Origin of the sequence: Pseudarthrobacter sp. CC4 (assembly GCF_048957775.1) — a bacterium.
GTDB lineage: Bacteria > Actinomycetota > Actinomycetes > Actinomycetales > Micrococcaceae > Arthrobacter.
The window spans coordinates 1-57,381 of sequence record NZ_JARCCZ010000022.1; the positions used below are offsets into that span (position 1 = coordinate 1).

General features: G+C 65.9%; 52 protein-coding genes (1 of these 52 only partly in view). 15 read left to right on the top strand and 37 right to left on the bottom strand.

All coding sequences use genetic code 11. The features are described from left to right. The first annotated feature begins 184 nt into the window (after positions 1 to 184). Positions 185 to 937 (top strand): DUF4191 domain-containing protein, encoded by a 753-nt coding sequence (locus PV768_RS15410; RefSeq protein WP_157238492.1) that lies wholly within the window; start codon positions 185 to 187, stop codon positions 935 to 937. 83 nt (positions 938 to 1,020) lie between these two features. Further along, entirely contained in the window at positions 1,021 to 1,377 is a 357-nt protein-coding gene (locus PV768_RS15415) for a DUF3817 domain-containing protein (RefSeq protein WP_157238493.1), read from the top strand. Positions 1,378 to 1,416: 39 nt separating this feature from the next. On the opposite strand, the gene PV768_RS15420 is transcribed toward PV768_RS15415, so the two are convergent. After that, the gene (locus PV768_RS15420) at positions 1,417 to 1,854 is read right to left on the bottom strand and encodes an RDD family protein (RefSeq protein WP_321215938.1); all 438 of its coding nucleotides are present in this window, start codon (positions 1,852 to 1,854) and stop codon (positions 1,417 to 1,419) included. A 319-nt stretch (positions 1,855 to 2,173) separates the two neighbouring features. Between PV768_RS15420 and glnA (PV768_RS15425) the strand changes: the two genes are divergently transcribed. After that, positions 2,174 to 3,598, top strand: coding sequence for a type I glutamate--ammonia ligase (gene glnA / locus PV768_RS15425; protein ID WP_139028876.1), 1,425 nt, complete (start codon positions 2,174 to 2,176; stop codon positions 3,596 to 3,598). A gap of 277 nt (positions 3,599 to 3,875) precedes the next feature. On the opposite strand, the gene PV768_RS15430 is transcribed toward glnA (PV768_RS15425), so the two are convergent. The 4 genes from PV768_RS15430 to glnA (PV768_RS15445) form a co-directional block, all read right to left on the bottom strand. Next, on the bottom strand, positions 3,876 to 4,400 hold the full coding sequence (locus PV768_RS15430) for a GNAT family N-acetyltransferase (RefSeq protein ID WP_157238494.1): 525 nt from the start codon (positions 4,398 to 4,400) through the stop codon (positions 3,876 to 3,878). Positions 4,401 to 4,405: 5 nt separating this feature from the next. Next, the gene (locus PV768_RS15435) at positions 4,406 to 4,849 is read right to left on the bottom strand and encodes a VOC family protein (RefSeq protein ID WP_421093454.1); all 444 of its coding nucleotides are present in this window, start codon (positions 4,847 to 4,849) and stop codon (positions 4,406 to 4,408) included. Between the two features lie 80 nt (positions 4,850 to 4,929). Continuing rightward, entirely contained in the window at positions 4,930 to 7,941 is a 3,012-nt protein-coding gene (locus PV768_RS15440; RefSeq protein ID WP_421093455.1) for a bifunctional [glutamine synthetase] adenylyltransferase/[glutamine synthetase]-adenylyl-L-tyrosine phosphorylase, read from the bottom strand. 9 nt (positions 7,942 to 7,950) lie between these two features. Beyond that, positions 7,951 to 9,291, bottom strand: coding sequence for a type I glutamate--ammonia ligase (glnA, locus tag PV768_RS15445; protein ID WP_157238496.1), 1,341 nt, complete (start codon positions 9,289 to 9,291; stop codon positions 7,951 to 7,953). 276 nt (positions 9,292 to 9,567) lie between these two features. Here glnA (PV768_RS15445) and panB point away from each other — a divergent pair, with 276 nt between their 5' ends. Further along, positions 9,568 to 10,464, top strand: coding sequence for a 3-methyl-2-oxobutanoate hydroxymethyltransferase (panB, locus tag PV768_RS15450; RefSeq protein WP_157238497.1), 897 nt, complete (start codon positions 9,568 to 9,570; stop codon positions 10,462 to 10,464). Positions 10,465 to 10,542: 78 nt separating this feature from the next. Here panB and PV768_RS15455 read toward each other — a convergent pair whose 3' ends face one another. Then, complete coding sequence (locus PV768_RS15455; protein WP_120691318.1) at positions 10,543 to 10,707, bottom strand: SPOR domain-containing protein; 165 nt, start codon at positions 10,705 to 10,707, stop codon at positions 10,543 to 10,545. A 121-nt stretch (positions 10,708 to 10,828) separates the two neighbouring features. Here PV768_RS15455 and map point away from each other — a divergent pair, with 121 nt between their 5' ends. Both map and ppgK read left to right on the top strand, forming a co-directional pair. Beyond that, positions 10,829 to 11,707 (top strand): type I methionyl aminopeptidase, encoded by an 879-nt coding sequence (gene map / locus PV768_RS15460; protein WP_157238498.1) that lies wholly within the window; start codon positions 10,829 to 10,831, stop codon positions 11,705 to 11,707. Positions 11,708 to 11,837: 130 nt separating this feature from the next. Beyond that, complete coding sequence (gene ppgK / locus PV768_RS15465; protein WP_157238499.1) at positions 11,838 to 12,641, top strand: polyphosphate--glucose phosphotransferase; 804 nt, start codon at positions 11,838 to 11,840, stop codon at positions 12,639 to 12,641. A gap of 99 nt (positions 12,642 to 12,740) precedes the next feature. Here ppgK and nrdR read toward each other — a convergent pair whose 3' ends face one another. The 3 genes from nrdR to PV768_RS15480 form a co-directional block, all read right to left on the bottom strand. Beyond that, positions 12,741 to 13,244, bottom strand: coding sequence for a transcriptional regulator NrdR (gene nrdR / locus PV768_RS15470; RefSeq protein WP_421093456.1), 504 nt, complete (start codon positions 13,242 to 13,244; stop codon positions 12,741 to 12,743). A 138-nt stretch (positions 13,245 to 13,382) separates the two neighbouring features. After that, positions 13,383 to 14,750, bottom strand: coding sequence for a histidinol dehydrogenase (hisD, locus tag PV768_RS15475; RefSeq protein ID WP_321215935.1), 1,368 nt, complete (start codon positions 14,748 to 14,750; stop codon positions 13,383 to 13,385). Between the two features lie 4 nt (positions 14,751 to 14,754). Next, entirely contained in the window at positions 14,755 to 15,291 is a 537-nt protein-coding gene (locus tag PV768_RS15480) for a hypothetical protein (RefSeq protein ID WP_157238501.1), read from the bottom strand. Positions 15,292 to 15,468: 177 nt separating this feature from the next. On the opposite strand from PV768_RS15480, the gene PV768_RS15485 reads away from it, so the two are divergent. Beyond that, on the top strand, positions 15,469 to 15,927 hold the full coding sequence (locus PV768_RS15485) for a flavin reductase family protein (RefSeq protein WP_104999690.1): 459 nt from the start codon (positions 15,469 to 15,471) through the stop codon (positions 15,925 to 15,927). Positions 15,928 to 15,985: 58 nt separating this feature from the next. On the opposite strand, the gene dnaE is transcribed toward PV768_RS15485, so the two are convergent. The 23 genes from dnaE to dinB all read right to left on the bottom strand — a co-directional run bounded on the left by dnaE (position 15,986) and on the right by dinB (position 43,042). Beyond that, a complete protein-coding gene (gene dnaE, locus PV768_RS15490; protein WP_323057384.1) occupies positions 15,986 to 19,543 on the bottom strand; it encodes a DNA polymerase III subunit alpha in 3,558 nt (1,185 codons plus the stop codon). Positions 19,544 to 19,579: 36 nt separating this feature from the next. After that, on the bottom strand, positions 19,580 to 20,506 hold the full coding sequence (locus PV768_RS15495) for an RluA family pseudouridine synthase (protein ID WP_157242536.1): 927 nt from the start codon (positions 20,504 to 20,506) through the stop codon (positions 19,580 to 19,582). 4 nt (positions 20,507 to 20,510) lie between these two features. After that, positions 20,511 to 21,083 (bottom strand): signal peptidase II, encoded by a 573-nt coding sequence (lspA, locus tag PV768_RS15500; RefSeq protein WP_157238502.1) that lies wholly within the window; start codon positions 21,081 to 21,083, stop codon positions 20,511 to 20,513. Positions 21,084 to 21,174: 91 nt separating this feature from the next. Next, positions 21,175 to 21,861 (bottom strand): DivIVA domain-containing protein, encoded by a 687-nt coding sequence (locus PV768_RS15505; RefSeq protein WP_157238503.1) that lies wholly within the window; start codon positions 21,859 to 21,861, stop codon positions 21,175 to 21,177. Between the two features lie 177 nt (positions 21,862 to 22,038). Then, entirely contained in the window at positions 22,039 to 22,326 is a 288-nt protein-coding gene (locus tag PV768_RS15510; protein ID WP_139028864.1) for a YggT family protein, read from the bottom strand. A 120-nt stretch (positions 22,327 to 22,446) separates the two neighbouring features. Then, a complete protein-coding gene (locus PV768_RS15515) occupies positions 22,447 to 22,977 on the bottom strand; it encodes a cell division protein SepF (protein WP_104997513.1) in 531 nt (176 codons plus the stop codon). A 90-nt stretch (positions 22,978 to 23,067) separates the two neighbouring features. Beyond that, positions 23,068 to 23,799, bottom strand: coding sequence for a YggS family pyridoxal phosphate-dependent enzyme (locus PV768_RS15520; protein WP_421093457.1), 732 nt, complete (start codon positions 23,797 to 23,799; stop codon positions 23,068 to 23,070). Beyond that, entirely contained in the window at positions 23,792 to 24,481 is a 690-nt protein-coding gene (locus PV768_RS15525) for a polyphenol oxidase family protein (protein WP_421093458.1), read from the bottom strand. The genes PV768_RS15520 and PV768_RS15525 overlap by 8 nt, the downstream gene beginning before the upstream one ends. Positions 24,482 to 24,489: 8 nt before the next feature. Then, positions 24,490 to 25,725 (bottom strand): cell division protein FtsZ, encoded by a 1,236-nt coding sequence (gene ftsZ / locus PV768_RS15530; protein WP_321215930.1) that lies wholly within the window; start codon positions 25,723 to 25,725, stop codon positions 24,490 to 24,492. A 183-nt stretch (positions 25,726 to 25,908) separates the two neighbouring features. After that, on the bottom strand, positions 25,909 to 26,865 hold the full coding sequence (locus PV768_RS15535; protein ID WP_421093459.1) for a cell division protein FtsQ/DivIB: 957 nt from the start codon (positions 26,863 to 26,865) through the stop codon (positions 25,909 to 25,911). Then, complete coding sequence (murC, locus tag PV768_RS15540; RefSeq protein WP_421093460.1) at positions 26,858 to 28,234, bottom strand: UDP-N-acetylmuramate--L-alanine ligase; 1,377 nt, start codon at positions 28,232 to 28,234, stop codon at positions 26,858 to 26,860. Before murC ends, PV768_RS15535 begins: the two co-directional genes overlap by 8 nt. Then, positions 28,231 to 29,331, bottom strand: coding sequence for an undecaprenyldiphospho-muramoylpentapeptide beta-N-acetylglucosaminyltransferase (gene murG, locus PV768_RS15545; RefSeq protein ID WP_421093461.1), 1,101 nt, complete (start codon positions 29,329 to 29,331; stop codon positions 28,231 to 28,233). The genes murC and murG overlap by 4 nt, the downstream gene beginning before the upstream one ends. A 6-nt stretch (positions 29,332 to 29,337) precedes the next feature. Then, entirely contained in the window at positions 29,338 to 30,678 is a 1,341-nt protein-coding gene (gene ftsW, locus PV768_RS15550; protein ID WP_157238509.1) for a putative lipid II flippase FtsW, read from the bottom strand. A 2-nt stretch (positions 30,679 to 30,680) separates the two neighbouring features. Next, positions 30,681 to 32,255: a UDP-N-acetylmuramoyl-L-alanine--D-glutamate ligase gene (gene murD / locus PV768_RS15555; protein ID WP_421093462.1), complete on the bottom strand. Its 1,575-nt coding sequence runs from the start codon at positions 32,253 to 32,255 to the stop codon at positions 30,681 to 30,683. After that, on the bottom strand, positions 32,237 to 33,346 hold the full coding sequence (gene mraY / locus PV768_RS15560) for a phospho-N-acetylmuramoyl-pentapeptide-transferase (protein ID WP_321215926.1): 1,110 nt from the start codon (positions 33,344 to 33,346) through the stop codon (positions 32,237 to 32,239). Before mraY ends, murD begins: the two co-directional genes overlap by 19 nt. Then, entirely contained in the window at positions 33,343 to 34,809 is a 1,467-nt protein-coding gene (locus PV768_RS15565; RefSeq protein WP_321215925.1) for a UDP-N-acetylmuramoyl-tripeptide--D-alanyl-D-alanine ligase, read from the bottom strand. The genes mraY and PV768_RS15565 overlap by 4 nt, the downstream gene beginning before the upstream one ends. A 6-nt stretch (positions 34,810 to 34,815) precedes the next feature. Then, the gene (locus PV768_RS15570; RefSeq protein WP_421093483.1) at positions 34,816 to 36,426 is read right to left on the bottom strand and encodes a UDP-N-acetylmuramoyl-L-alanyl-D-glutamate--2,6-diaminopimelate ligase; all 1,611 of its coding nucleotides are present in this window, start codon (positions 36,424 to 36,426) and stop codon (positions 34,816 to 34,818) included. Positions 36,427 to 36,604: 178 nt separating this feature from the next. Beyond that, a complete protein-coding gene (locus tag PV768_RS15575; protein ID WP_421093463.1) occupies positions 36,605 to 38,401 on the bottom strand; it encodes a peptidoglycan D,D-transpeptidase FtsI family protein in 1,797 nt (598 codons plus the stop codon). A 48-nt stretch (positions 38,402 to 38,449) separates the two neighbouring features. Next, positions 38,450 to 39,172 carry a hypothetical protein gene (locus PV768_RS15580; RefSeq protein ID WP_421093464.1) on the bottom strand — a complete coding sequence of 241 codons (723 nt, stop codon included), beginning with the start codon at positions 39,170 to 39,172 and terminating at the stop codon, positions 38,450 to 38,452. Continuing rightward, positions 39,169 to 40,161, bottom strand: a complete 993-nt coding sequence (gene rsmH / locus PV768_RS15585) for a 16S rRNA (cytosine(1402)-N(4))-methyltransferase RsmH (RefSeq protein WP_323057393.1) — start codon at positions 40,159 to 40,161, stop codon at positions 39,169 to 39,171. The genes PV768_RS15580 and rsmH overlap by 4 nt, the downstream gene beginning before the upstream one ends. A gap of 166 nt (positions 40,162 to 40,327) precedes the next feature. Then, positions 40,328 to 40,756 (bottom strand): division/cell wall cluster transcriptional repressor MraZ, encoded by a 429-nt coding sequence (gene mraZ / locus PV768_RS15590; protein WP_009358613.1) that lies wholly within the window; start codon positions 40,754 to 40,756, stop codon positions 40,328 to 40,330. Between the two features lie 407 nt (positions 40,757 to 41,163). Beyond that, positions 41,164 to 41,541, bottom strand: coding sequence for a DUF3040 domain-containing protein (locus PV768_RS15595; protein WP_157238514.1), 378 nt, complete (start codon positions 41,539 to 41,541; stop codon positions 41,164 to 41,166). Positions 41,542 to 41,815: 274 nt separating this feature from the next. Further along, on the bottom strand, positions 41,816 to 43,042 hold the full coding sequence (dinB, locus tag PV768_RS15600; protein WP_321215921.1) for a DNA polymerase IV: 1,227 nt from the start codon (positions 43,040 to 43,042) through the stop codon (positions 41,816 to 41,818). 75 nt (positions 43,043 to 43,117) lie between these two features. On the opposite strand from dinB, the gene PV768_RS15605 reads away from it, so the two are divergent. Next, positions 43,118 to 43,645: a hypothetical protein gene (locus PV768_RS15605; protein ID WP_323057394.1), complete on the top strand. Its 528-nt coding sequence runs from the start codon at positions 43,118 to 43,120 to the stop codon at positions 43,643 to 43,645. Next, positions 43,642 to 44,736, top strand: coding sequence for a polyprenyl synthetase family protein (locus PV768_RS15610; RefSeq protein WP_321215919.1), 1,095 nt, complete (start codon positions 43,642 to 43,644; stop codon positions 44,734 to 44,736). Before PV768_RS15605 ends, PV768_RS15610 begins: the two co-directional genes overlap by 4 nt. A gap of 66 nt (positions 44,737 to 44,802) precedes the next feature. Here the strand turns inward: PV768_RS15610 and PV768_RS15615 are convergent, their stop codons facing one another. Continuing rightward, complete coding sequence (locus PV768_RS15615; protein ID WP_321215918.1) at positions 44,803 to 45,156, bottom strand: Rv2175c family DNA-binding protein; 354 nt, start codon at positions 45,154 to 45,156, stop codon at positions 44,803 to 44,805. 242 nt (positions 45,157 to 45,398) lie between these two features. On the opposite strand from PV768_RS15615, the gene PV768_RS15620 reads away from it, so the two are divergent. After that, entirely contained in the window at positions 45,399 to 46,802 is a 1,404-nt protein-coding gene (locus PV768_RS15620; RefSeq protein WP_421093465.1) for a LysM peptidoglycan-binding domain-containing protein, read from the top strand. A 106-nt stretch (positions 46,803 to 46,908) separates the two neighbouring features. Next, on the top strand, positions 46,909 to 49,038 hold the full coding sequence (locus PV768_RS15625) for a protein kinase domain-containing protein (RefSeq protein ID WP_421093466.1): 2,130 nt from the start codon (positions 46,909 to 46,911) through the stop codon (positions 49,036 to 49,038). A 47-nt stretch (positions 49,039 to 49,085) separates the two neighbouring features. Here the strand turns inward: PV768_RS15625 and PV768_RS15630 are convergent, their stop codons facing one another. Together PV768_RS15630 and PV768_RS15635 are read right to left on the bottom strand one after the other, a co-directional pair. Next, positions 49,086 to 50,480: a class II 3-deoxy-7-phosphoheptulonate synthase gene (locus PV768_RS15630; protein ID WP_104997491.1), complete on the bottom strand. Its 1,395-nt coding sequence runs from the start codon at positions 50,478 to 50,480 to the stop codon at positions 49,086 to 49,088. Positions 50,481 to 50,553: 73 nt separating this feature from the next. After that, positions 50,554 to 51,387 carry a lysophospholipid acyltransferase family protein gene (locus PV768_RS15635; protein ID WP_421093467.1) on the bottom strand — a complete coding sequence of 278 codons (834 nt, stop codon included), beginning with the start codon at positions 51,385 to 51,387 and terminating at the stop codon, positions 50,554 to 50,556. Between the two features lie 111 nt (positions 51,388 to 51,498). Here PV768_RS15635 and PV768_RS15640 point away from each other — a divergent pair, with 111 nt between their 5' ends. From PV768_RS15640 to PV768_RS15650, 3 genes are read left to right on the top strand one after another with little or no spacing between them, the layout of a single operon-like run. Next, entirely contained in the window at positions 51,499 to 52,287 is a 789-nt protein-coding gene (locus tag PV768_RS15640; RefSeq protein ID WP_421093468.1) for an alpha/beta hydrolase, read from the top strand. Next, positions 52,284 to 53,105 carry an alpha/beta hydrolase gene (locus tag PV768_RS15645; RefSeq protein WP_421093469.1) on the top strand — a complete coding sequence of 274 codons (822 nt, stop codon included), beginning with the start codon at positions 52,284 to 52,286 and terminating at the stop codon, positions 53,103 to 53,105. The genes PV768_RS15640 and PV768_RS15645 overlap by 4 nt, the downstream gene beginning before the upstream one ends. Further along, positions 53,092 to 53,676, top strand: coding sequence for a hypothetical protein (locus PV768_RS15650; protein WP_421093470.1), 585 nt, complete (start codon positions 53,092 to 53,094; stop codon positions 53,674 to 53,676). The genes PV768_RS15645 and PV768_RS15650 overlap by 14 nt, the downstream gene beginning before the upstream one ends. Here the strand turns inward: PV768_RS15650 and PV768_RS15655 are convergent. After that, entirely contained in the window at positions 53,673 to 54,767 is a 1,095-nt protein-coding gene (locus PV768_RS15655) for an ROK family glucokinase (protein WP_421093471.1), read from the bottom strand. The two genes, PV768_RS15650 and PV768_RS15655, sit on opposite strands and share 4 nt — an antisense overlap. A gap of 188 nt (positions 54,768 to 54,955) precedes the next feature. On the opposite strand from PV768_RS15655, the gene PV768_RS15660 reads away from it, so the two are divergent. After that, positions 54,956 to 56,764 (top strand): AMP-dependent synthetase/ligase, encoded by a 1,809-nt coding sequence (locus tag PV768_RS15660; protein WP_421093472.1) that lies wholly within the window; start codon positions 54,956 to 54,958, stop codon positions 56,762 to 56,764. A 201-nt stretch (positions 56,765 to 56,965) separates the two neighbouring features. On the opposite strand, the gene PV768_RS15665 is transcribed toward PV768_RS15660, so the two are convergent. Next, positions 56,966 to 57,381: the final stretch of a pyruvate carboxylase gene (locus tag PV768_RS15665; protein ID WP_157238523.1), read on the bottom strand. 2,983 nt of this gene lie beyond the right edge of the window; the window shows 416 of its 3,399 coding nt (coding positions 2,984-3,399); the start codon falls outside the window, past its right edge; it ends in the stop codon at positions 56,966 to 56,968.

Below are 57,381 nucleotides of genomic sequence, written 5' to 3' on the forward strand. Positions count from 1 at the left end.
CCGAACTCGCCCACATCGCCGACGGCATCCAGGACTCCGGCACCACCCGCCAGGAAGCCAGCTCACTGCTCGCCGCCCGTTCCTGAGCTGCGCACCGCCACAAAATCACAGCGCCACCCAAGGGCCGGCACCGGAAGACTCCGGTGCCGGCCCTTGGGCTTTGGTCACGTAGAATTGAGGAACTATGGCGAAATCCCCTGATTCCAGCAACTCCACTCCGTCTGGCTCCAGCGCAGTCAAGCGTGGCCTCTTCTCGCGGAAGCCCAAAGAGGCCAAGGTCAAGAAGCCCAGCCGGCTCAAGCAGATCGGCGAAGTCTTCACCATGACGCGCCGTCATGACCCCATGGTTCCGTGGCTTATGCTGCTGGTCTTCCTTGGCGTTGTGGCTGTCAGCTTCCTGGTCGGCTTCTGGCTGGACAACTGGATCACCGGCCTGATCATCGGCATCCCGCTGGGCCTGCTCGGTGCCACGTTCATCTTGTCGCGCCGGGCCGAGCGTGCCGCCTTCGCGCAGATCGAGGATCAGCCCGGCGCCTCCGGCGCTGCCCTGGGCACCCTGCGGCGCGGCTGGATCACCGAGGAACAGCCCGTTGCCGTCAACCCCCGCACGCAGGACGCCGTCTTCCGCGCAATTGGCCGTCCCGGCGTCGTGCTCGTCAGCGAAGGCCCCACGCACCGCGTAAAGCCGCTGCTGGAGGCCGAGCGCAAGCGCCTCGCGCGCATCCTGCCCAACGTCACCGTGCACGTCATTGAAAGCGGCCGCGGCGAGGGCCAGGTTCCCCTCAGCGAAGTGGCCAAGAAGATGGGCAAGCTCAAGAAGGAACTGACCAAGCTTGAGGTGAATGCGGTGTCGAAGCGGATTGCATCCCTGGGCAACCGCCTCCCGATTCCCAAGGGCATTGACCCCTACAAGGCGCGTCCCAACCGCGGACGCTAGGTTTTGAACCCGCCCCGGTTCCGGCTTAGGCCGGCAGCCGGGGCGTTTTCTTTGCAGCCCCCAAGGCAGGACAGGACAACACCATGACCCTCACCAAAGCAGTGATCCGCGCGTTCCGGATCCTGGCCGTCGCGGAAGCCTTCAGCTGGGCGGCCCTCCTCATCGGCATGTACTTCAAGTGGATCGCCGGCACCACGGAAATTGGCGTCCAGGTGGCGGGCCCCATTCACGGAGCCCTGTTCGTGGGGTATGGCGTCTGCGCCCTGGGACTCTGGCGGCTGCAGCGTTGGCCCTTTGTGGTGGCCCTGTTCGCGGGTCTGTCCGCCGTGTTCCCGTTCGCCACCATCCTGTTCGAACGGTGGGCAGGACAGCGCCGGTACCTCAGCGTTGCCGGGGCACCTTCCGGCGCAGCCACTGTCCGGGAACCAAGTTCGGTCTAGCCTGCCGGGTGCGCGCCGCGCCGCCGGGACTTCGAGCCCCTAGCGGCGGAGCAGCAGCGTATTCATTGCCTTGTCGTGGAGGCCACGGTGGTCAGGATCGAAAATCACCGCGGGAATCACCAGGCAAAGCAGCAGGGACCTCACCAGTGCGGCCAGCGGACCCGGCGCACCACCCCCGGCCCTCACCACGTGGATGCCCACCGCACGGTGTCCAATGCTGTAGCCGAGGGTCCCTACCAGCAGGGCCTGTTCTACGGCGAAGATTGCCAGGGTGGCCCAGGCGTCGCCCGCGAAGGCGAAGTTGCTGATCAGCAGCGCAACGGTCCAGTCGATCGTGATCGCGGCGATCCTGCGGCCCGCCCGCGCAATGGAGCCCGGCCCTGACTCCGGCAGTCCCAGCCGCTCCCCCGGATACTTGGATATGCCCGAGGTGTCGGGGCCGGAGAGCCAGGAGCCGATGTCTTTGCGATCTACCACCGTCCAAGTTTAGCGACTTCCTGCCGACCACACTGTGGATGGGGTTAGACCACAGTGTGGACAGAGGATAGCGTTGCCATATCAGGGCATTCTGTAACCTGCCCGAAACAATGCGGACATGGACGGGAAATGCCGCGTCCATAGGCTGTTACCAGTTTCAAGCAATCCGCCGGAAGGCAAGACACAGCAGGTAGTACACGGCAGGCTATTGCGGCAGGGTACTGAAGGCAGGGGAACACCGCGTTGTTTCCCTGCCTTCGGATTGCGCTGGATCAGCTGGCTTGCACGCCAGATATTTACATATGCGTAAGGAGCATAGATGTTCAAGACTGCGGACGAAGTCCTCAAGTTCATCAAGGACGAAGATATTAAGTTCGTCGACATCCGTTTCACCGATCTTCCGGGCGTCCAGCAGCACTTCAACGTCCCCGCGAAGAGTGTTGACGCCGACTTCTTCATCAACGGCCAGCTCTTCGACGGATCCTCCATCCGCGGCTTCCAGGGCATCGCTGAGTCTGACATGCAGCTCATCCCCGACGTCACCACGGCGTTCCTGGACACCTTCCGCATGGAGAAGACCCTCGCGCTGAACTTCTCCATCGTCAACCCGCGCACCGGCGATCCGTACCACCGCGACCCCCGCGGCGTTGCCGAGAAGGCTGAGGCGTACCTGGCATCCACCGGCATCGCGGACACCGCGTTCTTCGCTCCCGAAGCCGAGTTCTTCGTGTTCGACAACGTCCAGTACCAGTCCTCCCCGCAGGGCAGCTTCTACAAGATCGATTCCGAGGAAGCCCACTGGAACACCGGCCGCGAGGAAGAGGGCGGAAACCTCGGCTACAAGACCCCCGTCAAGGGCGGTTACTTCCCGGTCTCCCCCACCGACAAGCAGGCTGACCTCCGCGACGCCATGTGTGTTGCACTGGACGAAGCCGGCCTCGAGGTCGAGCGCAGCCACCACGAAGTTGGCTCCGCCGGCCAGGCTGAGATCAACTACAAGTTCACCACGCTGACCCACGCTGCCGATGACCTGCAGAAGTTCAAGTACGTCATCAAGAACACCGCAGACGCCTGGGGCAAGTCCGTAACCTTCATGCCCAAGCCGGTCTTCGGCGACAACGGATCCGGCATGCACTGCCACCAGTCGCTCTGGAACGGTGGCGAGCCGCTGTTCTACGACGAGAAGGGCTACGCCGGCCTGTCCGACACCGCCCGCTGGTACATCGGCGGCCTGCTCAAGCACGCCTCCGCCGTCCTGGCCTTCACCAACCCGACGGTGAACTCCTACCGCCGCCTGGTCAAGGGCTTCGAAGCTCCGGTCAACATGGTCTACTCGCAGGGCAACCGCTCCGCCGGTATCCGTATCCCCATCACGGGCACCAACCCGAAGGCCAAGCGCATCGAGTTCCGCGCGCCGGACCCCTCCTCCAACCCGTATCTGGCGTTCGCTGCCCAGCTGATGGCCGGCATTGACGGTATCCGCAACCGCATCGAGCCCCCGGCCCCGATCGACAAGGACCTCTACGAGCTCCCCGCCGAAGAGGCCAAGGACATCCCCAAGGCTCCGGGCACGCTTGAAGAAGCACTGGAGGCCCTGCGCGAGGACAACGAGTTCCTGCAGGCCGGCGGTGTCTTCACTCAGGACCTGATCGATACCTGGATCGAGTACAAGTACGAGAACGAGATCCGCCCGCTGTCCCTGCGCCCGAACCCCTACGAGTTCGAGCTCTACTACGGCGTCTAGTCCCGGACCTGTTCTCCAGGACTCCTAAGGCAGCGAAGGCGGCCACCGGATATCCGGTGGCCGCCTTTTGCGTGCCCGGGAAAGTCGCACCCGGGACGGAAATGGAGGTGGGGGCCCGGTTCCAGACGTGCTGAGACCGGGAACCGGACCCCCTGACGAATGCCCCCCGGGATGAAGACCGTTCCAGCCTTCCCCCCAACAAGGTTGGAGAACACCGCCAATCCACATGATCGGGCAATCGCTTTCTCAGTGCAAACGGCGCCCCCGCGCCGAGACGCTATTGTGGCCGAAAACTTCGGAACATGATGCGTTGGGGTCCTGCCGCCCCTCCGGTGTACTGGCCCCGGTCCTCGAACCCGGCCCGGCGGTAGGCGGACACGCCCGCAGGATTGGCTTCGTTGACTGAAAGGACGACGCCGGCCTCCCGGGTTTGGTGCCGGGCGGTGAGTTTTTCAGCGGCCGCCACAGCGGCGGCTGCGGCGAGGCCGCCGAGCCCGCGGCCTTGTTCCCGCCGGTCGATCAGGAAACCCCTCAGCAGCCACGCAGACGCCTCGTCCGGCCATCCTGCCAGGCGTGCTGCCCCGGCCTGCAGGGTCAGCACGCCGACGGCCCTGCCGGCGCACTCAATGACGTAGGGCCGCCGCGATTCCTCAGCCAGTCCTGCCAGGGCCATCCGGAGCGGGTCACCGACGAACCGCTCCTGCCCGGGGCCCGGCTCCAGGGTTGCCACGGCTCCCAGCTGGACAGCCCGGGCGTCGGCGTCAAGGTCCTGGAGCGGGATGAGCCATACGCTCCGGCCCATGCCGCTCAGGCCTGCGGCCCGGCGGAATTGCCGCCAGCTGCGGACTCGGCCGGCGGACCGGCCGGATCCATCCACATCACTTCCCAGAGGTGGCCGTCCGGATCCTGGAAGCTGTGGTTATACATGAATCCGTAGTCCTGGGGTTTCTCGGACGGGGACCCGCCGGAGGACAGGGCGGTCCTGACGGCCTCGTCCACGGCCTCCCGGCTATCCACGGAGTAGGCGATGATCGCCTCCGCGGAGCCCTTGCTGTCCGCAACGCCCTTGGAGGTGAAGGTCTTGAAGAAGGACTCCACCAGCAGCATGACGTAGGCGTTCTCGTTGACGACCATGCAGGTGGCATTCTCGTCGGTATAGTCCGGGTTGAAGGAGAAGCCAAGGGCCGCAAAAAAGTCCACCGAGCGTTTCAGGTCTTTGACGGGCAGGTTGAAATAGATTTGGGTTGCCATGGGCTCAAAGTAGCACCGGCCAGGGCGGGTGTCAGCCACTCGCAGCCATCGCCAGGGAGGCGTCCGGCTGCCTGGGGCGGCTACTGTCCGTAAAAAACCCGCTCGAAGACTGCCCGGGCCCGCCTGCTGACCCGCAGGTAGTCCTCTTCAAGGACGGCTGCCTGGCCGGGCTCGTACCCGCACCACCGCGCCACGGCTTCCAGGTCGCGGCGGGAAGAGGGCAGCAGGTCCGAGGCCTTGCCGCTCCAGATCACGTTGGCGGACCGGATGCGGCTGGCCAGGCGCCACGCACGGGCCAGGAGGTCGGCATCCGCCCGGGCCAGCAAGCCCAGCTGGGCGGCGGCTTCCAGCGCCGCAAGCGTCGAGGTTGTCCGCAGTTCGGGGTGCCGGCCGGCGTGCCGAAGCTGGAGTAGCTGCACCAGCCATTCGACGTCGCTCAGCCCGCCGCGGCCCAGTTTCAGGTGCCGTGCGGGATCTGCCCCGCGGGGAAGCCGTTCTGCCTCCACGCGCGCCTTGATCCGCCTGATCTCCCGCACGTCGGTATCCGCAATGCTTTCCGGGTACCTGATGGGGTCAATGAGCTCGATGAAATCCTTGGCAAGATCGTCGTTACCGGCCATGGGGCGTGCCCTCAGGAGCGCTTGGGCTTCCCAGATCAGGGACCATCTCCGGTAGTACTCGGCAAAGGAGTCCAAGGAGCGGACCATGGCCCCGTTCTTTCCCTCCGGCCGCAGGTCCGCGTCCATTTGCAGGACGCGCTCGGCCATGATGGCCGGCTTAAGGGGCTGCGTCAGCAGGGTGGAGACCTTCGCGACGATCCGTGCGGCCTGCTCCTGCGCTTCCTCCTGGCTGAAACCGGGCAGGGCCCTGTGCACATACATAACGTCCGCATCCGAACCGTAGCCGATCTCGCGGCCGCCCTGCCTGCCCATGGCCACCACCAGGACGGCCGTCTTAAGCGGCCCGCCGGCGGAGACGATGCCTTCGGCCACCCGCAGGGCACCCAGGACGGCAGCACGGTCGGTGTCCGCCAGCGCCGTCCCCACCCGGTCCTGGGCCAGTAGCCCGGCTGAATCTGCCACGGCGATCCGGAGGATTTCCCGCCGCCGAATCAGCCGGATCAGCCGCATGGCACTCTCCGGATCCGCATGCCGGGACATCTTGGAGGTGATCTCCTGCCACTGCGCTTCGAAGCTCAAGGGGACCAGGTCCTTGTCGTGGCCCAGCCAGGCCACGGACTCTGGCGAGACCTCCAGGAGATCGGCTATCAGCCTGGAATTCGAGAGCACGTGGCACAGGCGTTCTGCTGCGGCGCTGGAGTCCCGGAGCATTCCCAGGTACCAGTGCGTGGTTCCCAGGGCTTCACTGACGCGCCGGAACGCAAGCAGCCCGGCATCCGGGTCCACGCCCTCGGCCAGCCAGTCCAGCAGGATTGGCAGCAGCTGCCGCTGCAGGGCGGCGCGCCTGCTGACCCCCGCCGTGAGTGCCTCGATGTGGCGCATGGCGCCCTGCGGATCCCGATATCCGAGGGCTGCCAGCCTGCCCTGGGCGGCTTCCGGGGTCAGCTTCGCGTCCTCGCTGCTGAGCTTGGCCGCCGTGTTGAGCAGCGGCCGGTAGAAGATACGCTCGTGCAGTTCCCGTACCGAACGCTTGGTTTTCTGCCACGTGGCCAGCAGTGCGTCAGGATGGGGCCGCTCGTTTGAGAAGGGCCCCAGCACGGCCTTGGCCAGCGACCGGAGGGCCGGTTCAGCCACCGGCATGAGATGGGTCCTGCGCAGCTGGAAAAGCTGGATGCGGTGCTCCAGCAGCCGCAGGTACCTGTAGGCGTTGTCGAACGCAGCAGCGTCGGCGCGCCCGATGTACCCTCCGGCGGACAGCGCGGCGATGGCAGAGGTGGTGTCACGCCGTCGCAGCGTTTCATCTGCCTTTCCATGCACAAGCTGAAGGAGTTGGACGGTGAACTCAACGTCGCGGAGCCCGCCGCGGCCCAGTTTGATCTGCCGCTGCTCCTCCGCGGCCGGAATGTGCTCGGTGACCCGGCGCCGCATCGCCTGGACGGATTCCACGAAACCGTCACGGCTTGCCGAACTCCAGATCAGCGGCGCGACGGCTTCCTCGTAGCGGCGGCCCAGGGCGGCGTCACCGGCAATGGTCCTCGCTTTCAGCAGTGCCTGGAACTCCCAGCTTTCGGCCCAGCGGGCATAGTACGTCTCGTGCGAGGCCAAGGTGCGCACCAGGGGCCCCGACTTACCTTCCGGCCGCAGGTTGGCGTCCACCTCCCACAGGCCCGGTTCGCGCGCCACGGAGGAAATGGCACGGGATATGCCGCTGGCAAGGGCAGAGCCGATGGTGCTCGCCTGCGCGTCCTCAAGGGCGCCGGGGTCCACGACGTAAATGACGTCGACATCGGAAATGTAGTTCAGCTCCCGGGCGCCGCATTTGCCCATGCCGATGACGGCCAGTCCGACGCCGGCGACGGCGTCCGCGCCGTACTGGCCGGCGGCTTCGGCACGCGAGACCGCGAGGGCCGCCTCGATGGCTGCCCCGGCGAGGTCTGCGAGTTCGCCGCCCACGGCCGGCAGGAAGTCCAACGGATCGGCGGCGCACAGGTCCTTGACGGCGAGGTCCACCACCCCCCTGCGGTAGGCCGTGCGCAGGGCGGCATAGGCGTCGGCTCCGGTGCTGGTTGCCATCGGGCGCTCGGCACGCGGGTCGGCGCCCACGGACTGCAGGAGGACTTCGCGCAGGGTGGCAGGATCGGACTGCAGCGGCTCGGGGCTCGCCCGGACCCGGAAGGCCTCCAGGTGTTCCGGGTGGCGGATCAGGAACTCCCCCAGCGCCTCGGACGCACCGAGCACCCTGTACATCGGTTCGCTGGTGTCGGGGTCGGCGGCGGCCAGGTCCCGGAGGTCCGGGTGCTTTTCGATCAGGCGGACCAGGGACTGGAGGGCAGTGTCCGGGCTGGCTGCCATGTGCAGGCCCGCGAACAGCCTGTCCTGGTCCAGTCCTTCCAGCTCCGGGGCAGCCAGGAACCGCTCACCCTTTTCAAGGTCGCTGAAACCGGCCGCAATGAGGCGGCGTGCCAGGCTCACGCCCGCCGCCTAGAGGATGCCGAGGTTGCGCTGCAGCTCGTAGGGCGTCACCTGCAGGCGGTAGTCCTGCCACTCGGCGCGCTTGTTGCGCAGGAAGTGCTCAAAAACCTGCTCTCCCAGGATCTGCGGCATCAGTTCGGACTCTTCCATGGTCCGGATGGCGTCATGGAGGCTTGCGGGAAGCGGATCGTGGCCCATGGCGCGGCGTTCCGCCGAGCTGAGCGACCAGACGTCGTCCTCGGCGGCGGCGGGAAGGTCGTAGCCTTCCTCGATGCCCTTCAGGCCGGCGCCCAGCAGGACGGCGTAGGCCAGGTAGGGATTGGCCGCGGAATCGATGCCGCGGTACTCGATCCGGGCGGACTGGCCCTTGCCCGGCTTGTACAGCGGAACCCGGACCAGCGCCGAGCGGTTGTTGTGCCCCCAGCTCAGGTAGCTGGGAGCTTCCCCGCCGCCCCAGAGCCGCTTGTAGGAGTTGACGAACTGGTTGGTCACCGCAGTGAATTCGGGGGCGTGCTTGAGGATGCCTGCGATGAACTGGCGGGCGGTCTTGGACAGCTGGAACTCCGCGCCGGCCTCATAGAAGGCGTTGGTGTCCCCCTCGAACAGGGAGAAGTGTGTGTGCATGCCGGATCCGGGATGGGCGGTGAACGGCTTGGGCATGAAGGTGGCGTAGGTGCCCTGCTGGAGTGCCACTTCCTTGATCACGGTGCGGAACGTCATGATGTTGTCCGCCGTCTGCAGTGCATCCGCATAGCGGAGGTCGATTTCGTTCTGGCCGGGGCCTGCCTCATGGTGGCTGAACTCCACCGAGATGCCCACGGATTCGAGCATTGTCACTGCCGTGCGGCGGAAGTCCTGTGCCACGCCGCCGGGAACGTGGTCGAAATAGCCGCCCTCGTCCACCGGCACGGGTGCACCGTCCGGCCCGGGTTCCTGCGACTTGAGGAGGTAGAACTCGATTTCCGGGTGGGTGTAGCAGGTGAAGCCCATGTCCGCCGCCTTCGCGAGGGTCCGCTTCAGCACGTTGCGCGGATCCGCCGCGGACGGCTCGCCGTCGGGCGTGAGGATGTCGCAGAACATCCTGGAGGTCTGCTCCGTTTCGCCGCGCCACGGCAGGATCTGGAACGTGGAGGGATCAGGCTGGGCCAGCATGTCGGATTCGAACACCCGGGCCAGGCCTTCGATCGCGGAACCGTCGAACCCCAGGCCTTCCTCGAAGGCGCCCTCAACTTCAGCGGGGGCAAGTGCCACGGACTTGAGCGAGCCCACGACGTCGGTGAACCACAGGCGTACGAACCGTACGTCGCGCTCTTCGATTGTGCGCAGGACAAACTCTTGCTGGCGGTCCATGATGGCCTCTTCTCCGGTCAACGTCCATGCTCCGGGTCCGCAGAGGGGAAAAGCCGGCAGCAGTTCACCAACACTGTACTAAGCATTCGGCCCCGATGCTGGAGCCTGCCCCGCGCGTAACACAGCGTTAACACCTCCCCGCCCGATTTTGCCTCCGGAGTGCACCCCTCGCCCGCTTCCGGGGACCTGCTCCAGCGCCTTTCTATGACGCTTATCACCACCGGGGGCGATGACCGCCGGTAGCTAGGACGGCCGGTACCGCACTACGCTCGTGCCATGGCCTCAAGCAACAGCTCCGATTCCAGCATGTCCGCCGACGTCCCCGCCCCCTACGGCAGCGGGCCCGGGCAGGCGGCTGCGTCCGCTTCGGAACGGAAGCCCGCCAAGGTCCGCATCCACCACCTCCAGCAGGCCAAGAGGGACGGGACCAGGTTCGCGATGCTGACCGCCTATGAGCAGTACACGGCGGAGATCTTCGACGCTGCCGGCATAGAGGTGCTCCTCGTGGGCGACTCGGCGTCGAACAACGTCTTCGGCAACGAAACAAGCCTTCCGGTGACCGTGGACGAGCTGCTCCCGCTGTGCCGGGCGGTGGCGCGGTCCGCCAAGCGCGCGCTGATCGTGGCCGACCTGCCGTTTGGAAGCTACGAGGTTTCCCCTGAGCAGGCCGTGGCCGCGGGTGTCCGGTTCCTCAAGGAAGGCCTGGCGCACGCCGTGAAGATCGAGGGCGGCAAATACTATGCCCCCACCGTAAAAGCCATGGTGCAGGCCGGCATTCCGGTGATGGCGCACATCGGCTTCACCCCCCAGAGCGAGCACGCACTGGGCGGGTATCGCGTCCAGGGCCGCGGCGGCGACGCACAGCGGTTGATTGACGACGCCGTCGCGCTGGCTGATGCGGGGGCCTTCAGCGTGCTGATGGAAATGGTTCCGGCCGAAACGGCGGCCGCAGTGGATGCGGCGGTCTCCGTTCCCACCGTAGGGATAGGCGCCGGCAAGGAAACAACCGGGCAGGTGCTCGTCTGGCAGGACATGGCGGGGCTTCGGGGCGGCCGGATGGCCAAGTTCGTCAAGCAGTACGCGGACCTGCGGAGCACGCTGATGGATGCGGCCACTGCCTACGCCGAGGACGTCAGGTCCGGCCGGTTCCCCGGTCCTGAGCACTCCTTCTAGCGCCGGACAGGTTCCACCGCCGGGCGGCCGGCCGCCGGCAACGCACGCCCGCACCAGGCGGGCCTGCCATCCCCGCGGTCAGTCGTCGTCGTCCTTTTCCCACGCCTCGTTGCGGGCACGGACCTTTTCAAGGGCGTGTTCGGCTTCTTCCCGCGTCTTGTAGGGCCCGATCAGCTGGCTCCAGTCGGACAGCCGGTCCTCTTCGATCTCATGCGTCCTGACGTTGTACCAGTACTCAGTCATCGTTGCTCCTCGTTCCGGCGGCGGGGAAGCAGCGGCGTGATCCGCGTAACGTAGATTCTTTCGCAGGTCCCGCGCGGCTTCCGGTTGTTTGGCGTTCTGCAGTGCCTTATATGATCAATCTATGCCTTCCCTTGCCTCGACTGCACCCATCGGCACCCTCACCCCGGGGACCATAGGTCCGCAGCGTCCCGTCCCGGCGTCCATCCCCCGGCCGGAGTACGTGGGCAAGCCTGCCCCGGCAAAGTTCACCGGCTCCGAGGTCAAATCCCCCGAAACGATCGAAAAGATCCGGGTAGCTTCGAAGATCGCCGCCCAGGCCATCGTGGAAGTGGGCAAACACATCCAGCCGGGCGTCACCACGGACCAGCTGGACAAGGTGGGCCACGAGTTCCTCCTTGACCACCACGCCTACCCTTCCACCCTGGGCTACCGGGGCTTCCCCAAGTCGCTGTGCGCGTCCCTGAACGAGGTCATTTGCCACGGCATCCCGGACAGCACCGTGGTCCACGACGGCGACATCCTCAACATCGACATCACCGCCTTCATCAACGGTGTCCACGGAGACACCAACTACACCTTCCTGGTGGGCGATGTGGACGAGGAATCCCGGCTGCTGGTGGAACGGACACAGGAGTCGCTGAACCGGGCCATCAAGGCAGTGGCACCGGGCCGGGAAATCAACGTGATCGGCCGCGCCATCCAGTCCTACGCCAAGCGCTTCGGCTACGGTGTTGTGCGGGATTTCACCGGCCACGGCGTGGGTGAAGCCTTCCACACAGGGCTCATCATTCCGCACTACGACGCCGCCCCGGCCTACAACACGGTGATCGAGGCCGGCATGGTCTTCACCATCGAGCCGATGCTGACGCTCGGCACCGTGGAGTGGGACATGTGGGCGGATGACTGGACAGTGGTCACGAAGGACCGGAAGCGCACTGCCCAATTCGAGCACACCCTGCTGGTGACGGACTCCGGCGCGGAGATCCTGACCCTGCCGTAGCCTGTTCACCTGGCCTCCAGCCTGATGTACTGATCGCTGCACGCCCTCCCCGGTTCCTGACCGGACACCAATCCCAGGCGGCTTTCCGGCCGCTCCTACCCTGCCCGCCTCTGCCACGAACGGATACCCATTGGCCAAGAATGACGAAAAGTCGAACAAGAACGCCCCCCTGATCGGCATCGACATCGGTGGCACCGGAATCAAGGGCGGCATCGTCGACTTGAAGAAGGGCAAACTGCTGGGTGAACGGTTCCGGGTCCCCACCCCCCAGCCGGCTACCCCGGAATCCGTTGCCGAGGCCGTGGCGCTGGTGGTTTCCGAGCTTTCTGCCCGGCCCGAGGCCCCGGCCGCCGGCTCGCCCGTGGGCGTGACCTTCCCCGGCATCATCCAGCACGGCGTGGTGCACTCCGCGGCCAACGTGGACAAGAGCTGGCTCAACACGGACATCGACGCGCTCCTGACCGCCCGGCTGGGCCGGCCGGTAGAGGTCATCAACGACGCCGACGCTGCCGGGCTGGCGGAAGCCCGCTACGGCGCCGGGGCCGGCGTCAAGGGCACCGTCCTGGTGATCACCCTGGGCACGGGAATCGGTTCGGCCTTTATCTTCGATGGCAAGCTGGTCCCCAATGCTGAACTGGGACACCTGGAAATCGACGGCCACGACGCCGAATCCAAAGCCTCGGCGGTGGCACGGGAACGCGACGGGCTGTCCTGGGACGAATACAGCGTCCTGCTGCAGCGCTACTTCTCCCACGTCGAATTCCTGTTCTCGCCCGAACTGTTCATTGTGGGCGGCGGCATCTCCAAGCGTGCCGACGAGTACCTGCCCAACCTTCGGCTCCGGACCCCCATCGTGCCGGCGGTCCTTCGCAACGAGGCCGGCATCGTAGGTGCCGCCATCGAAATCGCCCTGAAGCACAAGCTCGCAAAATAGCAAAAGCCGTGCCGCCGCCAACTGCCCGGCAGTCGACGGCGGCACGGCTCAGTCTTTCGGTGGCGGCTGCGGCTTCCCCTCCGCTGACGCCACCGGAGACTACAGGGGGCTCTTCTCGGAGCTCTTCGGGCCCTTCGCGGCAATTCCCGGGGCGCCATCCTCTTCCTGCCGGAGCAGGGCGATGGCGGTTTCGAAGTCCTCAAGGGATTCGAAAGCCTGATAGACGCTGGCAAACCGCAGGTAGGCGACCTTGTCAAGCTTCTGCAGCGGACCGAGGATGACCAGGCCCACCTCGTGGGCGTCGATCTCGGCAGCGCCAGAGGAACGGATCTGCTCTTCGACCTCCTGCGCCAGCAGCGCGAGGTCGTCTTCGCTGACGGGCCGCCCTTGGCAGGCCTTCCGTACTCCGTTGATCACCTTGCTGCGGCTGAAGGGCTCCCCCACGCCGGACCGCTTGATCACGGAAAGGCTGGTGGTTTCCACCGTGGTGAATCTCCGGCCGCATTCCGGGCACTGCCGGCGCCGGCGGATGGCTGAACCGTCATCCGCCATGCGGCTGTCCACTACCCGGGAGTCCGGGTTGCGGCAGAACGGACAGTACATAGTGCCACCCTCCTTCCCAGGCGCCAGTGCAGGCGCAACTTCAGCGCCTCCATTTTATGTCCTGGGAACCGCTAATAACAAGCGTGTAATACTACATGTTGTGGTTGGGGCTACTAGATATCGGTTCCTGGGGGTTTTTCAGGCGAACCTGGCCGTCACTGCCTCCCCGTGCGCGGGAAGGTCCTCCGCGCCGGACAGGCTGACGATGTGCCCGCTGACCTCGGCCAGCGCTTCCCGGCTGTAGTTGACCACCTGGATGGCCCGCAGGAACGTGGTGACGTTCAGGCCGGATGAGAAAGCGGCGGTGCCGCTGGTGGGCAGGACGTGGTTGGACCCCGCGCAGTAGTCCCCCAGGCTGACGGGGCTGTAGTCGCCCACAAAGATGGCGCCGGCGTTCCGGATCCTGGCGGCGACGCCGGCGGCGTCCCGGGTCATGATCTCCAGGTGCTCGGCCGCATAGGCGTCGCAGGCGGCGATGCCCTGCTCCAGGTTGTCCACCAGCACCACCCCGGACTGCGGGCCGGACAGCGCTTCGAGGACGCGCGCCGAGTGCTTGGTTGCCGCCGCCTGGCGGCCGAGTTCGGCGCGGACCGCCGTGGCGAGGTCCTCGGAATCGGTGATCAGCACCGAGGCCGCCTTGGGGTCGTGCTCAGCCTGGCTGATGAGGTCGGCGGCCACGAGGGCCGGCCGGGCCGTGGAGTCTGCCAGGATGGCGATCTCCGTAGTGCCGGCCTCCGAATCGATCCCCACGACGCCCTTGACCAGGCGCTTGGCGGTGGCAACGAAAATATTGCCCGGCCCGGTCACCACATCCACCGGCTCCAGCGCCGGGCCGGCATCCGTTGCCTCAACACCGTAGGCGAACGCGGCGATGGCCTGGGCGCCGCCGATGGCATACACCTCGGTGATCCCCAGCAGTGCGGCGGCGGCAAGGATGGTGGGGTGCGGCAGTCCCGCGAACTCCTTCTGCGGAGGCGAGGCCAGGGCAATCGAGCGCACCCCTGCAGCGAGGGCCGGAACAACGTTCATGATCACGGAGGACGGGTAGACGGCGAGGCCGCCGGGGACGTAGAGTCCCACCCTCGCAACCGGCACCCAGTTCTGCGCCACCACGGCCCCGTCGCCGAGCCGGACCTCGATGTTCCGGGGACGCTGGCCGTCGGCGAAGCGCCGTGCGCGGCTGATGGACTCCTCCAGTGCGCTGCGGACGGACGGCTCGAGTTCCTCGAGCGCGGCGGCCAGGGCCTCCTGCGGAACCAGCGGGTGGCGCTGCTGCACGCCGTCGAAGCGAAGGGCCAGTTCTCCCAGTGCCTCGAAGCCGCCCCGCCGGACGGCCGCAATGATGTCCAGGACCTTTTCTTCAGCGTCCGCCACGGTCTGGCCCTGGGCCCGCGGGACAGCGGCGCGCAAGCCGGCGAGGGTCAGGCTTTGGCCGCGCAGGTCAACGGTGCGGAAGTTTACGACGGCGGCGGCTGGGCTGGCGGGATTCTCCGAAGAAATGGTCACTGGTCTATTTTACGGGCCCCGCCGCAGCGTGCCGCGACTGGTGGGTGCCGTCGTCGGACTTCCCGCCCAGGAGGTTAAGAAGCTCCAGCGCGAAAACGGACACGGCCGCGGCGGCGGGCCACAGGAGCAGCACCGGCCAGGCGCGCAGCGAAAAAGCGATGCTGGCATTCGCCGAGGCATCGACGGCGGGCGCCCATAACTGCGCGCTGAGGAGCCCCGCCTGCCAGGCGACCACTGCGCCGCACAGGGCACCAGCCAGGCCCATCAGGAGGTCCGCCTGCGGATCCGCGCGCTTCCGGTCCGCCAGGAAAACGGCCAGGAGGCACCCGGCAAGGACCAGCAGGCCGGCCAGCGTCAGGTCCCGCGGGAGCCAGACCACCGGATTGGTGCCGCTGGAGAGGGCCGGATCCCGGGTGACCAGGTTGAGGCCGCCAGGAGCCAGGAGCCACCACAGGATGCCCACCGGGACACCCGCCGCTGCAGGGACCGCGAACAACGCCCAGGACAGCCGCGGGCGCGTGCGGCGGGTGGCTTTCGTCATGCAACAAACCTTAACAAATGTTCCGGCAGGATAGCCGCCGTGCGCGGGCTCCAGGGGATTCTCCACCGGCGCGCCGGACCCATACCCTTGAAGGAGAACATAAATACCAAACCATCCAGCCCACCAGGAGTTTCCGTGACAACAGCTGACGTTCCGTTCGAACGGACGTTCAAGGAGATGTTCCGGCGCCATGCCGCCGGCGTCGCCATCATCACGGTGAACTACCAGGACCAGCCCTACGGTTTCACCGCCACCTCGGTTGCCTCGCTTTCCGCGCAGCCGCCGCGCTTCACCTTCAACATGGCCCGCAGCTCACGGTCGTGGCCGGCCGTGGCAAACACCACCTACCTGGGGGTCCATATGCTGGGCCTGGAGAACCAGCAGCTCGCTGACAGGTTTGCCGGTGCCGGCAACCGCTTTGAGGGGGACCACTGGGAGGTGGGTCCGCACGGCGTGCCGGTGCTTAAGGGCGTAGCCGGTTGGCTGATCGGCGAAGTGCAGATGCGCCTGTCCTTCGAAAACAACGCCGTTGTGGTGGTCCAGGTGGTGGACGGGCAGGTGGGCGGGGACGGCTCTCCCCTGTTGTACCACGGCGGGGCGTACGGCCAGCCGGTCCCGCTGGATTACGAGATCTGAGGCACTAGCTCCGGACGACGACGGCGGTACTTGCCGCCCGCCGTCGTCCGTGCCTCCGTCAGGCGTCCAGGCAGGCGGGCCCGAGGAGCACTTTCAGGTCGCCGAACAGGGACGGGCTGGGGTTCACGCGCAGGTGGACCGGCAGGCCCATGATCTCCGTCCGGGTGTCACCCTGCAGGTGCAGCCGCACTTCGGAGTTCCCGCGGTGGGTACGGAGGACGTCGCCCAGTTCGGTGACCACCGCTTCCGTGGCCTTGTAGGTGGGCATGGTGATCACCAGCGGGCCGTTGAGCCCCTCGCTGAGGTCCGGAACGGACAGTTCCATGCAGTTCAGGGTGATGGCGCCGTCGTCGCGCTTTTGCAGGCGCCCCTTAACCACCACGATCAGGTCCTCGGCGAGGACAGATGCGATGGGGCCGTAGACCTGGCCGAAGAACATGACTTCCATCGAGCCGCCCAGGTCCTCCACTTCGGCCCTGGCGTAGGCGTTGCCGCTGGCCTTGGCGATGCGCCTGCTCAGCGACGTGATCATGCCGGCGATGGTGATGATCGCGCCATCCTGCGGTCCGTCTTCGCCGAGGACGGAGGTGATGCTCATCTCCGCATGCTGACTCAGCAGCCCTTCGAGGCCCTGCAGGGGGTGGTCTGAAACGTAGAGTCCCAGCATGTCCCGTTCGAAGGAGAGTTTGTCCTTCTTCTCCCACTCCGGCAGGTCCGGGATCTCGATGCTCAGGGATGACTCGGATTCGGCTTCGTCGAACCCTGCGAAGAGGTCGAACTGTCCGATCGCTTCGTTCCGCTTGAGCGTGATGACGGAGTCGATGGCCTCTTCGTGGATCATGGCCAGGGCCCGGCGGTGGTGGCCCAGCGAGTCGAAGGCGCCGGACTTGATCAGCGATTCAATGGTCCGCTTGTTGCAGACCACGGCGGGGACCTTCATCAGATAGTCCTTGAACGACGTAAACGCGCCCTCGCTTTCGCGGGCAGCCACCATGGCCTCCACCACGTTGACGCCGACGTTGCGGATGGCGCCCATGCCGAAGCGGATGTCGTTGCCCACCGGGGTGAAGTTCAGCGCGGACTCGTTCACGTCCGGCGGCAGCACGGTGATGCCCATGCGCCGGCATTCGTTGAGGTAGATCGCCGACTTGTCCTTGTCATCACCCACCGAGGTCAGGAGCGCGGCCATGTACTCCGGCGCGTAGTGCGCCTTGAGGTACGCGGTCCAGTAGGAAATGACGCCGTAGGCGGCCGAGTGTGCCTTGTTGAAGGCGTAGTCGGAGAAGGGAAGCAGGATGTCCCAGAGGGTTTTCACTGCTTCCATGGAGTACCCGTTGTCCTGCATGCCCTGGGAGAAACCGGCGAACTGCTTGTCCAGTTCCGATTTCTTCTTCTTGCCCATGGCGCGGCGGAGGATGTCTGCCTGGCCCAGCGAGTAGCCGGCCAGCTTCTGGGCGACCGCCATAACCTGTTCCTGGTACACGATCAAGCCGTACGTTCCGCCCAGGATCTCCGCAAGGGGTTCCTTCAGTTCCGGGTGGATGGGAATGACTTCCTGGATCCCGTTCTTCCGCAGCGCATAGTCCGTGTGGGCGTTCGCGCCCATGGGGCCCGGCCGGTACAGGGCGAGCACGGCGGAAATGTCTTCGAAGTTGTCAGGCTTCATCAGCTTGAGCAGGGACCGCATGGGTCCGCCGTCGAGCTGGAAGACGCCCAGCGTGTCGCCGCGGGCCAGCAGCTCATAGGAAGGGGCGTCGTCGAGTTCCAGGTTTTCCAGGTCCAGGTCGATGCCGCGGTTCATCTTGATGTTTTCCAGGGCGTCGGAAATGATCGTCAGGTTCCGCAGGCCCAGGAAGTCCATCTTGATCAGGCCGAGGCCCTCACATGTGGGGTAGTCGAACTGGGTAATGACCTGGCCGTCCTGGATCCGGCGCATGATGGGAATGACATCGATGATCGGATCCGAGGACATGATGACGCCGGCTGCGTGCACGCCCCACTGCCGTTTCAGGCCCTCGATGCCCAGCGCGGTCTCAAAGACTTTCGCAGCTTCGGGGTCCGTGCTGATGAGCTGGCGGAAGTCGCCCGCTTCGCCGTAGCGCTTGGCCTCCGGGTTCTGGATGTCCGCCAGCGGGATGTCCTTGGCCATCACCGCCGGCGGCAGGGCCTTGGTGAGCGTTTCACCCATGCTGAACGGGTAGCCCAGCACGCGCGAGGAGTCCTTCAGGGCCTGCTTGGTCTTGATGGTGCCGTACGTGACGATCATGGCCACGCGTTCGTCGCCGTACTTCCGGGTCACGTAGTCGATGACTTCGGAGCGGCGCCGGTCATCGAAGTCGACGTCGAAGTCGGGCATGGAGACGCGGTCCGGGTTCAGGAACCGTTCGAAGATCAGGCCGTGGCGCAGGGGGTCCAGGTCGGTGATGCGCATGGCGTAGGCCACCATGGAGCCGGCGCCGGAACCACGGCCGGGGCCAACCCTGATGCCGTTGTTCTTGGCCCAGTTGATGAAGTCCGCCACCACCAGGAAGTAGCCGGGGAAACCCATGGAGGTGATGACGCCCAGTTCGTAGTCGGCCTGGGCGCGGACGTTGTCGGGGACGCCGCCCGGATACCGGTACTCAAGTCCCTTGGCCACTTCCTTGACCAGCCAGGACGTTTCATCCTCGCCCGGCGGGCAGGGGAACCGCGGCATGTAGTTGGCCCCGGTGTTGAAGGACACTTCGCAGCGTTCGGCGATCAGGAGGGTGTTGTCGCATGCGTCGGGGTGGTCGCGGAACAGTTCCCGCATTTCCCGGGGCGACTTCAGGTAGTAGCCGCTGCCGGAGAAGGCGAAGCGGGACCCGCCGTTGTCGTACGTGGGTTCCAGGAGGGTTGAACCGGACTGGATGGCCAGCAGGGCCTCGTGGGCCTTGGCATCGTGCTCGTGGGTGTAGTGGAGGTCGTTGGTGGCCACCAGGGGGAGGTTCAGCTCCTTGGCGAGCCGCAGCAGGTCCCCGGTGACGCGCCGCTCGATGTCCAGCCCGTGGTCCATGAGTTCGCAGAAGTAGTTCTCCGCCCCGAAAATGTCCCGGAACTCGGCTGCGGCCTCGAGGGCCTCGCGGTACTGGCCCAGCCGCAGCCGCGTCTGGATTTCACCGGACGGGCAGCCCGTGGTGGCGATCAGGCCCTCCGAGTAGGTGTTCAGCAGCTCCCGGTCCAGACGCGGCCATTTGCCGAAGACTGCATCCAGCGAGGCGATGGAGGACGCCCGGAACAGGTTCCGCATGCCTGCGTTGTTGTAGCTGAGCAGGGTCATGTGGGTGTAGGAGCCGCCGCCGGAAATATCGTCCTTGCGCTGGTGTTCCTCACCCCAGCGCACGCGGCTCTTGTCGCCGCGGGCAGTTCCCGGAGTCACGTAGGCTTCGACGCCGATGATCGGCTTGATCCCTTTGTCGGTGGCCTTCTTCCAGAAGTCGAAGGCCCCGAAGAGATAGCCGTGGTCCGTGGTGGCGAGGGCCGGCATGCCCAGCCGTTCCGTCTCATCGAACAGCTCGCCGAGCCTGGCGGCGCCGTCCAGCATCGAATACTCGGTGTGGTTGTGGAGATGGACAAACGAGTCGTTGCTGGAAGTCACCGCACTATTCTATGCGCCGGGTGTGGCTGGCCTGCGTCAGGCCTGCCCGGACGCGAGCACTTCCAGGGCAAACGCGAGGTCCTGCGGATAATCACTGGTGACCCGGACGGGCTCCCCCGTCACAGGGTGCTCGAATCCCAGTTCGCGGGCATGCAGCCACTGCCGCGTCAGGCCAAGGGTGGCAGCAAGCCGCGGATCGGCACCGTAGGTCAGGTCTCCGGCACAGGGATGCCGCAGCGCGGAAAAGTGCACGCGGATCTGGTGGGTGCGGCCCGTTTCCAGGTGGACTTCCACCAGGCTGGCTTTGCCGAAGGCTTCAATCACTTCATAGTGCGTGACGGAGTGGCGTCCGTCCTCGATGACCGCGAAGCGCCAGTCATGCCCCGGATGCCGGCCGATGGGTGCATCAATGGTTCCCGCCAGCGGGTCCGGAAGGCCCTGGACAACGGCGTGGTAGACCTTGTCCACCGTTCGTTCCTTGAAGGCCCGCTTCAGGGCCGTGTAGGCGCGCTCGGACTTTGCCACCACCATGACACCTGACGTTCCGACGTCCAGCCGGTGCACGATGCCCGCCCGCTCCGGCGATCCGGAGGTGGAGATGCGGTAGCCGGCCCCGGCCAGGCCACCCACCACCGTGGGCCCGACCCACCCGGGCGACGGATGGGCGGCAACGCCCACCGGCTTGTCAACGACGACGAAATCCTCGTCATCCAGCAGGATCTTCAGGCCTTCCACAACTTCCTCCACGACTTCCAGGGGGTCACGCCGTTCCGGCCTGCTGACGTGGAGCACGTCGCCCGCAACCAGCTTTTCCGACTTGCCCAGCGTTTTGCCCTTGCTCTGCACATGGCCCTCGGCAAGGAGGGACGCGGCAAGGGAACGCGAGATGCCCAGGAGTCCGGCAAGGCCGGCATCGGCCCGCGTTCCTCCGTATTCGTCGGCAACGACAATCCGCTCAGGCATCGTTTCAGGCATCGCCGGACTTGTCCTTGCGTTCAGCGGTGAGCCGGCTGCCGTCCAGGGCTATGCCGCGCAGTGTCAGGATGCAGATGATGGCCACGGCGGAAACCACCGCCGAGTCGGCGATGTTGAAGATCGCGAAGTTGGGAAGCTGGATGAAGTCCACCACGTGTCCCATGCCGAAGGACGGTTCCCGGAAGAGCCGGTCGGTAAGGTTGCCCAGTGCACCGCCCAGGAGCAGGCCCAGCGCGAGGGACCACCAGAGCGACCCCAGTTTCCGGATCTGGAAGAGAATCGCCACGGCCACACCGGCCATGATGATGGAAAACACCCAGGTGACGTTCTCTCCGATGGAAAACGCCGCGCCGGAATTCCGAATGAAGTACCAGTGCAGCAGCGGCGGGAGCACCGGGATCCGTTCGCCTTCCACCATGCTGGACGTCACCCACAGCTTGGTGAGCTGGTCCAGGATGTAGGCGAAAAGTGCAAACCCTGCGAAGACGGAGAGCAGCACCCCGCGGCCTGGACGCGGGGCAGGTGGGACAGGGCGTGCGGGGTCCGCAGCAAGTTCGTCAGTCATGGTGCTTTCGTTCATAAAACCGGTGTCAATGCCAAAAGCCGGTGGCCGAGGAATCCTCAGCCACCGGCTTTCAGAATACGTGCTTGACGGATTAGTTGGCTTCGCTGACTTCCGGCGTAGCAACGGAACCGCGGGCATCCAGGTCGCGCAGCTGGCCTTCGATGTAGGCCTTGAGGCGTGAACGGTAGTCGCGTTCGAAGCCGCGGAGCTGTTCAACCTTGCGCTCCAGGACGGAGCGCTGCTGCTCGAGGGCGCCAAGGATCTTGCGGGACTTCTCCTGTGCGTCGTTGACCAGGCTGCTGGCTTCGATCTGCGCTTCGGCGATGATCTTGTCCTTCTGGGCCTGGCCGTCGGCGACGTGCCGATCGTGCATCTGCTGGGCCATGGCCAGCAGGCCGGCTGCGGACTCAGCGGAGGGGGTTCCGACCGCGGTGGAGACTGCGGGGGCTGCCGCGGCAGGAGCGGACGGCTGAACGTCCTTCTTCTTCGCTGCTTCGGCAGCCTTGGCTTCGGCTTCCGCCTTTTCGCGTGCCTCATCCTTGTCGGCCTTGACGGGCGCGGGGACCTTCTCCACAACGGGGGAAGCGGCCGAGCTGGCCGGAACGCTGGACCCGGCTTCGGCGAGCTTCTTGCGAAGTTCGTCGTTCTCCTGGTTCAGGCGGCGGAGCTCAACAACGATCTCGTCCAGGAAGTCATCAACTTCGTCCTGGTCGTAGCCCTCGCGGAACTTGGTCGGCTGAAAGCGCTTGTTGACAACGTCTTCTGGCGTCAAAGCCATCTGGTCACCTCACTGGTCTAGTTAGTCAGTAGGCCTTCCGGCCGTCAAAACTACGGTACCTAAATTTGGTCTGGTTACTCTAATTCAACACTGCGGTGTCAAACACGAGTTTTCTTCGCTTCACAGTAGCTGTTCCCGGACGGGTCCACCTGCGCTGCTAGGTCTATTTCGGGTAAATCAGGCAAGTCCCCTGGTGATCCCCATCGCAATGCTGACGGCAATGAAGAGGATCAGGAAACCAAGGTCCAGGGAGATGCCGCCCAAACGCAGGGGCGGGATCAGCCGGCGAAGCACTTTCAGGGGCGGATCGGTGATTGAATACACGGCGTGGGCCACCACTAGGGCTACGCCCCGCGGGCGCCACTCCCGCGCAAACATCTGCACCCAGTCAAAGACCAGTCGGATGATCAGTGCAACAAAGAACAGAAGCAGCGCGAGATAGACAAGTCCGAAAGCGATTCCCATGACTTAACTCATATCTCCATGTCCATATGTGCACCGCGGCGTGCTGCCGATGTGTCCGTTCTATTTCAGCACAGATGCCAGACAGGTGTCCCTGTCTGGCATCCACGCACCGCCTGGTGCTCAGCTTTGGTTGAAGAAGCTTGCCTGTGTTTCGCTGGCTTTCTTGTCATCGCCGATGACCTCAACGTATGACGGCGACAGCAGGAAGACCTTGTTGGTGACCCGCTCGATGCTTCCGCGGAGTCCAAAAACCAGGCCGGCGGAGAAGTCCACCAGGCGCTTGGCATCGGCCTCGCCCATGTCGGTAACGTTCATGATCACCGGAATGCCGTCCCGGAAGCTCTCGCCGATGAGCTTGGCATCGTTGTATGAGCGGGGGTGGATTGTGGTGATCTGGCGAAGTCCGCTGGTTTCTTCGCGGCTCGAGGCCGCTCGCTTAATGGGAGTCACTGGGGCGCGGTATTCCTCTTCGGGGGTGTAGGACGCTTCGCGGCTGACCTCGCGGACGGGTGCAGGTGCACGGCGCTCCTCGCGGTCAGCTTCCATAGTTTCGTCCTCATCCTTACGTGTTGACTGGTGCTCGGACTCGTAATGCTCATCGCCGTCGGCGAGCCCAAGATAGATCATTGTCTTGCGCAGAGCGCCGGCCATGGTCGACTCCTAATCGTGTCCCGTATGCGGGCCGCCCAATGACTTGACAGCACTGGAGTCCCCCGCCCATCACTTCCAATAGGACCGACGCTACCCCACCGGGGGACGCGATCCGAGAATATCGGAACCGATTCGCAGGTGTGTCGCTCCGAAGGCTATGGCGGCTTCAAGGTCCTGGCTCATGCCGGCGGAGATGGCGGTGGCACCGGGATGCTGTGCAACCAGCAGGGCCGAAAGCCCGGCAAGCTTCTCGAAGGCGGGCCCGGGCGGAGCGCCAAGCGGGGCCACGGCCATCAGGCCTGCCAGGCGAAGGCCCTCCCCTGCTGCTATCCGGTCGGCCAGCAGCGGCACCTCGGACGGGGCGGCGCCGCCCCGGTGGGCACCGGCGTCCTCTTCCAGGCTGACCTGGATGAAGCAGTCCAGGGGCGCCCGTCCCGTGCTGTCCTGCTGGATCCGCATGGCCTTGGCCAGGGCATCCACAAGCTGGGGCCGGTCCACCGAATGGACGGCGGCGGCATAGCGGACCACCGACTTGGCTTTCTTGGTCTGCAGCTGTCCCACAAAGTGCCAGGTGAGCCCGCAGTCGGCCAGGAGTTCCGCTTTACCGGCTGCCTCCTGGTCGCGGTTTTCCCCGACGTCGGTGACGCCGAGGGACGCGAGCCGCCGGATATCCTCCACCGGATGGAACTTGGTGACAACGATCAGTGTGGGCAGCCGGTCCCCACGTTCAGCCGCCGCGGCGGCAGCACCGATCCGGCCGCGGACCGCTTCCAGCCGGCCGGCCAGCTCGGCGGTGCGTGGATCCCTGCCGGGCTCACCCATGGCACCAGACCAAGCCGGCGAAACGCCCCGTGTTCCTGTCGCGGCGGTATGAATAGAGTGAGTTCGTCTCTAAGGTGCACGGACCGGCGTACTCCACGTCTACCCCGGCGCGCCCCAGCTGGCTCCGGGCGCCGGCCGGCAGGTCCAGTGCCGGCGCACCCCAGGACGTGGTGGACCGCGTCGCGGGCACAAGGGCGGCCACCTCATCCCGCAGTGCCGTAGGAACCTCGTAGCAGCTGCCGCAGATGGATGGCCCAAGCCAGGCTTTTATGCCCGAAGCTCCCAAGGACCTCATGCTGTCCACGGCCGCGGGGATAACGCCGTTGGCCACGCCTGGCCGCCCCGCGTGCACGGCGGCCAGGACCGGACCGTCGGCGGACTCGCCGGCGAGGAGGACCGGAATGCAGTCGGCCACCATCACCGCGAGCGGCAGCCCGCGCGAAACCATGGCGTCGGCCTGCGGAGCCACGCTGGCGTGCTCCATCACGGCAACGGCAGTTCCGTGAACCTGGTTCATGAACCGCAGGCCGTCAGGCCCGATACCCGTGGCAGCCTCCAGCTGTTCACGGCGCCGCCGCACTGCCAGGGGGTCGTCGCCCACGTGGAGTGCGAGGTTTCCGGCACCGGTGTCAGTGAACGCCGCAGACACCCCGGGCAGGATCTCGGCGCGCCAATGGAACAAGCCGCGGCCTACTTCAGGAAGTCGGGGACATCCAGGTCATCCGAGTGGCTGCCGGTCAGGTCAGGTTCCACCACGGAGGGAAGGTCCACATCGAAGCCGGAGTCAGCCGGAACGGCGGACGGGCGCTGCTGCCCCCAGTTGCTGAGGCCTGCACCTACCCCTGCATGGACAGGCTGGACGTGCGCCTGGTGGCTGCCGGCGGACGGCGCCTGGGACGGGGCGGGAGCAGCGGCCGGAGCGGCGGGCCGCTGGGGCGCCACCTGCGGCTGGGACTGGTCCATGGAGGGCGAAGTGGCCTTGACGTCGTCGAAGCCGGCAGCGATGACCGTCACCCGGGCCTCGTCACCCAGGGCGTCGTCGATCACGGCGCCGAAAATGATGTTTGCCTCCGGGTGGGCAACTTCCTGCACCAGCCGCGCGGCCTCGTTGATCTCGAACAGGCCGAGGTCGGAACCGCCCTGGATGGACAGCAGGACGCCGTGGGCACCGTCGATCGAGGCCTCCAGCAGCGGGGACGCGATGGCGAGTTCGGCAGCCTTGACCGCCCGGTCCTCGCCGCGCGCGGAGCCGATGCCCATGAGCGCGGAGCCCGCACCCTGCATAACGGACTTGACGTCCGCGAAGTCGAGGTTGATCAGGCCCGGGGTGGTGATGAGGTCCGTAATGCCCTGGACGCCCGACAGCAGCACCTGGTCGGCAGACCGGAAGGCGTCCAGCACGGAAACGTTGCGGTCGCTGATGGACAGGAGTCGATCGTTGGGAATCACGATCAGCGTGTCGACTTCGTCACGCAGGGCGTCGATGCCTGCTTCTGCGGAACCCGCACGGCGGCGGCCTTCGAACGTGAAGGGGCGGGTGACCACGCCAATGGTCAGCGCACCCAGGGAACGGGCGATGCGGGCGACGACGGGAGCGCCGCCGGTGCCGGTGCCGCCTCCTTCGCCGGCCGTCACGAAGACCATGTCGGCGCCGCGCAGGACTTCCTCGATCTCGTCCGCGTGGTCCTCGGCGGCCTGCTTCCCCACCTCGGGGTTGGCACCTGCTCCCAGCCCGCGGGTCAGCTCGCGTCCGACGTCGAGCTTCACGTCCGCGTCGCTCATGAGCAGGGCCTGGGCGTCGGTATTGATGGCGATGAATTCAACACCTCGAAGGCCGACCTCGATCATGCGGTTGACTGCGTTCACGCCACCGCCGCCGATGCCGACGACTTTGATGACGGCCAAGTAATTCTGCGGAGCTGCCACGTTACGTGTCCCTTGTTCGTGTCTTATTGCGAAAACTGATGGAGAGCTTGAAGCCTGCAACCTTAACCTTCGAGTTGAAGGTTATAGTTATGTCAAGTAACTCATGTCTGTGACGGTATTTCCTCTGGTTGCCACATTCAATAACCGGCTCCGCGTGTCGGATTAATACCGGAAAATAAAGCGTTAGCGGGTCACCGGGTGCCGGGGCACGCTCACGTCGTAGACCCTCACGGGATTCTTGGGGTCGGCCGGAACCTTCAGGAGCGCGGCCAGCACTTTGGCCTTGAGTTCCCTTTCGCCGGCGTTGCCCCAGATGATGGTCTGGCCGTCCACGAGCTTGAGCTCCACCGCGTCCACCGATTGGGCGGAGGCGTTGGACAGCTTCGCCAGCACGTCTGCCGGCAAGGCGCCAAGGACTGCGGCCGTGGCACGGAAGAGATCCTGGCCGATGGTGCCCGCGCCGCCGTCGATCACCGGCAGCGACACCGAGGCAGGATCGGCCGTGGCAGCCAACTGCACGCCGTCGACGTCCACCAGCTGGTACTGCTCCCCCTGCTTGACCAGCGCCACCGGCACCCTTTCCCGCACAGCCACGGCAAGGCCGGACGGCGGCCTCGCCTGCGCGGACACGGACTTGACCTGGACCAGCGGTTCCAGCAGCCGGGCCACCTCTTCGTCGGTGACCTGCGGTAATGGCTTCCCCTGCAATGGCTCCAGCGCGGCCTGCACCTGGGCAGGCGTCAGCAGGCGCGTCCCGGACACGGAGATGGTGTGGACAGCCAGGACCGGGGAAAAAATGGCCGTTGCCAGCAGCCCCGCCACAACCGCAACGAGGATGCCCGCCGCCGTCAGGAGATTCCGTTTCCGCCGCTTCCCTTTCGGCTCGGGGAAAGCCACCACGTTCGCCCCGGCTGTCCCGGACGGCGCCGGGGCCTCCGCCTTGTTCCCCTTACCGTTGCCACGGCCGAAACCGCGGATGACCGCTTTTGCGGGTTGCCGGGGCTTATTCGGCTTCTGCGGTTTTTCGGGAGCAGGCTCGGGGACACTCCGGGACGCCGAAATGACATCGTCCCCGCCACCTCCACCGCCTCCGCCGGACCGGCCGGTGGAGGTGTAGGTGGGCCGGCGGGTGCTAGCCACGCAGGGCCTCTACGATCTGCGGTCCATACGCGGTGACGTCACCGGCGCCCGCGGTCAACACGATATCCCCGTCCGCGGCGGAAGCCGCCAGGAGTGCGACGGCGTCCCCGGCCGCCACCAGCCGGCCGCCCTCATCCAGGTGGTCGGCTATGAGCTGGCTGGTTACACCCGGGATGGGATCCTCACGGGCGGGATAGATGTCCAGGACCAAGGCGGTGTCGGCCAGGTTGAGGGCATCGGCGAACTCCTGCGCGAACTCCCGGGTGCGGGAAAACAGGTGCGGCTGGAAGAGGACGTGTACCTTGTGGTCCCCCGCAACGGAGCGGGCTGCGGCGAGGGCAGCGCGGACTTCCGTCGGGTGGTGGGCGTAGTCGTCGAACACCCGCACTCCCCTCGCCTCGCCCTTGAGCTCAAAGCGGCGGGAGGCACCGGAAAAGTGCGCCAGGGCGGCGGCCGCAATGCCGGGGTCAACTCCCAGTTCAAGGGCGACAGCGAAGGCGGCCGCCGCGTTCAGCGCGTTGTGCCGCCCTGGCACCTGCAGGTCAAGCGGATAGCGGCCCGACGGTGTGGAGACGGCTGTGTCGCCGGGACCGCCGTCGTGCAGCAGGAGGTCCGCACCCTCTCCGGTTCCGTAAAGCACCACGCGCGTGGTGCCCCGCTGCCGGGTCCTTTCGGCGAGGGCCAGCGCGCCGGCGTCGTCCGCGCAGGCAACCAGCACCCCGTCGGCGGGCAGCAGCGCGGTGAACCGGTCAAAGGATTCGTAGACCGCTCCAGCCGTTCCGTAGTGGTCCAGGTGGTCCGGCTCCACGTTGGTGACCACGGCGATCCTGGGCCGGTAGTTGAGGAAGGATCCGTCGGACTCGTCGGCCTCCGCCACGAAGATCCCGGAGCTTCCGTGGGCGGCGTTGACGCCGAGCGCGGGGACATTGGCGCCGATGGCGAACGAGGGGTCCAGGCCCGCGCCCTGGAGCAGGACGGTGACCATGGAGGTGGTAGTGGACTTGCCGTGGGTTCCCGCCACGGTAACCACCGTGTCGCCGCCCATGGTGGCCGCCAACGCCTCGGACCGGTGCAGCACCGGCAGGCCGGTTTCCCTCGCCGCAACAAGCTCCGGGTTGTCCGGGCGGATGGCCGAGCCGGCCACAACCGTCTGGGCGTCACCAAGGTTCGCGGCGGCATATCCGACGGCGATGCGGGCACCGGCCGCTGCGAGGTCGGCCATGACCGGCAGGTCCTTGGCGTCGGAGCCGCTGACCGGAACGCCGCGGGCCACCATGATCCTGGCCACGGCTGACATGCCGACGCCCCCGATGCCCACGAAGTGGACCCTGCCCAGCGATTCAAGGGCCGGAATTTTGGCGTGGTTCATGCTTTCACCGCTTCCAGGATGAGATCAGCCATCCGCTGATCGGCGTTCCGGATGCCAAGCCGGTAGGAACTGGCTGACATTGCGGCAAGCCGTGGCTGGTCCGTGACCAGCGGAACCAGCTCCTTGTCCACCCATTCGGCCGTGAAGTCCCGGTCGCTGACCAGGATCGCGCCCCCGGCAGCCACCAGTCCTGCAGCGTTCAGGGCCTGCTCGCCGTTGCCAATGGGCAGCGGCACCAGGACTGCCGGTACCCCCACCGCGGCAACCTCGCATACCGTGGCCGCACCTGAACGGGCCAGCAGTACGTCCGCCGCGGCATAGGCAAGCTCCATGCCGTCGATGTATTCCACCTGCCGGTAGCCGTCAGCCGCGAGGGGGTTGCCGGCGGCGTCCAGGACGGTCTTGCCGCGCCCGGTGATGTGCAGGGTCTGGATGCCCGCGCCGGCAAGGCGGTCCACTGCGGCGGCGATGGTCCTGTTGATGCTCTGCGCCCCGGAGGATCCCCCGGTGACGATCAGCGCCGGCTGTGCCGGGTCCAGGCCCAGGGCCTCCCGGGCGGCGGTGCGCGCCGCGGCCCTGTCCAGCCCGGAAATCTCGGAACGCATCGGCATTCCCACGTGGGTTGCATGGCGCAAAGGGGTGTTGGCGAAGGCGACGGCCACCCTGTGGGTCATCAGGGCACCCACCCGGTTTGCGAGGCCCGGCCGGGCATTTGCCTCGTGGATGACGATGGGGATGCGCCGTTTGCGGGCAGCCAGGTACATGGGCGTGCACACGTAACCGCCGACGCCCACCAGGACGTCCGCAGCCGCTTTGTCCAGGATGGCTCCGGCCTGGCGCACGGCGCCGGCGAGCCGGGCGGGAAGCCGCACCAGGTCAGCCGAAGGTTTCCGTGGGAACGGAACCCTGTCGATGGTCGCCAGCTCCACTCCTGCAGCCGGAACAAGCCTGGTTTCCATCCCGGACGGCGTGCCGACGGCAAGGATGGCGGCAGCGGGAGACGCGCTCCGGAGGGCGGCGGCGATGGCCAGCAGCGGGCTGATGTGCCCGGCGGTGCCGCCGCCTGCCAGGACGATGGAAGGGGTTTTGGAGGTCATGGAGGGCTAGGCACGCTTTCTTGCAGTCTTCTTCCGGGCCGCGTCTTTCCGCGCCGGCTTGGCCTTGAACTTGAGCATCCGCTTGGGCCGGATGGACGGGGCCATCTGCTCCCTGGCCAGGGAGAGCACCACGCCGATGGCGCAGAGCGACATCAGCAGCGCCGAGCCGCCGTAGGAAATGAACGGCAGCGGCACACCGATGACGGGCATCAGGCCGGTCACCACGGACATGTTGACCGTGGCCTGGCCCAGCAGCCACACCATGATGGTGCCGGCCAGCACGCGGTGGAACATGTCCGCCTGCGCCACTACCACACGGTAGATCGCGGCGCCCAGGATGGCGAAGAGGATGAGGACGACGACGGTCCCCACCAGGCCGAGTTCCTCGCCGATGATGGCAAAGATGAAGTCGTTGTGGGCTTCGGGGATCCAGCTGTACTTCTGCCGGCTCTGCCCCAGCCCAACGCCGAACCAGCCTCCCGACGCCAGCCCGTAGAGCCCGTTGGTGGCCTGGTAGTTGGCGTCGATGCCGTCGGCGCAGGACTCGCCGGTCCACCACGAAGTGATCCGGCACATGCGGTTTGAACTGGTCACAGCCATGACCGCCGTTCCGGCGGCGGCCACCAGGCCTGCGATACCGAAAAGATACAGGGGTGCCCCGGCAAAGAAGAGGGCGGCAGCCGTGATCATCATGATGATCATGGCCGTTCCGAGGTCATTGCCCACCAGGACCAGCACCACGATGATGATGGCCATCGGGACGGCAGGGACCGCGACGTGCTGCCAGAGGCTGAGGAGCTTTCCCTTCCTGGCCAAAACGGTAGCCATCCACAGGGCGAGGGCCAGCTTGGACGCTTCGGACGGCTGGAAGGTGATGCCGCCGAGGTCGATCCAGTTCTTGTTGCCGTTGACCTCCGCACCCACAAGCTGCACCAGTCCCAGGAGGACCACGGCGCCGATGATGGCGGGCCATGCGAGCCGCTTGAGCCACACCACATTGATGCGGGACAGCACGAACATGGTGAAGATGCCGATTGCGGCGAACATCCCCTGCTTTAGGGCATCGCCGTAGGGTGACTTGCCGGCGGCGATCGACTCGACGCTGGACGCAGAGAGCACCATCATGATGCCGATCGCCGTCAGCGCCAGGGTGGATCCCAGGATGAGGTAGTAGGTGGAGCCGTTCCGGGAAGTTCCGGTTCCTTCCAGCGCCGACCAGAACTTGCGGTAGCCGGCCCGCAGCCGGGTTACGGCAGTGGCGGGCCGGCTGGCCGGCGATGCCGAGGAGCCGGGACGCGGCTTGCCGGCCTGCTGCCGGGCAGGCGGGCGTGTTGGCGTGCTGACCATTGTTACTCCTCGCCGGTCTGGGCCTGCCCTTCCACCAGCTCGCGGACAGCTTCGATGAAAGTGTCACCACGGTGAGCGTAGGAAGAGAACTGATCCATGGAAGCAGCTGCCGGGGCCATCAGCACAGTATCGCCGGAACCGGCCAGCTGGGCTGCTGACGCAACCGCCCGGGCCATCACCGGTTTCCCGGCCAGGGGGGAACCGGCCTGGATGCCGTCTGTTGCAGCAGTCTGCACCTGTTCAGTGTCACCCGCCGCCGGCTGGATCACCGGGACATCGGGTGCGTGTCGCGAGAGGGCGCCGGCCAGCGCGGAAGTGTCTGTTCCGATCAGGACCACCGCCTTGAGCCGGTGCGCGTGCTCCCGCACAAGGTCGTCGTAGGTGACACCCTTGGAGAGTCCTCCCGCGATCCAGATGACGTTGCTGAATGCAGCGAGCGAAGCGGCGGCCGCATGCGGGTTGGTGGCCTTGGAATCATTGATCCACAGGACTCCGTTGTGGCGGGCCACCGGCTGGATGCGGTGGTTCCCGGGCACGTAGTCCTGGATCCCCTGCCGCACGGCCCTGGGCTCCACGCCGTAGGCGCGTACCAGGCCTGCGGCCGCCAGTGTGTTGGCCACCATGTGCCGCGGTGCAATGGCGCCAAGGTCGGCCATCGAGGCAAGTTCCGCGGCGCTGTCCCTTCGCTCTTCGATGAATGCCCTGTCCACCAGCAGGCCTTCCACCACGCCCAGCATGCTGATGGCGGGGGTGAGGGTAGTGAAACCGACGGCCCGGCAGCCCTCCACCACGTCGGCGTTTTCCACCATCCGCTCGGTTTCAATCTGCTCGGCGTTGTAGAGGCAGGCTTTTTGGGTGCGTTCGTAGACCTTGGCCTTGTCCGCAAGGTAGGAGTCGTAGGAGCCGTGCCAGTCAACGTGGTCCTCGGCGACGTTGAGGCACACGCTGGCCACCGGCGAGAGGGATTCCGACCAGTGCAGCTGGAAGCTGGAGAGTTCGACGGCGAAAACGTCGTACTCGACCGGGTCCCGAATGGCATCCAGAATCGGCGTACCCACGTTGCCCACGGCGATGGCCTTCAGTCCGGCGGCGCGCAGCATGGATTCGGTAAGTCCCACCGTGGTGGTCTTTCCGTTGGTTCCGGTGATGGCCAGCCAGTCCGCTGTCTTGCGGCCCTCCCGCACGCGCACCCGCCAGGCGAGTTCAACGTCGCCCCATACCGGGATGTGCGCCCGCGCAGCAGCGGCCAGCAGGGCCTGGTCCGGACGCCAGCCCGGCGACGTCACGATCAGCTCCGGAAGTTTGCCGTCGATCTTTGGCAGGCGCGTCACTGCATCATCGCCGAGCAGGACGTCGGCGGCGCCGACGATCTTCAGGGTTTCAGCGTGGGCTTTCGCTGTATCGCTGGTGGCGGCGTCAACCACCACCACGCGGGCACCGAGTTCAATCAGCGTGTCAGCGGCGGCGAACCCTGACACGCCGATGCCGGTGACTGCCACCCGCAGCCCGGCCCAGTCTGAATCCCAGCTCACGAGCTCCTGGAGGCGTGGGGAAACGGTCACAGCAGCACAACCCATTCAGCGTAGAAAATTCCCAGGCCCACGGCGACGAAGAGCCCGCCGAGGATCCAGAACCGGACCACCACGGTCACTTCAGCCCACCCCTTCAGTTCGAAGTGGTGCTGCAGCGGCGCCATCTTGAAGACGCGTTTACCGCCTGTGGCTTTGAAATAACCCACCTGGATGATCACCGAAAGCGTGATCAGGACGAACAGTCCGCCAATGATCCCCAGCAACAGCTCCGTCCTGGAAAGGATGGCAAAACCTGCGATCGCACCGCCAATGGCGAGGGAGCCGGTATCCCCCATGAAGATCTTGGCCGGCGAGGTGTTCCACCAAAGGAATCCCACCAGGGCAGCGCTCATGATGGCGGCCAGCAGGGCCAAGTCCAGGGGGTCCCGGACCTGGTAGCACCCGCTGCCGGCTTCCCGGGGCGAGCCGCAGGCCTGGTTGCTCTGCCAAATGCCCATCAGCGTATAGGCGCCGAAGACCATGACCGAGGCCCCGGCTGCCAGTCCGTCAAGGCCGTCCGTGAGGTTTACGCCGTTGGTGGCGGCAGTGACGATCAGATTGGACCAGATGACGAAAAGGATGGCGCCCAGCACGGTTCCGCCGAAGGCGAGGTCCAGCCAGGGCAGGTCCCGGACCAGGGAGATTTTGGTGGAGGCCGGCGCGAGGCCGTCTTCATCCGGAAAGTTGAGGGCCAGCACAGCGAAGATGACGCCCACTGCTGCCTGCAGGATCAGCTTCGCCTTGGCGTTGAGCCCCAGGCTGCGCTGCCGCGAAATCTTGATGAAGTCATCCAGGAATCCGACAAGCCCCATCCCCACCATGAGGAACAGCAGGATCAGGGCGGAGGCGGACGGGCCAGGCGAATCCGGATTCACCATGAGCATGATGAGGTGCGTCAGGCCGTAACTCAAAAGGACCGCTGCCACCACGACGGTCCCGCCCATGGTGGGTGTTCCGCGTTTGGTGTGGTGGGAGGTCGGGCCGTCGTCTCGGATGAACTGGCCGTAGCCGCGGCGGACCAGGAGCCGAATGAACAGCGGCGTGCCCACCAGGGCGAAGAGGAGCGCCAGTCCGGCGCCGATCAAAAGTGCAATCACAGCTGTGTGCTCCTTTCATCGGCGGGCTGCGGGGTTTGTGGGGGTAATGCTATCCGATCGCCCAAATGGCGAAGTCCCACGCTGTTGGATGATTTGAACAGCACCAGGTCGCCGGGTTTGAGTTCCGCTGACAGCAGCTCGTACGCGTCGTCGGCGGTCTCGGCGAAGACGCATTCGTCACCCCAGGAGCCCTCCTGGACGGCGGATACGTAGAGGGCACGGGCTTCCCGGCCCACTACCACTAGCCGGGAAATGTTAAGGCGCACCACCTGGGTGCCCACGGCCGTATGCTCGCGGATGGAATCCTCGCCGAGTTCGAGCATGGCGCCCAGAACTGCCCAGGTGCGCCTTCCTTGGCCCAGGTCCGCGAGTGTGCGCAGGGCCGCGCGCATTGACTCCGGGTTGGCGTTGTAGGCGTCATTGATGATGGTGACGCCGTCCTCCCGCTCGGTGCGCTCCATGCGCCACCGGCTGGCTGCCGTTTGGCCGCTGAGGGCCGCGGCGATGTCCGGGCCGGGAATTCCTGCCGCCCACGCGGCTGCGGCCGCTGCCAGCAAATTGCTGACATGGTGGGCACCAATCAGGCGGCTGCTGACGTGGTGGGTCGTGTCCGCACCGGGAAGGAGGAGTTCGAATTCGGGGTGGCCCTCCGCGTTGGTGTCCGCATTGAGCGCCTGCACGCCGGCGCCGGGCCGGCCTTCGGCGGAGAAGCCGACGACGGACGCGGAGGTGCGTGCGCGCATGTCCGCCACCCTCTCGTCGTCGAGGTTGATGATGGCTGTGCCGGAGGCTGCCAGGCCTTCCACGAGTTCGCCCTTGGCTCGGGCGATGTTCTCCACTCCCCCGAATTCGCCGGCGTGCGCTGTCCCGACGCCGAGCACCACTCCGATGTCAGGCCTGACCATCTCGGCCAGGTACCTGATGTGGCCGATGCCGGTGGCGCCCATCTCGATCACGAGGTAGCGGGTGTCGGTTCCGGCGGTGAAGACGGTGAGCGGCACTCCGATTTCACCGTTGTAGGACCCCCGCGGCGCCACAGTGGCGCCGTGCCGGGAAAGTATGCCGGCAAGCAGGTCCTTGGTGGTGGTCTTTCCGGCAGAGCCGGTGATGCCGATGACAGTCAGTTCTTCGTTGGCCTCCGCGCGGGCGGCACGGATCCTCCGGACGGCTTCCGCGGCCAGCGCGCCCATCGCGAGCACGGCGTCGGGAACCACCACGGACGGATACGGCGAACCGTCCGGTGCTGCCACTGGGCGCTCCACTAGTGCCAGGCTGGCACCGGCGGTGAAGGCGGCTTCGACGAAGTCGTGTCCGTCCGCATACTCGCCGGGTTTTGCGACGTAGAGCGATCCCGGCGTGGCTTCGCGGGAATCGGTGACCACCGACAGAGGCGTGATCCCGGGATCGGCGTCCAGGCGCCCTTTAGTGATGTCGGCGATTTCCGCCGCGGTAAATGCAATCATCTCGGTCTAGGACTCTATCCGGTCGTCTTGGAGAACGTTGAATCCCCTGGCTGTCAAGGCGCTGCGCAGTTCCACCCTGTCATCCAGTGCGAGGTTGACGCCTTTCACCTCCTGCCATACTTCATGGCCGCGACCGGCAACCAGGATGCTGTCCTGTGGCCGGGCGAGTTCCACGGCTCGTTGAATGGCCTTGTCGCGGGGGAAAACCTCCAGCACCTCGCAGGGCAGGGACTCACTGGCCCGGGCTTCCAGCGCCCCTGCGAGGACGTCGGCGCGGATGGCTGCGGCGTCCTCGTCGTGGGGGTCGTCGTCCGTGACGATCACGGTGTCCGCAAGCCGGGCCGCGATCGCGCCCATGGCCGGCCGTTTGCCCTGGTCGCGCTGGCCTGTGGCGCCAAACACCACGATCAGCCGGGATTCCGGTTCGGCCGACCGGACGGCTTCCAGCGCCCTGGCCAGCGCGTCCGTGTTGTGTGCGAAGTCCACCACGGCGGCCGGCCGCTCGGAGACCAGCTGCATGCGCCCCGGGACGGCCACCGTGAAGGGGTCGCCCGCATCCAAGGCCGCCTGCAGCGTAGCGGCGTCAACGCCGCCTGTAAGGACCATGACCGCGGCCAGGGCTGCGTTGGCAACGTTGAAGCTCCCGGGAAGCCCCGTGTGGACCGTCAGGACAGTGCCGCCGGGCCCGCTGAGCGTGAACTCCGTGCCAAGCCCGCGGGGCTTTGCCTCCGTGACGGTCCAGTCGGCACTGTTCCCGGGCACGGTGGCGAGCGTGGTGACGGGCACCTGGGTGCTGGCTGCGAGGCGGCGCCCCCATTCGTCGTCGACCGTCACCACGGCCTTCCGCGCGCGGGCGGGCGTGAACAGTTCGGCCTTCGTGGCGAAGTAGTCCTCCATGGTGTGGTGCAGGTCAAGGTGGTCCTGGGTGAGGTTGGTGAACCCTGCAACGTCGAACTGCACTCCGTCCACGCGCTGGTAGGAGATGGCGTGCGAGGAGACTTCCATCGCGGCCGCAGCAAGTCCTTTCTCCCGCATCAGTGCCAGCAGCCCGTGGACTTCCGGGGACTCCGGCGTGGTCAGGAGGCTCGGAATCGGTTCGCCGCCGGCCAGGATCTCGATGGTCCCGATCAGGCCCGGCTTTTTGCCCAGCGACCGCAGCAGCGAGGTGATGAAGTAGGTGGTGGTGGTCTTGCCGTTCGTGCCCGTCACGCCGAAAAGCTGCAGCGCCGCCCCCTCCTGGCTGCCCCGGTAGATCATGGCGGACAGCGGGCCCACCACGTTCCGCGGGGCATCGACCACCAGCACCGGAACCGACGTGTCGGAGGACAAGGCCAGGAGGCGGGCACCGGCGTCGTCCGTCACAATGGCCGCCGCTCCCGCCGCAATGGCCTGGGCAGCGAAGTCGGCGCCGTGCCGGGTTGCGCCCGGAAGGGCGACGTACAGGTCACCCGGTTCAACCGTCCGGGAGTTCAGGGAGATGCCGGTCACCGCCACGTCAGCGGAGGCTCCCGGAACTACGACGCCGACCGCCTCGCCGATGCTGTCCAGCCGGACGGCATCAACGGCGGACGGCCGGAAGCGGGGCTGGTCCGGTCCCAGCCGTGCGGGTCCTTGCAGGGCTTGTTCGTCCTGTGCTTGTTCGTCCTGTGCTTGTCCCTGCGGGGCTTGTCCCTGCGGGGCTGCATGATGGTGGGACGGGTTGAACTCTGACAAGGGATCTCCGATGGTGCTAGTGGACCGTGTCCGGCATGGATGAACCGTAGCAGCGGCGGCTGCTCCGGATGCTGCCGGGGTGTTACTTGGCGAACTGGGGCAGTCTGGCCGGCTCGTCCGTGGACGGCTGGACGTTGTAGGTCCGCAGTGCCTGGCTCATGACCGACCGGAAGACCGGCCCGTTGGTAATCCCGTAGATGCTGCCCTTGGGCCGCTGGAGTACCACCTCCACAATAAACCGCGGATCATCCATGGGTGCCATGCCCACCATTGAGGCCGTGTAGCCGCAGAACCCGGACTTGCCGTCGTCGCAGGGAGACTCGGAGGTGCCCGTCTTGGCTCCCACCCGGTACCCGTCGATGGCCGCGTCCTTGATCTGGCCCTCGGTGACTGCGCTTTCGAGGATGTCCTGGACCTGCTGGGCGGTGTCCTCGGAAACGATCTGCCGGGGCTCCGCGGCCGGAACCTTTTCCTCTGTTCCGTCAGCGGAGACATAGGAGTCGATCAGGCGGGGCTGGAGCATCACGCCATTGTTCGCGATGGACTGGAACGCGCGCACTGTCTGCAGGGTGGACTGCGAAACGCCCTGCCCGAACAGGACTGTATATTCCTGCCGGCCGTCCCACTGTTCCCAGGGCGTCAGGATGCCGGAGGCAGTGGCCGGCAGTCCGATGTCCGGGGCTTCGCCCACCCCGAACTTCTTCAGCCACTCGTAGCGCTGTTCCTTGCTCAGGCGCTGCCCGGCCATGACGGTGCCGGTGTTCATCGAATAGCCCAGGATGCCGGCCAGGGTCCGCTCCTCGGTTCCATGGGCAAAGGAGTCACTGAAGGTCTGCCCGTCCACCGTGTAGGTGGGTCCGAGGGTGAACGTGTCCAGCGGCTTGGCTTTGCCCTCTTCGATGAGCGCCGCCGCCGTCATCATCTTCTCAACCGAACCGGGCTCGTAGGCGGCCGTAACGGCACGGACGCCGCGGTCCTTGGCCGCTACCCGGCCAGGGTCATTCGGATCCGGCGAATTGGTGTCGGCCATGGCAACCAGGTTGCCCGTCTTGACGTCCATCACGATGATGACGCCCCACTCGGCGCCCAGTTTGTCCGACTGGCTCTGGATCGCCTGCTGGGCGAAGTACTGGAGGTCCGAGTTGAGGGTGAGCTTAACGTCCTTCCCGTCCTGCGGGGGCGTCAGTTCGTCAACCCCCACGGGGATCCGCAGGCCGTCCGCACCGATCTCAAAGAGCCGTTTGCCGTCCGAGCCCTTCAGGAGTTCGTCCTGGGTCTGTTCAATGCCGGCCTGGCCGGTGGTGCCGTCCTGGAGGAAGCCGATGATCCCGCCGGCAACCGACCCGTTGGGATAGACGCGCTTGCTGATGCCTTCGGTCACGATGCCGGGAATCTGGAGCTGCGAGATGCGGTCCTCGACATCGGGCTTTACGTCCTTGGCCACGATGTAATACGGCTGCTGCCCGGTGACGGCCTCGCGGATGGCGTCCTTCTCCATGCCCAGGGCAGCCGCCAGTTCCGTCAGCCCCTGTTCCCGGCTGACATCAACCAGCTTCTCCTTGGCGTCGTCCAGGCGCTTGAAAGTCTCCGTTTTTGTGTTGACCCGCTGGTCCACCACCACGTTGTAGCGGATCACGCTGTTGGCCAGCACGGTGCCCCGGGAGTCCAGGATGCTGCCCCGTTCCGCCGGCAGGACGGTCTGTTTCATCCGGCTGTTGAGGGCGGCTTCCGCCATGCCCCCTACATCGAGCCCCTGGACGAGGAAGAGTTTGCCGCCCACCACCAACAGGAGCGTCAGCATGATGCCAAGCCCCAGGCGCAAGCGCTTGGTGGCATTGGGCACTTTGCTGTTGACTGCCTTGCCGGACCTCTGCGCCACCGTGAAATTCCTTGCTGCTCGACCCTGCTGCCTGTCAGACCTGCCGTTTTACTGCCCGGGCACCTTCTGCTCGGGTGCGGGGACGGATCCGCCGTGGAGCTCCACTGCTGCAGCAGCCGCTGCGGCAGCCGCTGCGGGAAGGCCGGCAGGTGGACCGGCAGGCGTGGCCGCATCCGGGGTCGCTGCTTTGGAGCCCGCAGCATCAGCCGCTGCAGCACCCTGGGCTCCCGCCTCTGCCGGTTTGCGGCTTGCCAGCGGTTCACCCCTGGTTGCCGGCGGAACCACAATCAGCTGCCCTGCCACGGCAGGTGCGGGAATAACGGCCCCGGCGGGACCGCCCTTAACTGCCGGTGTCGCCTTGCCCGTGACCGTCAGGGTGGACAGGTCGATCTGGCCCTTGACCGTGGAGGCCACCATACCGAGCTCCGAAGCTTTGGCCGCCAGGTTCTGGGGCGCTTCGAAGTTCTGCACCTGCTGGGTGAGGTCCTGGTTCTGCTTGGTCAGCGTGCTCTGCCGTGCCCGCAGCTCCACCAGCTGGTACTGCGCGGTGGACACGGAGATGTTCAACACCAGCACGGCCACCAGGGCCACGGCAAGCAGGGCGAAGCAGAGCACTACGAATGGTGCGCGGCGCTTGCGGGGTACAGTACGCACCACTGACAGCGGAGTCCGGCCCTTCCGGCCGTCCGCGGGGGTCTGTGCCGGAAGGGCCCTGCCGGCCGCCGAACTGCCTGACGCGGCGGGAAAGTTCTTGACGGCAGCGGTGCTCATGCAGCTCTCCTGGCTCTGATTCGTTCCGCCGCGCGCAGCCTTGCTGATGCAGCGCGCGGGTTTTCGGCGATCTCGACGGCGGTGGGCACCTCGGTGCCTTTGGTCAGGGTCTTAAGTTCGGCCTTGTGTTCTTCCAGCTCCACCGGGAACCCGAGCGGAGCTGAGGATTTGGAACGTGCCTGCAGGACGCTCTTGACGATCTTGTCCTCGAGGGAGTGGTAGGACATGACCACGATGCGCCCGCCCAGGGCCAAGGAGTCGACGGCGGCAGGCACGGCGCGTTCAAGGACGTCGAGTTCTTCGTTCACTTCGATCCGCAGCGCCTGGAAAGTGCGCTTGGCGGGGTGCCCGCCGGACTTGGCCGCCGCTGCCGGAACTACCGCCCGGATCTGCTCCACGAGTTCTCCGGTGGTGGTGAAGGGCTTGGTGGCACGGGCGGTGACAATCCTGTTGGCGATCCGGCCGGCGAACTTCTCCTCGCCCCACTTCCGGATGATCCGGACGAGTTCCTCTTCGCTGTAGTTGTTCACTACGTCTGCCGCGGTCTGCCCACGGCTGGTGTCCATCCGCATGTCCAGCGGGGCGTCGAAGGAGTAGGCGAAGCCGCGTTCGCGTTCGTCCAACTGGAGGGATGACACTCCGAGGTCCATCAGGATTCCGTGGACTTCAGCAACGCCCAGGTCCGCCAGGACGTCCGCTATCTCGTCGTAAACGGCGTGCACCAGGTCCGTGCGGGCGGCGAAAGGGGCCAGCCTCTCCCCGGCGAGGGCGAGTGCTTCCTCGTCCCTGTCTATGCCGATGAGGTGCAGGTCCGGAAAGCGCTGCAGCATGGCCTCGGAGTGGCCGCCCATGCCCAGGGTCGCGTCGACGGCCACCGGCGTTTCGCCGCGGAGCCTGGCCGCCTCGAATCCAGGTGCCAACAAATTGATGCACCGGTCCCGCAGGACCGGCACATGGCGTTCGGACGTTGGCTTGGGGTGTTCGTTCATGCCTCGTCCTTTCTCGCCGTTGGTGTCACCTTGTGGTGGCTTCTGGGACCAGATCCCCATCCGCGCCTATCGTCCGCCAGCCTGGCTCCGGGGAAGTGAGCCAGGATGGCCAGCCGATGGGCGGCTGGAGATCTCATCCAAGAAGCTGCCTGCTGTCCTGTTCCGGTCAGAGAATGCCCGGAATGGGGTCATCAGTTTCAGAGAAGGCTGTTTCCTTCTCCGCGAGGTATTCATTCCAAGCCTGGGCGTCCCAGATCTCGGCCCGGGATCCGGCGCCTATCACGGCGAGTTCCCTGCCGAGGCCTGCGTATTCCCGGAGCGCGGGTGGAATGGTAACGCGCCCCTGCTTGTCAGGTACCTCGTCAGAGGCTCCAGAGAGAAAGACGCGGATATAGTCGCGTGCCTGCTTAGAGGAGATTGGCGCCTCCCGCATTTGCTCGTGGACCCGCGCAAATTCCTTCTCGCTGAAGACGTAGATGCAACGTTCCTGGCCCCTTGTGAGCACCAGCCCGCTGGCAAGTTCCTCCCGGAACTTTGCGGGGAGAATGATCCGTCCCTTTTCATCCAGACGTGGCGAGTGAGTGCCCAGAAACACTGGCCCACCGCCTGTCCGCTGTCAGGAACTGCACATCCCCTATGTTGCAACCACCCTCTTATGTCCTCCACATTACTCCACTTTCCCCCACAGTCAACGCGAACGCGGCCCGATGGCAGGTTATTTATGGGAAAAGAACGCCGGAATTGCAGGGATTCCTGCCGGTGGTGGGAAGTGGAGGACTTTTGCCCCACGGGCTGACGGCAAGTTCCTGGCGCCGGCATCACCTGCCGGCAAAACTGCTGGTGATCGCCCGGAATGCGCCGCATCCACGACGTTCTTCAATTCGGGCCGTATTTATCGGGCGCGCTTAAATGCGAAAAGACCCGCAAAGTGCGGGTCTTTTCGCCTGCCCCCTCCAACAGGGAGCAAAGTGGAGGTGCCGGGAGTAATTCGGCGGGAGGCGTTTAGGGTTCTCCCCTGCGCCTTTCATCCCACCGTTCCTCAAGGCTGCTCATAAAGGAACTCCTGGACTTCCCCGGCTTTCGGCCGCCGGCCTTGGATCCCGGCTTCGCCCCGGCCGAACTGCTCCGCATGGTGGCGAAATAGACGCCGCCGCCCATCACCACAAAGCCCAGGACTCCGACGAAGATGTTTTGGAGAGTGACACCCACGAGTAGCAGGAAGACGCCAGCCAGGGCGCAGAGGACGCCAATCACCACGTGCCTCGTGGACCATGAACGCCCCGGGTCTGAACCCATGGAATTCGCGAACTTCGGGTCGTCCTCGTGAAGCTGCTTCTCCAGCTGCTCAAGCAGCTTCTGTTCGTGCTCCGACAGCGGCATCACGACCTCCTTTTGTAGGCCAACGTCCGGGCTGATCCCAGCCACTACTTCTGCACCCTTAACGGCTGTTATGCCTAAGAGGTTCCCGCTCCGCCGGCAAAAGCGGAAATCGGTAACCCGGCATGCCGTCGCAGGAGCGGGAGCATGTCCAAGAGGGTCCGGCAGTAAGTCCAGTCACTCGAAAACTATGTATATCTAAGGATAGTTTGTCGAGGGCTGTTCTGAAAGACGGAAAAGACTTTGGCGGCGGCCCCGCCAAGGCTTCCACCGGCCGTTATTCGGGGGTGTTTCCGGGCTCCATAAGGCGGGCGGGAAGGACGGACTTGCTGCCGAATTTGCGTGCCACTTCGTCGAGTGCCTGCTCAGCCGCCCGCCAGTTGTCGTCCCGCCGGTCGATGCTGAGCTGAAGCGAGGTCCGGGCAGCGTCTTCGAGCTGCTCGGCGCGCACCCCCACAAGCCGAACGGTCATTGCCCTGTCCCCCACGGACTCGAGCAGCTGCAGGGCGACTGCGTAGATCAGCTGGGCGCTGTCCACGGGAGTCTGGACCGTCCTGCTGCGCGTGATGGTGGAGAAGTCCGCGAACCGGAGCTTCAGGGCGACGGTCCGGGCCACCATACCTGAACTCCTCAGGCGCGCGGCCGTGCGGTGGGAGAGGCGCAGCAGTTCCCGGTGGAGCAGGGCGTCGTCGGCGGTGTCAACGGCAAACGTTTCTTCCGCCCCGATACTCTTCTCCAGCCGGACCGGGGTGACGGGCCGGGGGTCTATGCCCCAGGAAAGCTGGTGGACATGCTCCCCCGTGGCGCCCAGCATCTTCTTCAGCGAAGAGACCGGCGTTGCCGCCACGTCCGCAACGGTCCTGATGCCCATCCTTGCGAGCACCTCCGCCGTCTTGGCACCTACTCCCCACAGGGCGCCGACCGGCAGGCTATGAAGATACGGCACGGTCTCATCGGGCGCGATCATGAGCAGTCCGTCCGGCTTGCAGCGGGTGGAAGCAATTTTCGCCACGAATTTTGATTCCGCTATCCCCACCGACGCCGTGATGCCCAGCTCAGAGCTAACCTGCCGCCGGATCATTTCCCCAATTCCCTTCGGCGCACCCAGGCGCCTGATGGCGCCGGTGACGTCGAGGAAGGCCTCATCGACGCTGAGGGGTTCGACGAGCTCCGTAATGGATTCGAAAATGCCCATCAGCTGAGCGGACACTTCGTAGTACAGCTTGTGGCGCGGTTCGATGATGACCGCGTGGGGGCACATGCGGGCGGCCACGGCCATCGGCATGGCCGACTTCACGCCGAATGCCCTGGCTTCGTAGGAGGCTGAGAGGACCACGGAACGGTCCGCGGGGAACCCGACGATGACGGGCCTGCCCATGAGTTCAGGACGGGTCCTCAGCTCCACCGAGACATAGAAGGCATCCATGTCCACGTGCATGATGCACTTGCGCCTGCGTCCCGGAAGGCGCGCTCCGGGCGGCTGGTTCTTACCTTCGGGCCCCACGGCTGCAATCCTATCCGTTTTGTACTGACTAAACTGGAGGCTGAATCCGGCATCAACACCAGGAGGAATGTCCCTGTGACGGTCTTTGGAAACCTTAAGCCAGCAGGGTTGGCAGTATTCGCTGCCGGCGCGGCTTTGCTGCTTGCAGCCTGCAGCCCGACTCCGTCAGCAGCCCCGGATCCTTCTGCCTCCGCTTCGACTCCGGGAACTGCCGGATCAACCATCACAGCTTCCCCCAGCCCCTCCGCGTCGCCCAATACCTCGGCGACCGTCGGGGCGGTGGTGGAGGGCTTCCCGCAGCAGCTCCTTCCCCTTATGCCGGGAGCCAAGGTGGTATCGAGCAGCTTTGACAAGGCGTCAGCCCCCGCCACTGCCGCCCTGGTGGGAAGCATCGCAGCCCCCACCGCTGCGGTTGTGGACTATTACACCAAGGCCCTTGAAGGGCAGGGCTTCAAGGCAGTTCCCGGCGAAGCCGTGGGAGCAGTGGCGTCCAAGGACTTTGTCCGCGGGGACAACGAAACGGTCAACCTCTCGGTGGTTGAAGCTTCGGGCGTTGCCACATTCACCATCGGCGCCAACGTGGCAGCTGAGTCCGCCAAGTGACGGCAGCGGAACAGCTGAGGAATGAACAGGCGGACTTCGTTGCGGCGGTTGCCGGCGAGCTGACGGGGTTCCTCACCTCGCGGCAGGCCATCATGTCCGGCATCTCTCCGGATATCGAACCCCTCATGGGTTCCATCTCCAACCTGGTCACGGGCGGTAAGCGCCTGCGCGCGCTGATGTGCTACTGGGGCTGGCGGGGCGCGGGCGGACAGCCCGCCGCGCAACAGGTGGTGACCGCAGGCGCCGCACTGGAATTGTTCCAGGCGGCGGCCCTGATCCACGACGACATCATCGACCGGTCGGATACCAGGCGGGGCGGCCCAAGCGTCCACCGCCGTTTCAGCGAACTGCACGGGTCGCGGGGCTGGGCGCTGGACAGCGAACGGTTCGGGCACGCGGCGGCAATCCTGACAGGTGACCTGTGCCTCTCCTTCAGCGAAGAGGCGTTCACGGACATTGGCGAGCGGGCAGCCGCCGGCACCAGGGCCAGGCTGATTTTCAACCTCATGCGGGCGGAGGTGATGGCCGGCCAGTACCTGGACATCCTGGAAGAAGTTGCCGGTCCGGTAAGGGACCGGGCCGGGGCCGTGACCCGCGCACAGTCCATTATCCGGTTCAAGTCCGCAAAATACTCCACGGAGCATCCACTGGCCCTGGGTGGAGCATTGGCAGGAGCCTCGGATGAGCTACTCCGCGGCTACTCCGCTTTTGCGTTGCCCTTGGGCGAAGCCTTCCAACTCCGGGACGACGTGCTGGGTGTCTTCGGTGATCCGCTGACAACCGGCAAGCCTGCCGGGGACGATTTGCGGGAAGGAAAGCGCACTGTGCTGGTTGCCCTGGCGCTGGACCAGGCATCGGCAGCCGAGTCTGCCTTCATCGATGCCAGGCTTGGCAGCCCGGACCTCTCCGAAGAGGACATCCTTGAACTCCGGCGCATTATCGAGGAATCCGGTGCGTTGGCGGCCACCGAAGTCCTCATCAATGAATTTGGGGCGGCCGCATTCGAGGCGCTTGAATCGCTCCCCCTGGACGAACTGCCGAAAACCGCCCTGCGGAGGCTGGCTGAAGCTACAGTCAGCCGCGCCTCCTGAGCAACCACGCTTTGTTGGCCGGGGATGGCGGGCTTTTGGTGTTGCCGAACATCCCCGGCCAGTGGTTTACCAGGCGAGGGTTTGGGCCCGTCGCCTGATTTCCGTTTTGCGGCCCTCGCGCAGGGCGTCAATGGGCCGTCCCCGCAGCGATTCATCCGGGGTAAAAAGCCAAACGATCAGGTCCTCATCGGAATACCCGGCGTCAGCCAGGACAACAATCGTGCCCTTGAGGCTGTCTACAACCTGGCCGTCCTGGATAAACTCGGCCGGCACGGAACGGATTCTTCGTTCCCCGACACGCAATGCCGCAAGGGCACGCTCATCAAGCAGGCTGTGAACCCTGGTGATGGAAACATCCAATAAACGGGCGACGTCGGGTAGGGGCAACCATTCGCCCACAAGCTCTTCTACATTACTCACGGATCAAGGTTGCCACGCTGTGCGCCCTGCCGCCTAGTCGATACCCCTATAGGGCGCTCCTGACCTGCAGACACACCCGGAATTCTTCCTTGCGGCCATTCCCGGAATTCTTGTGCTATTTCGAAATCCGTGAGAGATTCTCATTGACCACATACGTAACAAAATTAACAGCAGTAACAGTAGTATCGAGAAATGACAGCGGCACCCCGCCCGCGCCCGCAGTTGAGAAGAGGATTCTTTCCATGACGATGTCCCGCTCGCACAAGCAGCCCCCCAAGCCGAGCCTGCCAATGCTTGCTGCCACCACTGCGGCGTTGCCAGCGGTTGTATTGTCATCCTTGGCCTTGGCCCAGCCCGCTGCAGCCGTGCAACCAGTCCGTGCCATCCCGGGAACGCTTGCCGCAGCCATGAAAGCCCAGGCTGCAAAAGCCACTGCGGCGGTCATCCCCGCCTCCGCCGTGTCCACTGCCATCCCGGCCGCCTTTAGGCCTACCCAGCCGCAGGCGCCCGCCGAGTACACCATTGCGCGCGGCGATACCATCAGTGCGATCGCTGGAAAGTTCGGCCTCAACACCGCTGACATCCTGAAACTGAACAACCTCCAGCCGAACACCATCATTTACCCGGGCCAGAAGATCAAGCTCTCAGGCTCAGCCGCTGCGCCGGCCGCCCCCGCTGCCGCTCCTGCACCTGCCGCTCCCGCTCCCGCCGCGGCATCCGGTGCCACCTATACCGTCAAGGCAGGCGACACGCTGGGCGCCATTGCGGCCCGGCATAACGTGGGCCTGGCTGACGTATTTGCCTGGAACAACCTCAGCATGCGCTCCATCATCTACCCGGGCCAGAAGATCAAGGTGGGCGCCGGCGAAACTGCCCCGGCCCCCGCTGCCGCTCCTGCTTCGGCAGGCCTGGCCTCAACGTCCGCGCCGGCTGCGCCGGTACCGGCCGCTCCGGCTCCGGCGCCGGCTTCCGGCTCCTACACGGTGAAAGCCGGAGATACCCTTTCGGCCATCGCCACGCGCCACGGCGTAAAACTCTCCGAACTGCTCTCTGCCAACCGCCTGAGCATGACCAGTGTCATCTACCCGGGCAACAAGCTGGCCATCCCTGGAGGCTCGGCCCAGCCGGCGGCCCCGCAGCCGGCTGCCTCAGTGACGCCCCTCGTCCCAAGTTCATTCCTCGGATTCAGTTACCCTTCTGCGGTGGTCAGCTCGGCCAACGAGAACAAAGCCCTGTTGAACGCCTCTCCGGTGCCCTCCCGCAGCGAAATGCGGAACATCGTGGCTGACACCGCGCGCAGGATGGGCGTGGAACCCTCGCTCGCCCTTGCATTTGCGCACCAGGAATCCGGGTTTGACCAGCGCGCAGTGTCTCCGGCGAACGCCATCGGAACCATGCAGGTCATCCCGAGCTCCGGGCAGTGGGCATCGGATCTGGTGGGGCGCAAGCTGAACCTCCTGGACCCCTACGACAATGCAACGGCCGGCGTCGCCATCATCCGCCGTCTCCTCGCCACCAGCAAGGACACGGACACTGCCATTGCGGGCTACTACCAGGGCCAATACTCAGTGAGCAAATACGGGATGTACGACGACACCAAGGCCTACGTCGCCGCCATCAAGGCCCACCAGAAGAACTTCGGCTGACCTGCACCGCCCGGCACCACCCGCAGCCGGCACGCAGGAAGATTTGACACGGGTCCGGACCGGCAACGGTTCGGGCCCGTTTCATTGCGGGGACTAGGATCGAAGGGTGCAGGAACACGTGTCAGACCCCCTTGTTGGGACACTGGTGGACAACCGGTATGCCGTCAGGTCCAAGCTTGCGCGGGGCGGAATGTCCACTGTCTACCTGGCCACGGACCAGCGGTTGGAACGGGACGTGGCGCTCAAGGTGCTGCATCCGCACCTTTCGGCAGACGAGAATTTCCTGGGCAGGCTGGGGCGGGAGGCGAAGGCAGCAGCCAGGTTGTCCCACCCCCATGTAGTGGGGGTGCTCGACCAGGGGAACGACGGCCGCACCGCGTATCTGGTCATGGAATACATCAGGGGCCACACACTTCGTGACGTCATCGCCGAGAAGGGTGCGCTGCCGCCCCGACTTGCCCTCGCGCTGATCGACCCGGTGGTTGAAGGACTAGGCGCTGCGCATGCCGCCGGCTTCATCCATCGTGACGTCAAACCGGAAAACGTCCTGATTTCCGACGATGGACGGATCAAAATTGGAGATTTCGGGCTGGCACGCGCCGTCACCACTTCCACGAGCACCGGCGCCCTGCTCGGAACAGTTGCGTACCTCCCCCCAGAGCTCGTCCTTGGAAAGCCGGCGGACGCGCGCAGCGACATCTACTCCGTGGGCATCATGCTGTTCGAAATGCTCACGGGGCAGCAGCCGTTTAACGGCGATGTCCCCATCCAGGTGGCGTACCAGCATGTGAACGGGACAGTGGGACCGCCTTCGGCCCTGGTTCCCGGACTGGCTGCTGAAGTGGACGAGCTGGTGCAGTGGTGCACCTCCAATGATCCGGAAAACCGGCCCGTGGACGGGAACGCGCTGCTCCAGGAGCTTCGGCATATCCGGACCAACCTCACCGATGCGGAGCTGGACCTGCATCCGCCGGCGGCTGCGGCCGGAGGCGCCATGGCCCACTCCCAGGTTCCCGCACCGCCCACCGATCCCGGGCGGTTCCAGGATCCTGGCCACCAGAACCCCACAGAGGTAATCGGCCGGGCCAACAATCCAACAACTGTGATGCCGTTTGGCAAGCCGGCTGCGCCCGCCTACCCGCCGTCACAGGGCCAGCCTCGTTACGCAGGTCCTGCCCAACCCGAAGCTGCCCGGCACACCCTCACACCGCCCGGCGACGATGTCGAGCCGTGGTCTCCACCGCCTCCGACGCTGGGCAAGCGCGCCCAGCGCAAGGCGGACAAGGAGGACGAGAGGGCACGGGCCCGTGCGGCCGCCACCCCGGCCCGTACGCTGCGTGAGGGCAGCCCGCGCCGCCGGGGAATCCTGTGGATAGTTGTCCTGCTGATTGCTGCCCTCCTGGCAACCGGGGCGGGCTGGTTCTTCGGCATGGGCCCGGGCGCTGCCGCCACCATCCCTTCCGTGGCCAACAAGACAGTGGCGCAGGCTCAGCAGCTCCTGGACGAGGCCGGGTTCCGGTCCACCACCAAGGACATTTTCGACGACGACGTGCCCTCAGGCCTCGTGGTGGGCAGCGAACCCGCGGCGGGCGCCGAAATCCGCAAGTTCCAGCCGGTCTCGCTACTTGTTTCCAAGGGTCCCCAGCTGTTCCCGCTGCCGAAGCTGGCCGGCGGCACCTTGGAGCAGGCCAAGACTGGCCTCAACGCGGCGGAAATGGCGCTCGGCCCGGTGACGGAACAGTTTCATGAGAAGGTCCCTGCCGGCACAGTCCTGTCCCAGGACCCCGCTCCCGGTACGGCCGTCCGGCATGGCACGCCCGTCAGCCTGGTGGTTTCAAAGGGTCCCGAGCCCATTCCTGTCCCTTCGGTGGTGGGCCAGGACGAGAAGGATGCCGTTGATGCCATCGAGGAGGCCGGCCTCACGGCTGAGGTTGCGCGCGAGGAAGTGTTCAGCAGGGACGTCCCGAAGGGCGCGGTTGTCAGCCAGGCTCCGGCTACCGGAACGCTTACCCGCGGCGGCACCGTCACGCTGACCATTTCCAAGGGACCCCGGATGGTGCAGGTGCCCAGCTTCATCGGCAAGCAGGCCGCTGATGCCCGGAAGGCCTTGGAGGGCCTGGGCTTCCAGGTACGCGTGAACAATATCCTGGGCGGCTTCTTCGGCACGGTCCGGGACCAGGATCCGGTTAACAAGGAGGTTCCGGAGGGATCAGTCGTTACCCTGACGGTGGTGTAGCCGGACCTGCCGGCCACACCACCGTTCACGTGGGAAGTGCGCGCCGCCTAGTGCTTGGCGAGGGCGCCGGCCACCAGGAACGCCATTTCAAGCGACTGCATGTGGTTCAGCCGCGGATCGCAGACTGACTCGTAGCGGTCCAGGAAGGCGTCCTGGTCCACCGGGTCGGCGCCGCCAAGGCACTCCGCGACGTCGTCGCCGGTCATTTCAACGTGCAGGCCGCCGGGAACGGTGCCAAGGGCGTGGTGCACTTCGAAGAAGCCGCGCACTTCGTCAATGACGTCGTCGAAGTTGCGTGTCTTGTACCCGTTGGGGGACGTGACGGTGTTGCCGTGCATGGGGTCGGTAACCCAGAGCACCTGCGCGCCTGACGCGGTGACCTTCTCGACGACGGCGGGCAGCTTCTCGCGGATGTTGCCCGCACCCATGCGGGTGATGAAGGTCAGCCGGCCGGGTTCGCGCTCCGGGTCAAGCTTGTCAATCAGGCGGAGAGCATCGTCGCCGGTGGTGGACGGGCCCAGCTTCACGCCGATGGGGTTCCGCACCCGCGACAGGAAGTCGACGTGCGCGTGGTCCAGTTCGCGGGTCCGCTCCCCGATCCAGAGGAAGTGCGCGGAGGTGTCGTAGGGGAATCCGGTGCGGGAATCGATCCGGGTCAGCGCGCGCTCGTAGTCCAGCAGCAGGGCTTCGTGGCTGGCGAAGAACTCGACGCGCTTGAGCGCCTCAAAGTCGGCGCCGCAGGAGGCCATGAACTTGATGGCGCGGTCAATGTCGCGGGCCAGGGACTCATAGCGTGCGTGTGCCGGGTTCTCGGTGAAGCCCTTGTTCCACTGGTGCACCGAGCGCAGGTCGGCGAACCCGCCCTGGGTGAAGGCGCGGATGAGGTTCAGCGTGGAAGCGGACGTGTGGTAGGCGCGGAGCATGCGCGAGGCGTCGTGGCCCCGGGACTCCGGCGTGAAGTCGTACCCGTTGACGATGTCGCCGCGGTAGGCGGGCAAGGTCACGCCGTCGCGGGTTTCGTCGTTGGAGGAGCGGGGCTTGGCGAACTGGCCCGCCATGCGGCCCATCTTGATGACCGGCATGGCCGCACCGTACGTGAGCACCACAGCCATCTGGAGGATGGTCTTGACGCGCGCGCTGATCTTGTCCGCCGTCGCGGCCTCGAAGGTCTCCGCGCAGTCACCGCCCTGCAGGAGGAAAGCCTTGCCCTGGGCAGCGGCAGCCAGGCGTTCGCGGAGGACGTCCACCTCGCCGGCGAACACCAGGGGAGGAAGTACGGAGAGCTCCTTCACGGAGGCTTCAAACACGTCCCGGTCCTGCCAGCTGGGCTGCTGGGAAATGGGGAGGTCCCGCCAGTCGTCGAGTCCGGGATAGTTGGCTGCTCCGCTCTGGGCGGTGCTGGACAGCGAAAAGGCGGGTTTTGCAGATAGCTCAGTCACCATCTAAGACTAACGGTCGCGCCGGGCCCCGGGACACCGTACCGTCACGCACCCGCCCGGGCGCGTCACAACCGCTTCACTCCCTGGCGGCAGCCCCGCCGTCGTCCTCCGCTTTCCGGAGGCCTCCGGCGCCTTCCGCCGGGCCCGCGTCGCCGGACGGACTCCCGGCCCCGGCCGCGGCAGGCGCCGGCGACACCAGGGGTTCCGCGGCGGCCACGGGTTCGGGGGGCTTTCCCGCCAGCCGGAGCTTCACCACGGCGGCGTACTCATCCACGTATTCCTGCCCGGAGAGCCGCATGAGTTCGAACATGATCTGGTCCGTGACTTTCCGCTGAATATCCCGGTCCTCTGCCTGGTCCCGATACCGGCTGAAGTCAAGCGGCTCACCGAAGATCATGCCGATCCTGCGGATGTTCGGCAGCCGCTTGCCGATGGGCTGCACCTTGTCCGTGCCGATCATGGCCACCGGAATCACCGGAACTCCGGCCTGCAGCGCAAGCCTGGCCACGCCCACCTTGCCCCTGTACAGCTTCGAGTCCGGACTCCGGGTGCCCTCCGGGTAGATGCCCAGCAGGCCGCCGTGGTTGAGGACCTCCATTCCGGCACTCAGCGAGGCGGCCGATGCAGCCCCGCCGGACCGGTCCATGGGCAACTGGTTGGTCAGGCGGAAGAACAGCGCGGTCAGCCTGCCCTTGATCCCGGTTCCGGTGAAGTACTCCGATTTGGCCAGGAAGACCACGGGGCGCCGCACCATCAGCGGCATGAAAATCGAATCGGAAAACGACAGGTGGTTGGAGGCGATAATAGCCGCGCCCTCGGCAGGAATATTGTCCAGCCCCTTAACCCAGGGGCGGAAAAGAAGCTTCAGCACAGGACCAAGGAAAATCCGCTTCATGACCCAATAGAACACGTGAGAAACCTCTCCGGAAGGCGGCCCCCGGACCCCGCGTCGGGCCTGGCCAGCAGTTCAATGCAACCCTACTCTAGTGAGATTTGTCCGGAACAGTGACACGATGGAGGCATGAGCGAAAGCAGCACCCCGTCCCCTCCTGCCGCTTTCAGCTATCCCGGCCACGGACCCAATGCACGCACCGGTGTGGCCATCTGCCACGGCTTTACCGGCAGCCCGCTCAGCCTGCTGCCGTGGGCTGAGCACCTCGCTTCGCAGGGTTATGCGGTCACCGTTCCCCTGCTGCCGGGCCACGGAACCGACTGGCGTCAACTGGCAAGGACACGCTGGGGCGACTGGTACCGCAGCTTTGAGGCTGCCTACCTGGAGTTGGAAGGACGGACCGACACAACCTTTGTGGCCGGACTCTCGATGGGCGGCGCCATAGCGCTGCTGACCGCTTCCCGGCACAACGTGGCCGGAGTGTCCGTGGTCAACCCGGGCCTGAGTTTCTACGACCGGCGGGTCCGGGTGATCGGCGTACTGAAATATTTCCAGCGGACAACCCTTCCTATCCAGGAGGAACAGCCGACGGCGGCAGCCACCAATGACGGCGACTATTCACGCACTCCCCTGGCGGCAGTGCACGAACTGAAGAGACTTTTTGGTGCGGCGGCGCGGTGCCTGCCCACGGTGGCTGCCCCGGTCCAGGTGTTCAAGTCGCGCACGGACGCGGTGGTTCCGCCAACTTCGCTGGCACTGCTCCGAAAAGGCCTGGGCGGAAACCTTGCTGAAGTGGTTGACCTCCACAGCAGCGGACATGTGGCTACGCTGGACGTGGACGCGCCGGAGATCCATGCGAAATCCAGCGCTTTCTTCCACGCCCTCGCCCGCCAGAAGACCTCATTGGAGACCCCATGACCTCCGGCCCGGACCACAGCCCGTTCAGCAGCAGTTCCATCGGCGACGGGCCCCGCGTCGGCGTGGTCCTCTCACATGGCTTTACCGCCAGTCCGCACGGACTGCGCGCCTGGGCCCGGAGCCTGGCCGATGCCGGCTTCGCCGTCCGTATGCCCCTGCTGCCCGGCCACGGCACCAGCTGGCAGGAACTCGCACGGACGCGGTGGCAGGAATGGCACAGGGCGTTGGACGAGGCCTACCTTGAACTGGATGCGGACTGCGACTATGTCTTTTCGGCCGGGCTGAGCATGGGCGGGGCGCTGGCGCTGCGGATTGCGGCCACCCGGCCCGTGGCCGGCGTGATCGTGGTCAACCCGGGGCTGGTCATTGATGACCCGCGCGCACCGATCGCCGGGATCCTGAAGCTGGTGATGAAAAGTACGCCGGCCATCGCCAACGACATTCTCAAGGAAGGCATGGACGAGGGCGCCTACGCGCGGACCCCGGTTGCTGCGGCGCACGAAGTCAACAAGATGTTCAAGGACACCATCAGGCTCCTTCCCCGGATCACGGCCCCGGTCAAGGCCTTCCGCTCCACGGTTGACCACGTGGTGTCCGACTCAAGCCTCGTGGCGCTCCGCCGCGGGCTCACCCATGCTCCCCTGGACCTGGTCTACCTTGAGAACAGCTACCATGTGGCAACCCTGGACAACGATGCCGACCAAATTTTCCAGGGATCCCTGGAATTCATCCGCTCGGTAGCTTCCGGCGGGGCTCCCGGGCGTTCAGCGGCAACCGCGCCCTCAACGCTGGAGGTCGCGTCCCATGAACAGGCCTGACCCGGGCTCCCCTGACCAGGGCGCCAACCAGGATGACGCCGTCTGGCTGGACCTGGTGGCCCGGCTGGAAGCCGATTCCCCCGCCGGAGGCACCGGCAGCGCCAACGGCGCCGGCACCGATCCGGGCGCTGCCGCCGCTCCACGGGACGATTCGACGGCGGGTGGACGGCCAGCCTCGTTCCGGGACTTCGATCCCTTGGGCCTGGCAGGCGCGGCACCTGCTGAAATGTCTGCGGCCGAACGGCAGGCTGCCGGGGACGACGCAGGCACAGGTGCAGGCGCAGACGCAGACGCTCCAGCCGGGCCGCGCGACTATGACGTGGACGGGGACGACGGTGCGTTCGTCCCCGAGGAACCACCGAGCCTCGCCGGTACGGATCCGCTGACCATGCTTGCCTGGCTCGCCGCCGTGGGCGGACCGGTGGCGCTGCTGTTCTCAGCGATGTTCTGGCGCTCCGCGCCGCTCCTTGCCATCGTGGGAATCGTCGCCGTGTTCGTGCTGGGAACCGTGTACCTGATCATGCAGCTTCCGCAGGAGAAGGACGAGGACGACGACGGCGCCCGCGTCTAGCGGCGCGTCCTGCTGCTGACGCGGGACAGATCGGCAGCACCGATGAGTCCGGCATTCGGCCCCAGGGCCGCCAGCTGGATCCCCGCGGCAGGCCTGAAACCGCGGCCCGTCAGGTTGCGGGCGAAAGCTTTGCGGGCAGGTTCCACCAGCAGGTCCCCTGCCGAGCACAGGCCGCCGCCGATGACGAAAAGTCCCGGATCCAGGGCGGCAGCAAGATTGGCGAGTCCCAGCCCGAGCCACTCCCCTACTTCCTCAAGCAATTCACGTGATACCGGGTCGCCTGCCAGCGCCAGTTCCGTCACGATGGCACCGGTGATGGCCTCGGTCCGCCCGCCCACAGCCGCTATCAGGTCCTGCGCCACCGGGGAGTTGGCCCGCGCCAGGATCCTTGCTTCCCGGCCCAGCGCGTTCCCGGATGCGTACTGCTCCCAGCAGCCGCGGTTTCCGCATTCGCAGCGGTGCCCGCCCGGCATGATGATCTGGTGCCCGAATTCTCCTGCCACACCGAAACGGCCGCGCTCCACCCTGCCGTCCATCACCATGGCACCGCCGATGCCGGTACCCAGCGTGATGCAGACCAGCCGGTCTTCCCCCTGGCCCGCACCGAAGCGCCATTCCGCCCAGGCGGCGGCGTCGGCATCGTTGGAAAGGAGCACCGGCCGGCGGAGGAGCCGCTGCAGGTTGGCGCGTAGTGGTTCATTGCGCCAGGCAAGGTGGGGGCTGAAAAGCACCGTCCCGCCGTCGAGGTCCATCCACCCTGCGGCGCCGATGCCCACGGACCAGATCCGGTGCCCCTTGCCCAGTTCCTCGACCAACTCCACGATGACCTTTTCCACTGCCCGGGGATCGCTGCCGGGGGTGGCACGCCGTGCCTCGCTGAGGATGCGGCCGTCTGCATCAACGACACCGGCGGCCACCTTCGTACCGCCGATGTCGATCCCAATGGCGAGGCCCTTGCGGCCGAGGCGCAAGTGCTCACGGAAGCCTTCGCCGTCGTGCCGCGTCCTTGCCCTGGAAGTGGTGGGCCGGCGCCTCCAAGGGGCAGGTCTTCTGAGGGGCCCGGCCTGTTCGCCGGTGGGCGGTACATACATAATTCCCCATTCTAGGTGCGCATATTCCGCCGAAGCCCGCGGCAGCCGCAGATGCCGCCCACGTGTCTTCCGGCGTCGTTGACGGGAAAGTTACTGGCCAGTAACTTTATATACTGCACGGCCCCGCACCGGCGTACTAGGCTTTAGGCATGCCCCCGTGCGGGACCTCGGATATCAAAGGAGCTATAGTGCGCGAATTCAGTGTTCCGCCTCTTGTTGTAGTCCCACCGGAAACCAACATCACCGATCTGGTGCTGCGGCAGGCAGCCAAGGCCGGCAACCCCGCACTCTTTTCGCGGCGCGACGCCTCCGGGTCCTGGCAGGACATTTCCGCCACTGATTTCGTGGCCGACGTCCGGGCGCTGGCAAAGGGGTTGATGGCCAGCGGAGTGGGTGCCGGCGACCGCGTGGGCATCATGTCCCGCACCCGGTACGAATGGTCCCTGGTGGATTTCGCAATCTGGTTCGCCGGCGCGGTCTCCGTCCCCATCTACGAAACTTCCTCGCCCTCCCAGGTGGCCTGGAACCTGGGCGACTCCGGCGCGGTGGCCGCTTTCGGCGAGGCAGCCCACCATGAGGACATCATCCGCCAGGCGGTAACGGCGGAAGGCCTGGCATCCCTCCAGCACGTGTGGCAGCTGGAAGGCGAGGGACTTGACGCCCTCCGCGAAGCCGGCCGGGAGGTCAGCGACGACGATCTTGAAGCCCGGAGGAAAACAGCCACCCTGGGTGATACCGCCACCATCATCTACACGTCCGGCACCACAGGCAGGCCCAAGGGCTGCGAACTGACGCACGGCAACTTCGTCGAGCTATCTGACAACGCACTGGCCATCATTGGCGAGATCGTCCACGAGAACGCTAAGACCATCATGTTCCTCCCGCTGGCGCACGTCTTTGCCCGCTTCATCTCCGTCCTGGCCATGGCTGCCGGCACCACCGTGGCGCACACACCGGACATCAAGAACCTCCTGGCGGACCTCCAGAGCTACGAGCCCACCTTCATCCTGGCGGTGCCGCGGGTCTTCGAAAAGGTCTACAACTCTGCCATGACCAAGGCGGAGGACGCCGGCAAGGGAGCCATCTTCCATAAGGCAGCCGATACCGCCATCGCCTTCTCCAAGGCACGGCAGGAGGGCCGCGTCGGCCTGGGCCTCAAGCTGCGCCACGCACTGTTCGACAAACTGGTCTACGGCAAACTGCGGGCCGCGATGGGCGGCCATGTTGCCCATGCGGTGTCCGGCGGCGGCCCGCTGGGCGAGCGGCTGGGCCACTTTTTCCAGGGCATCGGGCTGCAGGTGCTTGAAGGCTACGGCCTGACGGAAACCACCGCACCCATTACCGTGAACACCCCGTCGCTGATCAAGATCGGGTCCGTGGGAAAGCCCCTGCCCGGAAATGCCGTGAAGATCGCCGAGGACGGCGAGATCCTCGCCAAGGGCGTGTGCGTAATGCGCGGCTACTACAAGCGGCCCGACCTCACCGGCGAAACGTTCGACGACGGATGGTTCCGTACCGGGGACATCGGCCGGCTCGATGACGACGGCTTTGTGTGGATTACCGGGCGCAAGAAGGAGATCATTGTCACCGCGGGCGGCAAGAACGTCATCCCCGCCCTGCTCGAGGACCAGATCCGGGCCGATGCGCTGGTCTCGCAGGTGCTGGTGGTCGGCGACAACCGGCCGTTCATCGGCGCCCTGGTCACGCTGGACCAGGAAGCCCTGCCCGGCTGGCTGCAGCGGCACAACCTCCCGGCAGACACTTCCCTGGCGGACGCCGCCAAGAACCCGGTAGTCAAGGCGGCAGTCCAGGACCTGATCACGGCCGCGAACGCGTCGGTTTCCCAGGCCGAGGCCATCAAGTCCTTCCGCATCGTGCCGGCCGACTTCACCGAAGCGTCCGGGCACCTGACGCCGTCCATGAAGGTCAAGCGGGCCCAGGTCATGAAGGACTTCGAAACGGTCATCGAGGAGATGTACAGCTCGCCTCGTCCGTAGGTAGCGCCACAAAGAGGCAGGGCCCTGTCCGGCAGCGTGCGTAAAAGGGGCCCCGCGCCCCCGCTCTCCGCGAAGCGGCCTTAGCGGGGCGGGGGGAATAGCACGCAGAGGATCGGGCCCTGCCTCAACCGAAGCCCATTAACAATTGAAGGGTCCTCCCAACGGGGAGGACCCTTCCATTGTTAATCGAGCGTCCGGGCTCTACTGCTCGACCACCAGCAGCAGGTCCCCGCCCTCCACCTGCTCGATGGATGAGATGGCGAGTCGTGAGACTTTGCCGGCCACCGGCGTCGTAATGGATGCTTCCATCTTCATCGCCTCGATGGTGGCTACCGTGTCTCCTGCCTTGACCTCGTCGCCGGCCTTGACCGTCACCGTAACGGCGCCCGCGAACGGTGCGGCCACGTGGCCGGGCTGGGCCGGGTCTGCCTTTTCGGCAGCCTTCACGTTGCTGACCACGGAGCGGTCCCGCACCACGACGGGCCGGGACTGGCCGTTGAGGGTACACATGACGGTGCGCATGCCCTTTTCGTCCGCCTCGGATACCGCTTCCAGCGACGCGATCAGCCGCACGCCCTTCTCCAGCTGGATCTCGTGCTCAGTGCCACGCTGCAGGC

Bases quoted from the DNA above. Each gene is read 5' to 3' on its own strand.
- PV768_RS15410 (WP_157238492.1), top strand. From the start codon at position 185: ATGGCGAAATCCCCTGATTCCAGCAACTCCACTCCGTCTGGCTCCAGC.
- PV768_RS15415 (WP_157238493.1), top strand. From the start codon at position 1,021: ATGACCCTCACCAAAGCAGTGATCCGCGCGTTCCGGATCCTGGCCGTC.
- glnA (WP_139028876.1), top strand. From the start codon at position 2,174: ATGTTCAAGACTGCGGACGAAGTCCTCAAGTTCATCAAGGACGAAGAT.
- PV768_RS15430 (WP_157238494.1), bottom strand. From the start codon at position 4,400: ATGGGCCGGAGCGTATGGCTCATCCCGCTCCAGGACCTTGACGCCGAC.
- PV768_RS15435 (WP_421093454.1), bottom strand. From the start codon at position 4,849: ATGGCAACCCAAATCTATTTCAACCTGCCCGTCAAAGACCTGAAACGC.
- glnA (WP_157238496.1), bottom strand. From the start codon at position 9,291: ATGGACCGCCAGCAAGAGTTTGTCCTGCGCACAATCGAAGAGCGCGAC.
- panB (WP_157238497.1), top strand. From the start codon at position 9,568: ATGGCCTCAAGCAACAGCTCCGATTCCAGCATGTCCGCCGACGTCCCC.
- PV768_RS15455 (WP_120691318.1), bottom strand. From the start codon at position 10,707: ATGACTGAGTACTGGTACAACGTCAGGACGCATGAGATCGAAGAGGAC.
- map (WP_157238498.1), top strand. From the start codon at position 10,829: ATGCCTTCCCTTGCCTCGACTGCACCCATCGGCACCCTCACCCCGGGG.
- nrdR (WP_421093456.1), bottom strand. From the start codon at position 13,244: ATGTACTGTCCGTTCTGCCGCAACCCGGACTCCCGGGTAGTGGACAGC.
- PV768_RS15480 (WP_157238501.1), bottom strand. From the start codon at position 15,291: ATGACGAAAGCCACCCGCCGCACGCGCCCGCGGCTGTCCTGGGCGTTG.
- PV768_RS15485 (WP_104999690.1), top strand. From the start codon at position 15,469: ATGTTCCGGCGCCATGCCGCCGGCGTCGCCATCATCACGGTGAACTAC.
- PV768_RS15495 (WP_157242536.1), bottom strand. From the start codon at position 20,506: ATGCCTGAGCGGATTGTCGTTGCCGACGAATACGGAGGAACGCGGGCC.
- lspA (WP_157238502.1), bottom strand. From the start codon at position 21,083: ATGACTGACGAACTTGCTGCGGACCCCGCACGCCCTGTCCCACCTGCC.
- PV768_RS15505 (WP_157238503.1), bottom strand. From the start codon at position 21,861: ATGGCTTTGACGCCAGAAGACGTTGTCAACAAGCGCTTTCAGCCGACC.
- PV768_RS15510 (WP_139028864.1), bottom strand. From the start codon at position 22,326: ATGGGAATCGCTTTCGGACTTGTCTATCTCGCGCTGCTTCTGTTCTTT.
- PV768_RS15515 (WP_104997513.1), bottom strand. From the start codon at position 22,977: ATGGCCGGCGCTCTGCGCAAGACAATGATCTATCTTGGGCTCGCCGAC.
- PV768_RS15520 (WP_421093457.1), bottom strand. From the start codon at position 23,799: ATGGGTGAGCCCGGCAGGGATCCACGCACCGCCGAGCTGGCCGGCCGG.
- murC (WP_421093460.1), bottom strand. From the start codon at position 28,234: ATGAACCACGCCAAAATTCCGGCCCTTGAATCGCTGGGCAGGGTCCAC.
- murG (WP_421093461.1), bottom strand. From the start codon at position 29,331: ATGACCTCCAAAACCCCTTCCATCGTCCTGGCAGGCGGCGGCACCGCC.
- ftsW (WP_157238509.1), bottom strand. From the start codon at position 30,678: ATGGTCAGCACGCCAACACGCCCGCCTGCCCGGCAGCAGGCCGGCAAG.
- murD (WP_421093462.1), bottom strand. From the start codon at position 32,255: ATGGGTTGTGCTGCTGTGACCGTTTCCCCACGCCTCCAGGAGCTCGTG.
- PV768_RS15565 (WP_321215925.1), bottom strand. From the start codon at position 34,809: ATGATTGCATTTACCGCGGCGGAAATCGCCGACATCACTAAAGGGCGC.
- PV768_RS15580 (WP_421093464.1), bottom strand. From the start codon at position 39,172: ATGAGCACCGCTGCCGTCAAGAACTTTCCCGCCGCGTCAGGCAGTTCG.
- rsmH (WP_323057393.1), bottom strand. From the start codon at position 40,161: ATGAACGAACACCCCAAGCCAACGTCCGAACGCCATGTGCCGGTCCTG.
- PV768_RS15595 (WP_157238514.1), bottom strand. From the start codon at position 41,541: ATGCCGCTGTCGGAGCACGAACAGAAGCTGCTTGAGCAGCTGGAGAAG.
- PV768_RS15620 (WP_421093465.1), top strand. From the start codon at position 45,399: ATGACGATGTCCCGCTCGCACAAGCAGCCCCCCAAGCCGAGCCTGCCA.
- PV768_RS15630 (WP_104997491.1), bottom strand. From the start codon at position 50,480: ATGGTGACTGAGCTATCTGCAAAACCCGCCTTTTCGCTGTCCAGCACC.
- PV768_RS15640 (WP_421093468.1), top strand. From the start codon at position 51,499: ATGAGCGAAAGCAGCACCCCGTCCCCTCCTGCCGCTTTCAGCTATCCC.
- PV768_RS15645 (WP_421093469.1), top strand. From the start codon at position 52,284: ATGACCTCCGGCCCGGACCACAGCCCGTTCAGCAGCAGTTCCATCGGC.
- PV768_RS15650 (WP_421093470.1), top strand. From the start codon at position 53,092: ATGAACAGGCCTGACCCGGGCTCCCCTGACCAGGGCGCCAACCAGGAT.
- PV768_RS15655 (WP_421093471.1), bottom strand. From the start codon at position 54,767: ATGTATGTACCGCCCACCGGCGAACAGGCCGGGCCCCTCAGAAGACCT.